Source organism: Halomonas stenophila (assembly GCF_014192275.1).
GTDB classification, from domain to species: Bacteria; Pseudomonadota; Gammaproteobacteria; order Pseudomonadales; family Halomonadaceae; genus Halomonas; species Halomonas stenophila.
On the sequence record NZ_JACHXR010000016.1, the window covers coordinates 1 to 56,081 of the forward strand.

The 56,081-nt window shown below is 64.4% G+C and carries 54 protein-coding genes and 1 pseudogene (1 of these 55 running past the window's edge); 16 read left to right on the forward strand and 39 right to left on the reverse strand.

Annotated elements, in window-relative coordinates; translation table 11 throughout:
* From FHR97_RS18315 to FHR97_RS18330, 4 genes and pseudogenes are all read right to left on the reverse strand, one after another.
* Window positions 1-194, reverse strand: a pseudogene (locus FHR97_RS18315) (C4-dicarboxylate ABC transporter permease); the annotation flags it as partial.
* Window positions 194-790: a TRAP transporter small permease subunit gene (locus FHR97_RS18320; protein WP_183385242.1), complete on the reverse strand. Its 597-nt coding sequence runs from the start codon at window positions 788-790 to the stop codon at window positions 194-196. The pseudogene FHR97_RS18315 and the gene FHR97_RS18320, both read right to left, overlap by 1 nt.
* 87 nt (window positions 791-877) lie before the next feature.
* Window positions 878-1,897 carry a TRAP transporter substrate-binding protein gene (locus tag FHR97_RS18325; protein WP_183385243.1) on the reverse strand — a complete coding sequence of 340 codons (1,020 nt, stop codon included), beginning with the start codon at window positions 1,895-1,897 and terminating at the stop codon, window positions 878-880.
* Window positions 1,894-2,679, reverse strand: a complete 786-nt coding sequence (locus FHR97_RS18330; RefSeq protein ID WP_183385244.1) for a FadR/GntR family transcriptional regulator — start codon at window positions 2,677-2,679, stop codon at window positions 1,894-1,896. Before FHR97_RS18330 ends, FHR97_RS18325 begins: the two co-directional genes overlap by 4 nt.
* A gap of 297 nt (window positions 2,680-2,976) precedes the next feature.
* Here FHR97_RS18330 and FHR97_RS18335 point away from each other — a divergent pair, with 297 nt between their 5' ends.
* Complete coding sequence (locus FHR97_RS18335; RefSeq protein WP_183385245.1) at window positions 2,977-6,210, forward strand: AAA family ATPase; 3,234 nt, start codon at window positions 2,977-2,979, stop codon at window positions 6,208-6,210.
* A gap of 10 nt (window positions 6,211-6,220) precedes the next feature.
* Here FHR97_RS18335 and FHR97_RS18340 read toward each other — a convergent pair whose 3' ends face one another.
* The gene (locus tag FHR97_RS18340) at window positions 6,221-7,876 is read right to left on the reverse strand and encodes an FAD-dependent oxidoreductase (RefSeq protein ID WP_183385246.1); all 1,656 of its coding nucleotides are present in this window, start codon (window positions 7,874-7,876) and stop codon (window positions 6,221-6,223) included.
* A gap of 332 nt (window positions 7,877-8,208) precedes the next feature.
* Here FHR97_RS18340 and FHR97_RS18345 point away from each other — a divergent pair, with 332 nt between their 5' ends.
* The 3 genes from FHR97_RS18345 to FHR97_RS18355 all read left to right on the forward strand — a co-directional run bounded on the left by FHR97_RS18345 (window position 8,209) and on the right by FHR97_RS18355 (window position 9,943).
* Window positions 8,209-8,874, forward strand: a complete 666-nt coding sequence (locus tag FHR97_RS18345) for a hypothetical protein (protein WP_183385247.1) — start codon at window positions 8,209-8,211, stop codon at window positions 8,872-8,874.
* A 55-nt stretch (window positions 8,875-8,929) separates the two neighbouring features.
* Entirely contained in the window at window positions 8,930-9,172 is a 243-nt protein-coding gene (locus FHR97_RS18350; protein ID WP_183385248.1) for a hypothetical protein, read from the forward strand.
* Window positions 9,173-9,238: 66 nt separating this feature from the next.
* Entirely contained in the window at window positions 9,239-9,943 is a 705-nt protein-coding gene (locus tag FHR97_RS18355; protein WP_183385249.1) for a hypothetical protein, read from the forward strand.
* On the opposite strand, the gene FHR97_RS18360 is transcribed toward FHR97_RS18355, so the two are convergent.
* The gene (locus tag FHR97_RS18360; RefSeq protein WP_183385250.1) at window positions 9,944-10,558 is read right to left on the reverse strand and encodes a TetR/AcrR family transcriptional regulator; all 615 of its coding nucleotides are present in this window, start codon (window positions 10,556-10,558) and stop codon (window positions 9,944-9,946) included.
* Between the two features lie 219 nt (window positions 10,559-10,777).
* Between FHR97_RS18360 and FHR97_RS18365 the strand changes: the two genes are divergently transcribed.
* Entirely contained in the window at window positions 10,778-11,686 is a 909-nt protein-coding gene (locus FHR97_RS18365) for a complex I NDUFA9 subunit family protein (RefSeq protein WP_183385251.1), read from the forward strand.
* 32 nt (window positions 11,687-11,718) lie between these two features.
* Window positions 11,719-12,696, forward strand: coding sequence for a ribose-phosphate diphosphokinase (locus FHR97_RS18370; RefSeq protein WP_183385252.1), 978 nt, complete (start codon window positions 11,719-11,721; stop codon window positions 12,694-12,696).
* A gap of 12 nt (window positions 12,697-12,708) precedes the next feature.
* On the opposite strand, the gene FHR97_RS18375 is transcribed toward FHR97_RS18370, so the two are convergent.
* Window positions 12,709-13,761, reverse strand: a complete 1,053-nt coding sequence (locus FHR97_RS18375) for a hypothetical protein (protein WP_183385253.1) — start codon at window positions 13,759-13,761, stop codon at window positions 12,709-12,711.
* A gap of 28 nt (window positions 13,762-13,789) precedes the next feature.
* Window positions 13,790-14,128 (reverse strand): zinc ribbon domain-containing protein YjdM, encoded by a 339-nt coding sequence (locus FHR97_RS18380; RefSeq protein WP_183385254.1) that lies wholly within the window; start codon window positions 14,126-14,128, stop codon window positions 13,790-13,792.
* 330 nt (window positions 14,129-14,458) lie between these two features.
* Between FHR97_RS18380 and FHR97_RS18385 the strand changes: the two genes are divergently transcribed.
* Complete coding sequence (locus tag FHR97_RS18385) at window positions 14,459-15,403, forward strand: 2-dehydropantoate 2-reductase (RefSeq protein ID WP_183385255.1); 945 nt, start codon at window positions 14,459-14,461, stop codon at window positions 15,401-15,403.
* Between the two features lie 24 nt (window positions 15,404-15,427).
* Here FHR97_RS18385 and FHR97_RS18390 read toward each other — a convergent pair whose 3' ends face one another.
* Both FHR97_RS18390 and FHR97_RS18395 read right to left on the reverse strand, forming a co-directional pair.
* The gene (locus FHR97_RS18390) at window positions 15,428-16,549 is read right to left on the reverse strand and encodes a CapA family protein (protein WP_183385256.1); all 1,122 of its coding nucleotides are present in this window, start codon (window positions 16,547-16,549) and stop codon (window positions 15,428-15,430) included.
* Between the two features lie 11 nt (window positions 16,550-16,560).
* Window positions 16,561-16,998: a nucleoside deaminase gene (locus tag FHR97_RS18395; protein ID WP_183385257.1), complete on the reverse strand. Its 438-nt coding sequence runs from the start codon at window positions 16,996-16,998 to the stop codon at window positions 16,561-16,563.
* A 252-nt stretch (window positions 16,999-17,250) separates the two neighbouring features.
* Here FHR97_RS18395 and FHR97_RS18400 point away from each other — a divergent pair, with 252 nt between their 5' ends.
* Window positions 17,251-18,372, forward strand: a complete 1,122-nt coding sequence (locus FHR97_RS18400; RefSeq protein WP_343065631.1) for a histone deacetylase family protein — start codon at window positions 17,251-17,253, stop codon at window positions 18,370-18,372.
* Between the two features lie 24 nt (window positions 18,373-18,396).
* Here the strand turns inward: FHR97_RS18400 and FHR97_RS18405 are convergent, their stop codons facing one another.
* A complete protein-coding gene (locus FHR97_RS18405; protein WP_183385258.1) occupies window positions 18,397-19,155 on the reverse strand; it encodes a VIT1/CCC1 transporter family protein in 759 nt (252 codons plus the stop codon).
* 212 nt (window positions 19,156-19,367) lie between these two features.
* On the opposite strand from FHR97_RS18405, the gene FHR97_RS18410 reads away from it, so the two are divergent.
* Window positions 19,368-19,958, forward strand: a complete 591-nt coding sequence (locus FHR97_RS18410) for an NADPH-dependent FMN reductase (protein ID WP_183385259.1) — start codon at window positions 19,368-19,370, stop codon at window positions 19,956-19,958.
* Between the two features lie 66 nt (window positions 19,959-20,024).
* Here FHR97_RS18410 and FHR97_RS18415 read toward each other — a convergent pair whose 3' ends face one another.
* The gene (locus FHR97_RS18415; RefSeq protein WP_183385260.1) at window positions 20,025-20,321 is read right to left on the reverse strand and encodes a DUF2798 domain-containing protein; all 297 of its coding nucleotides are present in this window, start codon (window positions 20,319-20,321) and stop codon (window positions 20,025-20,027) included.
* A gap of 139 nt (window positions 20,322-20,460) precedes the next feature.
* Here FHR97_RS18415 and FHR97_RS18420 point away from each other — a divergent pair, with 139 nt between their 5' ends.
* Entirely contained in the window at window positions 20,461-21,387 is a 927-nt protein-coding gene (locus tag FHR97_RS18420; protein ID WP_183385261.1) for a LysR family transcriptional regulator, read from the forward strand.
* Here the strand turns inward: FHR97_RS18420 and FHR97_RS18425 are convergent.
* The 3 genes from FHR97_RS18425 to FHR97_RS18435 form a co-directional block, all read right to left on the reverse strand.
* Window positions 21,384-21,803, reverse strand: a complete 420-nt coding sequence (locus FHR97_RS18425; RefSeq protein WP_183385262.1) for an MAPEG family protein — start codon at window positions 21,801-21,803, stop codon at window positions 21,384-21,386. The genes FHR97_RS18420 and FHR97_RS18425 overlap by 4 nt on opposite strands.
* Window positions 21,804-21,903: 100 nt before the next feature.
* The gene (locus FHR97_RS18430) at window positions 21,904-22,272 is read right to left on the reverse strand and encodes a thiol-disulfide oxidoreductase DCC family protein (RefSeq protein ID WP_183385263.1); all 369 of its coding nucleotides are present in this window, start codon (window positions 22,270-22,272) and stop codon (window positions 21,904-21,906) included.
* Between the two features lie 71 nt (window positions 22,273-22,343).
* A complete protein-coding gene (locus FHR97_RS18435; protein ID WP_183385264.1) occupies window positions 22,344-22,943 on the reverse strand; it encodes an O-methyltransferase in 600 nt (199 codons plus the stop codon).
* 234 nt (window positions 22,944-23,177) lie between these two features.
* On the opposite strand from FHR97_RS18435, the gene FHR97_RS18440 reads away from it, so the two are divergent.
* Window positions 23,178-24,905, forward strand: coding sequence for a M14 family metallopeptidase (locus FHR97_RS18440; RefSeq protein ID WP_183385265.1), 1,728 nt, complete (start codon window positions 23,178-23,180; stop codon window positions 24,903-24,905).
* Window positions 24,906-24,920: 15 nt separating this feature from the next.
* Here FHR97_RS18440 and rloA3 read toward each other — a convergent pair whose 3' ends face one another.
* Both rloA3 and FHR97_RS18450 read right to left on the reverse strand, forming a co-directional pair.
* Window positions 24,921-25,490: a retropepsin-like aspartic peptidase RloA3 gene (gene rloA3, locus FHR97_RS18445; RefSeq protein ID WP_183385266.1), complete on the reverse strand. Its 570-nt coding sequence runs from the start codon at window positions 25,488-25,490 to the stop codon at window positions 24,921-24,923.
* 106 nt (window positions 25,491-25,596) lie between these two features.
* Window positions 25,597-27,609 carry a CocE/NonD family hydrolase gene (locus FHR97_RS18450; protein ID WP_183385267.1) on the reverse strand — a complete coding sequence of 671 codons (2,013 nt, stop codon included), beginning with the start codon at window positions 27,607-27,609 and terminating at the stop codon, window positions 25,597-25,599.
* Window positions 27,610-27,720: 111 nt separating this feature from the next.
* Between FHR97_RS18450 and FHR97_RS18455 the strand changes: the two genes are divergently transcribed.
* Complete coding sequence (locus FHR97_RS18455; protein WP_183385268.1) at window positions 27,721-29,754, forward strand: CocE/NonD family hydrolase; 2,034 nt, start codon at window positions 27,721-27,723, stop codon at window positions 29,752-29,754.
* 2 nt (window positions 29,755-29,756) lie between these two features.
* On the opposite strand, the gene FHR97_RS18460 is transcribed toward FHR97_RS18455, so the two are convergent.
* The gene (locus FHR97_RS18460; RefSeq protein WP_183385269.1) at window positions 29,757-30,782 is read right to left on the reverse strand and encodes a D-alanine--D-alanine ligase family protein; all 1,026 of its coding nucleotides are present in this window, start codon (window positions 30,780-30,782) and stop codon (window positions 29,757-29,759) included.
* 177 nt (window positions 30,783-30,959) lie between these two features.
* Between FHR97_RS18460 and FHR97_RS18465 the strand changes: the two genes are divergently transcribed.
* Window positions 30,960-31,931, forward strand: coding sequence for a zinc metalloprotease HtpX (locus FHR97_RS18465; protein WP_183385270.1), 972 nt, complete (start codon window positions 30,960-30,962; stop codon window positions 31,929-31,931).
* A gap of 43 nt (window positions 31,932-31,974) precedes the next feature.
* Here FHR97_RS18465 and FHR97_RS20175 read toward each other — a convergent pair whose 3' ends face one another.
* From FHR97_RS20175 to FHR97_RS18495, 7 genes are all read right to left on the reverse strand, one after another.
* Complete coding sequence (locus FHR97_RS20175; RefSeq protein WP_221187865.1) at window positions 31,975-32,103, reverse strand: YrhK family protein; 129 nt, start codon at window positions 32,101-32,103, stop codon at window positions 31,975-31,977.
* Window positions 32,104-32,115: 12 nt separating this feature from the next.
* A complete protein-coding gene (locus FHR97_RS18470; protein WP_183385271.1) occupies window positions 32,116-32,439 on the reverse strand; it encodes a hypothetical protein in 324 nt (107 codons plus the stop codon).
* A gap of 179 nt (window positions 32,440-32,618) precedes the next feature.
* Window positions 32,619-33,005, reverse strand: a complete 387-nt coding sequence (locus tag FHR97_RS18475) for a tautomerase family protein (RefSeq protein ID WP_183385272.1) — start codon at window positions 33,003-33,005, stop codon at window positions 32,619-32,621.
* A 225-nt stretch (window positions 33,006-33,230) separates the two neighbouring features.
* Window positions 33,231-34,055, reverse strand: coding sequence for an HAD family hydrolase (locus FHR97_RS18480; RefSeq protein ID WP_183385273.1), 825 nt, complete (start codon window positions 34,053-34,055; stop codon window positions 33,231-33,233).
* A 560-nt stretch (window positions 34,056-34,615) separates the two neighbouring features.
* Complete coding sequence (locus FHR97_RS20770) at window positions 34,616-34,933, reverse strand: YdhR family protein (protein WP_183385274.1); 318 nt, start codon at window positions 34,931-34,933, stop codon at window positions 34,616-34,618.
* 841 nt (window positions 34,934-35,774) lie between these two features.
* Window positions 35,775-37,160, reverse strand: a complete 1,386-nt coding sequence (locus FHR97_RS18490) for an FAD-binding oxidoreductase (protein WP_183385275.1) — start codon at window positions 37,158-37,160, stop codon at window positions 35,775-35,777.
* Between the two features lie 355 nt (window positions 37,161-37,515).
* Entirely contained in the window at window positions 37,516-38,268 is a 753-nt protein-coding gene (locus tag FHR97_RS18495; protein WP_183385276.1) for a hypothetical protein, read from the reverse strand.
* 186 nt (window positions 38,269-38,454) lie between these two features.
* Between FHR97_RS18495 and FHR97_RS18500 the strand changes: the two genes are divergently transcribed.
* Window positions 38,455-39,308, forward strand: a protein-coding gene (locus tag FHR97_RS18500) for an IS5 family transposase (RefSeq protein WP_183385277.1) whose coding sequence is annotated in 2 segments (ribosomal slippage) — window positions 38,455-38,809 and window positions 38,809-39,308 — 855 coding nt in all. Because the reading frame shifts where the segments join, the coding sequence is not laid out codon by codon here.
* 419 nt (window positions 39,309-39,727) lie between these two features.
* On the opposite strand, the gene FHR97_RS18505 is transcribed toward FHR97_RS18500, so the two are convergent.
* The 11 genes from FHR97_RS18505 to FHR97_RS18550 all read right to left on the reverse strand — a co-directional run bounded on the left by FHR97_RS18505 (window position 39,728) and on the right by FHR97_RS18550 (window position 52,757).
* Window positions 39,728-40,039: a hypothetical protein gene (locus FHR97_RS18505; RefSeq protein WP_183385278.1), complete on the reverse strand. Its 312-nt coding sequence runs from the start codon at window positions 40,037-40,039 to the stop codon at window positions 39,728-39,730.
* A 788-nt stretch (window positions 40,040-40,827) separates the two neighbouring features.
* Window positions 40,828-42,669 (reverse strand): AAA family ATPase, encoded by a 1,842-nt coding sequence (locus FHR97_RS18510; RefSeq protein WP_425486106.1) that lies wholly within the window; start codon window positions 42,667-42,669, stop codon window positions 40,828-40,830.
* A 23-nt stretch (window positions 42,670-42,692) separates the two neighbouring features.
* Complete coding sequence (locus FHR97_RS20570) at window positions 42,693-43,229, reverse strand: AAA family ATPase (protein WP_221187867.1); 537 nt, start codon at window positions 43,227-43,229, stop codon at window positions 42,693-42,695.
* A 633-nt stretch (window positions 43,230-43,862) separates the two neighbouring features.
* Entirely contained in the window at window positions 43,863-44,741 is an 879-nt protein-coding gene (locus FHR97_RS18515) for a DUF2971 domain-containing protein (protein ID WP_183385279.1), read from the reverse strand.
* Window positions 44,742-44,963: 222 nt separating this feature from the next.
* A complete protein-coding gene (locus tag FHR97_RS18520; protein ID WP_183385280.1) occupies window positions 44,964-45,758 on the reverse strand; it encodes an SIR2 family protein in 795 nt (264 codons plus the stop codon).
* Between the two features lies 1 nt (window position 45,759).
* On the reverse strand, window positions 45,760-46,299 hold the full coding sequence (locus FHR97_RS18525) for a non-canonical purine NTP pyrophosphatase (RefSeq protein WP_246404126.1): 540 nt from the start codon (window positions 46,297-46,299) through the stop codon (window positions 45,760-45,762).
* A gap of 11 nt (window positions 46,300-46,310) precedes the next feature.
* Window positions 46,311-47,360: an adenosine deaminase family protein gene (locus tag FHR97_RS18530; protein WP_183385282.1), complete on the reverse strand. Its 1,050-nt coding sequence runs from the start codon at window positions 47,358-47,360 to the stop codon at window positions 46,311-46,313.
* Between the two features lie 407 nt (window positions 47,361-47,767).
* Complete coding sequence (locus FHR97_RS18535) at window positions 47,768-48,673, reverse strand: ribose-phosphate diphosphokinase (protein ID WP_183385283.1); 906 nt, start codon at window positions 48,671-48,673, stop codon at window positions 47,768-47,770.
* Window positions 48,673-50,256: a thymidine phosphorylase family protein gene (locus tag FHR97_RS18540; protein ID WP_183385284.1), complete on the reverse strand. Its 1,584-nt coding sequence runs from the start codon at window positions 50,254-50,256 to the stop codon at window positions 48,673-48,675. The genes FHR97_RS18535 and FHR97_RS18540 overlap by 1 nt, the downstream gene beginning before the upstream one ends.
* Window positions 50,257-50,515: 259 nt before the next feature.
* Complete coding sequence (locus FHR97_RS18545) at window positions 50,516-51,799, reverse strand: M24 family metallopeptidase (protein ID WP_183385285.1); 1,284 nt, start codon at window positions 51,797-51,799, stop codon at window positions 50,516-50,518.
* 76 nt (window positions 51,800-51,875) lie between these two features.
* A complete protein-coding gene (locus tag FHR97_RS18550) occupies window positions 51,876-52,757 on the reverse strand; it encodes a HalD/BesD family halogenase (protein WP_183385286.1) in 882 nt (293 codons plus the stop codon).
* An 82-nt stretch (window positions 52,758-52,839) separates the two neighbouring features.
* On the opposite strand from FHR97_RS18550, the gene FHR97_RS18555 reads away from it, so the two are divergent.
* Window positions 52,840-53,754: a LysR family transcriptional regulator gene (locus FHR97_RS18555; protein WP_343065632.1), complete on the forward strand. Its 915-nt coding sequence runs from the start codon at window positions 52,840-52,842 to the stop codon at window positions 53,752-53,754.
* A gap of 33 nt (window positions 53,755-53,787) precedes the next feature.
* Here FHR97_RS18555 and FHR97_RS18560 read toward each other — a convergent pair whose 3' ends face one another.
* Window positions 53,788-54,264, reverse strand: a complete 477-nt coding sequence (locus tag FHR97_RS18560; RefSeq protein ID WP_183385287.1) for a YbhB/YbcL family Raf kinase inhibitor-like protein — start codon at window positions 54,262-54,264, stop codon at window positions 53,788-53,790.
* 123 nt (window positions 54,265-54,387) lie between these two features.
* Between FHR97_RS18560 and FHR97_RS18565 the strand changes: the two genes are divergently transcribed.
* Window positions 54,388-54,849 carry a flavodoxin family protein gene (locus FHR97_RS18565; protein ID WP_183385288.1) on the forward strand — a complete coding sequence of 154 codons (462 nt, stop codon included), beginning with the start codon at window positions 54,388-54,390 and terminating at the stop codon, window positions 54,847-54,849.
* 174 nt (window positions 54,850-55,023) lie between these two features.
* On the opposite strand, the gene FHR97_RS18570 is transcribed toward FHR97_RS18565, so the two are convergent.
* Window positions 55,024-55,764 carry a DUF2182 domain-containing protein gene (locus FHR97_RS18570; RefSeq protein WP_183385289.1) on the reverse strand — a complete coding sequence of 247 codons (741 nt, stop codon included), beginning with the start codon at window positions 55,762-55,764 and terminating at the stop codon, window positions 55,024-55,026.
* An 18-nt stretch (window positions 55,765-55,782) separates the two neighbouring features.
* On the reverse strand, window positions 55,783-56,081 hold the 3' end of the coding sequence (locus FHR97_RS18575) for a DUF1326 domain-containing protein (protein WP_183385290.1). Its footprint extends 307 nt past the window's final position; 299 of the gene's 606 nt are visible here — the last part of the coding sequence; the start codon falls outside the window, past its right edge — the gene reads right to left on this strand; its stop codon occupies window positions 55,783-55,785.

Genomic DNA, 56,081 nt, shown 5'->3' on the forward strand with positions numbered 1-56,081 from the left:
GGCACCGCCACCAGCGAGTACTCGGTGACGAAGCCGTAGACCCGGCTGGTGACCAGCGGCAGGGCGTCGGGGCCGAACCAGCCGAAGGTGAAGGCAAGGGCCACCAGGCCGGTGATGAAGGCCAGCGGCAGGCCGGTGACCAGCAGCGCGAAGATCAGGCCCACCAGCAGCAGGGTTCCGTTGGCGATATCCATCAGGCGGTGCCCTCCATGTCATCGGGCTCGGGGGCCGGCTCGCCGCGCAGCGACTGCACCAGGTGCAGCAGCGCCTGCACGCACATGACCGCCAGGGCCAGCAGGATCATGCCCTTCACCAGCGCCGGGATGGGCGGGTTCCAGGAGGTGCCGGAGCGCTCCAGCTGCCACTCGCCCAGCGGATTGTGGGAGGCGTCCCAGAACATCACCGTGGCCGCGTAGGTCATGCCCAGGCAGAACAGGAAGGTCACCAGGTCATTGAAGCGGTCGAGCCACAGCTTGGCCTTGGGACCGACGCTGTCGTAGAGCACCCGCACCCGGATATGCCGGTTGCAGGCCAGGGCCGCGGGGCCGCCGAGGGCGAAGCTCACCCCCACCAGCATGACCACGCTTTCATGCACCCAGGAGGTCGGCGAGCCGAAGGCGTAGCGCATGATGACCTCGAAGACACTGATGACCATGGCGACGAACACCAGCCAGGCCGCCAGGCGGCCACAGGCCATGACGCCGCGATCGAAGGCATTGCGCACCGGATCGACGGGGGCAACCTCGTCAGAGGCCGAGCCGCCCTCCGGGCGACGAGACTCTCGAGTCATGAGACTTCCTCAACGAAAGGGGTGGGCCATCCGCGCGGATGGCCCGGGGCGTGACAGCCGGCCGGCGGCGTCCGCCGGCCGGAAGGCTTACAGCAGGTTGTGGTTTTCCAGGTAGGCCACCACCGACTCGTAGAACTCGCCGGTGATCTCGTTCTTCTCGGCCCAGGTCGCCCACTCTTCCTTGGCGATATTGCGGAACCTGGTGCGCTCCTCCGCCGGCAGGTCGATGATCTCGATGTCCGGGTCCTGGCGCGCCTCACGCACGGCCTCCAGGTCGCGGGTCTTGAGCTCGGCGACCATCTCGTAGGCCAGGTCGTCCACGGAGGTCTCGAGGATCGCCTTGAGGTCCGCCGGCAGGCCGTCCCAGATCTCCTTGTTCAGCGACACCGAGACCATCGGCAGGGAGTGGAAGCCGGGATACAGCGGATAGGGCGCGAACTCGTGCAGGCCCTGGGACTGGTTGGTGGCGAACACCGTATAGTCGGCGGCGTCGATCACGCCCTTCTCCAGGCCGGTGTAGACCTCGGAGCCCGGCAGGTTGACCGGGGTAGCGCCGGCGGCCTCGAAGATGTTGTAGACCATGCCTTCCGGGGCGCGCAGCTTGAGGCCCTGCATGTCCTCGACCGAGCGGATCGGCTTGGTGGACGGCAGCGACTCCAGGCCGGTGGCGGCGGCGCCGATCAGGTGCAGGCCATAGGGCTCGACCAGCTTGTTGTAGAGCGCCTCGCCCCCGGCATGGTTCATGTAGTCGAGGAAGTCGTAGGGGTCGCTCCAGGCGCCGACCAGGTTGCCGATCATGCCGAAGGCCGGATCGCGTCCGGTGAAGTAGCTGGGATCGGTCATGTGGCCCTGCAGGATGCCGGACTCGACGGCCTGCAGCGTCTGGTTGGCCTGGACCACGGCGCCCACCGGCAGGATCTCGATGGCGATGCGGCCGTCGGACATCTGCTCGACGTTGTCCGCCCAGGCCTTCTTCATCTCGAACTGCGGCTCCCCCGCGGTCTCGGAGGTCTGGAAGGTCCACTCGTACTCGGCGGCCTGGGCATCGAGGGCCATGGCCCCGAGGACGGCGACGGTCAGGGTCTTGAGAGGCGTGTTGAACATCATGAGGCTTCCTTTTCGCTTCTTGTTGGGACTTCGAGGGTGGCAAGAGAGGGCATCAGGCCTTCCAGGCCCAGATCCCGGCCGGTACGTTCCAGCACCGTGAGTGCCGCCGCGGCGGCCTGCTCCGGCTGACGCAGGCGAATCGCCTCCATCACCCGGCGATGGCGTTCCATGCTGTCGTGCAGTTCGTCGGCGCTGTGGTTGGAGCGCTCCACCAGCAGCGCGATGGCGGGCTTGAGCACATGGCTGATCTGCGCCCAGACCAGATTGTGCGACGCCGCGAAGATGGCCTCGTGGAAGGCCACGTCATGCTCGTCGTGGGACAGGCCCTGCCAGCGCAGGTCATCCTGCTCCAGGGCCCGGATCATGCCGTCGTAGGCGGACTCGATGGCCAGCAGGTCCGCCGCAGTGGCGTGCTCTGCGGCCAGGCGGGCGACGAAGGGCTCCACGGCGACCCGGAAGGCGAAGATCTCCCGCTGGATACGCGGATTGGGCTGGGCGAAGCGTGCCATCCAGCCACTGACCCGAGGATCGAGCAGGTGCCACTCCTGCAGGGGGCGCACCCGGGTGCCCTGCCCCGAGATCCGGGTCAGCAACCCCGCCGCCACCAGGGTCTGCAGGGCGCTGCGCACCGTGCTGCGGCTGACGCCGAAGCGCTCGCAGAGATCCAGCTCCTTGGGCACGAAATCACCCGGCACGTATTCCCCGCTGAAGATGGCCTCGGCGAGGAAGTCGGCAATATCGGGTCGCGTCGAGCGACGGGAACTATCGGGAGCTTGGGACATGGGGTGCCTTTCGCAGATCGCGGCCCTTGTCGGACCCTATGTTCTCTATGTCGGACATAGGGTCGAACAAATTCGGACTTAATGCCTTTAGACTTTGGTCACCCTCTCGCGCCTTTCACTCGTCGGCCATGCACTGGTCCGCCCCCGGCCCCGACAGGCGCTGTAGCGCCCTGCCCCGCTGCCCGAGGAAGGACAGGGCGACCGTCATGGCCCACCGGCTGGGCTATGATCTTCCTGGCAGTATGAGAAATCTCATGACACCCGGTGCTGGTTCCAGCATGGAAAAGGAGTCGGCTCGTGACAGCGACAACGCGACAGGACGGCCGCCTGGTGCTGGATGCACAGCACCTCAAGCAGCTGCGCAAGCGCCTGGGCTTGAGCCAGGAGGCCCTGGCCCAGCGCTGTTTCGAGCAGCGACTGTGCGTGTCCATCGCCTCGATCAAGCGTGCCGAGGGCGGCAAGCCGGTGCTGTACCGCACCGCCCGGCACCTCGCCACCGTCCACGGTACCGAGGTCGAACGACTCGCCGCCCGCGCGGTCGCCTCTCCAACGACGCCCTCCAGCGACGTGGCGAGTCTGCCGGACGACGTCGAGAGCCGTACGGTCATCCGCCTGAGCGTCTGGGCGGAGGCGTTTCCCGACAGGGTCGCGACGACGATTGCCACCCTCATCGACCAGTTCGGGGGCACCTCCCAGCCCGGGGATGGCAGGTGCCTGGAGGCCAGCTTCGGGTTGCCGCGCGCCTACCGCAGTGACGCCCTGCGCTGCCTGCAATGCGCCATCGCCGTGGCCCGGTTGATCGCCGCCGCCGGGATCGGGAGGGGACGCCTGTGCTGCGACACCCGACAATGGCCGGCGTCCCGGGCGTCCTCGATCGACGGCGATCCCCTGCCCCCCGTGGCCGACGCCGAGATGCCGCCGATCTGGGTCGCGCGAGGGCTGGCGGTGCAGCTCGGCGAGCGCTTCGCCTTCAGCGAGGCGGCCTCGCGAGACTGGTGGCGCTTCCTCCATGCCAGGGACGGTCAGCAGGTCAGCCACTTCGACCTGATCGGCCGCCACCTCGAGGTCAGCCAGCTCAAGGCGGTGCTCGAGACCACGCGGGACTACCAGGTGGGGCACGTGCTCTATGTCCGCGGCGTGGCGGGGATCGGCAAGACCCGGCTGGTGGACGAACTCACCGACATGGCCCAGCAACTGGACGCCGACCTGCACGGAGCCGCCGTCCTCGACTTCGGCAGCCGCAGCGACGAGGGCCCCCTCGCCCAACTGCTGCGCTCGCTGCTCGCACTGCCCGATGCCCCCGATGCCGCGGAACGCCAGCTCCAGGAACAGCTGCGCCGGCTACGGCTGGCCAGTGACCACGCCATGCTCTTTCGCCCCCTGCTGGGACTACCGCAGCCCACGGCGGACGAGCGGCTCTTCGCGGCCATGACCCACGAGACGCGTCTGTCGCGGCAGGGCGAGGCATTACGTGAACTGATCCGTCGCCGGTCCATCGAGCGGCTCCAGGTCCTGGTGATCGAGGATCTGCACTGGGCCGACGATGTGCTCTTCACCCTCCTCGCCACGCTGCTGCAGGAGGTCCGCGACGCCCCGGTGATCTGGATGCTGACCTCACGCCTCGAGCAGGATCCCCTGGACACCCGGCTCCGGCCACGCCTGGCCGACCTGCCCCTGACCCTGATCGACCTCGCCCCCTTGCGCCAGCCCGAGACCGAGGCGCTGGCCGCGCGGTTCGGCAACGCCGATCCCGCCTTCGTCGCACAGTGCGTGACGCGAGCTCAGGGCAACCCGCTGTTTCTGACCCAGCTGCTGCTGTTCCGTCAGGGGGGCGACCTGCCCGCCAGCCTCAAGCACCTGGTGCAGACCAAACTCGACCAGCTGGCCACGGTGGACCGCCAGGCGCTGCGGGCGGCGGCCACCATCGGCCAGCGGTTCGGCCTCGAGGAGCTGCAGGCGCTGCTGCCGTCGCGGGACTATCGTCCCGGCCTGCCGCAGCGCCACTACCTGGTCCGCGAACTGCCCGACGGCAGCTACCTGTTCATGCACGACCTGATCATGCAGGGCATCTACGAGGCCACCCCCCGGGAGCAGCGCGATCGGATGCATCTGCGCCTGGCCCAGCACTACGCCGGCCGCGACCCCACCCTGCGCGCCCGTCACCTGCACAAGGCCCGGGCCCTGGCGGCCCCCGGGGCCTTCCTCGAGGCCATCGAGTCACAGCTTCGCCAGCACCTTCACGCCCCGGCGCTCGAACTGGTGCAACAATGCCAGGCCATCGACTACGCGCCGCGCGACGACTATCGCCTGGCGATGCTGCAGGCCCGGATCAGCAGCGCCATGGGGCTCACCCAGGAAGCCCACACCCATTTCGTGCGCGCCCAGGAACTGGCCACCGACGACGACGCCTGGGTCGATGCCAGCATCGGGCTGGCGCGGACCCTCAACCTGCTGGACGAACTGGATGCCGAGGAGCGCCTCCTCGAGCGGGCACTGGCGGTGGCCGCCCCCCGCGAGGCCCATGCCGCCCTCGCCGACATCCATTACCTCAGGGGCAACATCCACTTTCCGCGTGGCGACTTCGCCGGCGGCCGGGCCTGTCACGAGCGCGCACTGGACGAGGCACGGACCTGCGGCCGGGTCACGGCCGAGATCCAGGCCCTCAGCGGCCTGGGAGACGCCCATTACGCCCAGGGACACATGCTCAGCGCACACCGGGTGTTCGAGCGTTGCGTGCGTCTCTGCCGCGAACATGGTCACGCCGACCTGGAGGCCTCGAACCTGTTCATGCTGGGCACGGCACGCATCTACACCAACGCGACCCAGGCCGCCCTGGAGGACACCCTGGCGGCCACCGAACTGGGCGAGCGGGTCGGCAATCGCCGCGCCGAGATCGTCGCCCGCCTGACGGCGAGCTGGATCCTGCTGTCACAGGGCCACCCCCATCCGGCATTGGCGCATGTCGAGACCGGCCTGGCCCTGGCCAGGGGAATGGGCGCCGGGCGCTTCGAGGCCTTCCTGCTCGAGAGCGAGGCGCGACTCAGGCTCGTCGGCGGGGAGCCGGAGCTGGCGCGCAACCTGATTCGCACCGCCTGGCGGATGGTCGAACGCCATCGCCTGGAACACTTCATCGGCCCCTGGGTGCTGGGCACCCTGGCACTGCTCGAGGATGACGGCGAGGCCCGACGCGGCGCCCTCGACAAGGGGATGGCGCTGCTCGAGCGGGGCTGCGTCGGGCACAACGCCTATCGCTTCCTGATCGCCGCGGCCGAGACCTGCCTGCTGCATGGCGAAGCCGCGGCCGCTCGACGCTATGCCAGACGACTGCGCGCCTTCGTCGCCGACGAGCCCTGTGTCTGGGCAGGGCATCATGTCGAGCTGATCGAGCGCCATGCCGCCTGGCTGGACGACGGCTCGGAGGCCGCCCATCGCTGCCTGCTCGAGCACTGGCGGCGGGGCGTCGACCAGGGGCTCGCCCTGGTGATGCCGCGCCTGGCGCTGCGCGACTACCCGGGCGCGAGCCCCCTCTGACCGCGACCTCTCATTCGCTCCCCAGCAGCCAGCCGACCAGCCGCTCGGACTGTTCCAGGCACTGCTCCTGCAGGCCGGCGCCACGCGTCCAGCCCCCCGCAAACAATAGCGGACAGGACGCCTGCCCCCTCCACCAGGCCTTCGCCGTCTCGGCATTGTAGGCGTCGATGTCACGCTGCGCCTGGAGACAGGCGGCATCGAGCACATTGTGCTTGAAATAGGTCCAGGCCTTGCGCTGCAGCGCCTCGTCGGGTGTCGGCAACTCGTGCTTGTAGCCCGAGTCGTGGGGGCCCTCCGCCATCTGCGTGCGGGTCGCGTCGGGCAGCCGCACCTGCATGGCCTCGGGAATGCCCTCGGGATCCATCACCTTGTCGAGCATCTCCTGGCGCGGGATACGGTTGAGGTCGTCGACCAGCGACACGAAGTACTGGGGCAGCCCCGCCTCGTCATAGTCCGGATTGGCGGGATCGTTCTGGTGGAGGTTGGTCAGGTAGTCGATGCGGTAGGGAAAGCGCGTGTCGCCGGGATCGCGGATCTCGATGTTGTAGGTGCGCCAGACGTTCTTGTTGGGCGGCAGGCGATCGGAGGCGGTGTGGCAGACGGCATAGCTGCGCGTGTAGCGCACCGCCCCGAGGATGGCATCCAGCCGCTCGCGGGCCGGCGCCAGCCGATCGCTGAGCGACACCAGGCGACGCGCATCGTCGGCATGGGTGGCGACGATGGCCAGGTCGAAGGCCTCCGACCAGCCATGATCGTCATGCACCACCGCCCGCTCGGGCTCGAGGCGTACGCCGACCTCGGCATGGCGGCGGATGGTGACTCGCGGTCCCGACCTCTCCGGCGCCACCAGGTACGCCGCCAGGGCATCGAGCCAGCGTTGGGCCCCATAGTCGAAATAGCGCCGCCGGGGCTTCCCGCCCCCCTCCTGCACCCGGTAGTACTCGAAGGGCGCGGCCAGCGGCATCTCGCCCGGGCCCCGATCGTCGGTGAAATACATCGCCGCGATCCGCGGGTAGTAGATCAGCGTGCGGACCGAGGCGACCCGGCGCGGCAGATCGGGATCCTGCCAGTCGATGTCGATGTCCAGCTCATGGGCCGCCGTCTGGAGCATCTCGCGTGGCCGGGCTTCGCAGTCGTCGAAATAGGCGGCGACGGTATAGGCGGGCGTGATGCTGTCGAGCAGATCCAGGGCCGCACGATGCACGACGCGGATCAGGGGCGCCAGGCGGCCGTGGTCGGCGGCCTCCAGCGCGAAGGCCGGATCGGAGACCCCGCGGTTGAGGTAGGTGTCGTCGGTCAGCGAGAGGCGTCCATCGCGGGTGAAATAGCTCTCGGTATCCTGCAGCGGCTTCAGGTGGTCGAGGTAGTCGATCTCGCCCATGATCGCCTCGAGTCGCTTGTAGGTCGCCAGATTGACGTCGTTGACCCCCAGGTCCGCCCAGCGCAGGTAGCGCTGGTCTTCCCCCGACGCGCGGCGCCGGGTTCCCAGGTCGACGACCACGGTCTCGGCGTTGCCACCCAGTGACGCCTTGCGCTCGAACAGCGTGATATCGAGTGCCGTTCCCGGCTCCGAGGCCTGCGCGACCCGGCGCTGCAGGTAATAGGCCAGCGACAGCCCAGAGACGCCGCCACCGATGATGGCGAGCCTCACGATCGCATTGCTCATGGTCATTCTCCCTGTGAGTGAGACGTCATACACAAGGATGAGCGTTTGCCAACCCTACCCGCCCCGCAAGGAATGGCCGGCAACTGATCCCGAACTGATCCTGTTCTCACCGACAGTGCCTGCATCCCATCGCCGAATCGCGCCCCGCGGCGTCGGAGGGGGGCTGGACGGCGTGGTGCATCCCGATCTGATACCGCAAGGAGGTGGCTCAACTGATCCCCGCATGATGCGGAAGTACTGGGTGGCTGATGCTGAAGTATGAAAGCCGGACGGAAATCCGACGGCGAATCTCAACCGCTCCCGAGGGGGCGACCGATCAGGAGACGTTCATCATGGCCACGCAATACCAAGTCAGCATTTCCATGGACAGCGACACCATCGAGAAGCTCAAGAACGGCGGCTTCGCCCTCTACGCCTTCAAGGCGGTCAAGACCGCGAACCAGGGTGGGGCCCCGCTGGTGTGGTTCCAGTCCACGTCCTTCCTCGACAACACCGTGATCACCTGGGACGAGCAGTACCAGGCCTACATCTCGACCGACGAGATCATCGCCAACGGCAAGATCCATGCAAGCTCCAGTGCCGACATCGACCTGGAACAGACCATGATGGTCAGCCAGCAAGGCACCGTCGAGGTGATGCAGGAGGGGACGCCGAGCGCCATCTCGATCAGCAACCTGGGCACCAGCCAGTGGACCTGCGGGATCTCCCAGCAGACCGGTGGCAGCACCAAGCCGATGTGTGCCTTCCCGCTGTACGGCAAGAACCTGGACGTGATCGCGCCGATCGAGAAGGTGCTGCTGATGTTCGCCAGCAATACCGTCAACACCGGCACGGTGATCTACAAGGCCTACAGCTCCGGGGTACTGCTCGACCTGACTTCGGACCAGTCGCGCTCGGTGTCCTACGACATCAACGAAGGCTGGGACTGGGGCGGCAAGTCCTGGGGCCAGTCCGTGAAGGCTCAGGAATCCCTGGTCCCGCTGCTGATCACCTCATAGGCCATCCACGCCGGGTCGGCACCGCCGACCGGCCCATCGCACAGGAGGACGCACGATGTCGGAAGTCCGCATCGCCCCGGGAGCCCAGCACGTCTTCCCCGAGGGCCAACTGGCCGAGAGCCTGGAACTCGAGAATCGCCACAACGTCGGCGGGCCGGTTCGCTACCAGATCGCCGCCCGCCCTCAGGTGAGCATCGACATGACGCCCGACCAGGAGTATCGAGTCCAGGGCATCAACGGCCAGCAACTGACCGTCACCAACGGCCTGCCCAACAGCCTCTACTGCCGCTGGGGCTGAACCTGGCAGACGCCTCGCCACCACGGGCGCCCTCCGGGGCGTCCGTCTCATCGTCGGGAGCCGCCCATGTCGGAGACCTGCCTGGAAATCGAGCTGTCGAACGCGACCCTCGAATCGCTCAGGACCGGGGGCTATGCGCTGTTCGTGCTATTGCCGGTCGTGAGTTCCAACCGTAGCGGCGTGCCCCTGGTCTGGCAGTGCCGCGAGAACTACCTGGCCACCATCCGGGTGGTGATTCCCGAGTCCGATTTCGGCTATATCGCCACCACGACCATTGCCCCCGACCGGACCATCGCCATCGGCAGCCAGACCCCGGTCGCCTGCCACCAGCGGGTCGACGTCAGCGCCTCGGGGGCGCTCTCGACCACCTCCAGCGAGTTGCCGGGCATCTATTTCACCAGCCCCTCGGGGGCCCCGCGCTATACCTGCGGGCTGGCCAGGCGGGGCGACGGGGAGCCGGCCGCCTACTGCGCCTTCGACCTCTCCCCCACCCTCACGGTCTCGCTCGCCCCCTCCCCGGCCGTCCTCGTCTTCTTCGCCACCTCCCGTTACCGCCCGGGCACCTATCTCGAGGCGTCACTCGGCGCGGGTATCTACCTGCCCGTTCCACCGGGGACCACCAGGCGAGTCGACTACGACATCGGCGACGGCTGGCAGGCCGATGCCGTGGCACAGGCGAGCCCGGTGCCGAGCGGCACGCCCCTGGCGGAGCGGCTGCTCGAGCGCCCTTCCCCCGACGTCCCGCTGACCCGAGCCCTTCCGGCTCACTAGCTAGTCGAGCCAGGGCATCAGCGCCTTGCCACACGCCAGCCGGCGATGCAGGTACCGCCGGGTATCGTGCTGGCCGGGCGTGTCATCCCGGGCCCAGCAACGCAGGGTGGCGAGGAACAGCGCGGTCAGGGCGAGCTCCTCGAACCGCGCGCGGTGGCTGCCGTAGGGCGCCGCCAGATGGGCGGCCTGGCGCCACCACTGGATGGTTCGCGACAGGTCGAAGACCATCGGCACCCAGGTGTGGGGATGCGGCAGATGCGCCTTGGTACGCAGCATCTGGATCGTGACGTCACGGTGCTCGGCCAGGGCATCGAGCCAGGCCAGCAGGCAGTGCTCGAGACGCTGGCGTGGCGGCCAGTCGGCGAAGCCGCCGGGCGTGTCGGCGAGCATGGCCCGCCAGCCCCGCAGGAACCAGGCATTGGCCACGTCATCCAGGTCGCGGTAGTGATCGAGGACGCGGGCGGCGGGAATCCCCAGCCGGGCGGCCACCTCGGTCAGGGTGACGGCCGGCCAGCCCACCTCCTCGGCGATCTGCAACGCCGTGGTCAGCAGGCTGTCGGCCAGCTGGCGATCCGGGTCATCGTCCCGCCGGGCATGCACGGGTGTCATGGTCATGGCCATCCCTCCGCTGGCGCATTCGGACGTGCCTGGTTACTACCATAGGCGCTAATCGCCAGGGGCGGCGATGCGGCAGGCTCGACGCAGGCTGCCGGTGGGCAGGGCCACCGGCACGGGGTATCCTCGGGGACGTTTCGCCAGGTGGCGGCGACCGCATGGCGACGCCCGGCGTCGCGACGCCCGACCCAACCACGTCCAGTCCGGCGGGAGATCTGCATGCCCGACAAGCCGATCACGGTGTTCGGTGGCACCGGCTTCCTCGGCGCCACCCTGGTGCGCGAGCTGGTGGAGCTCGGCCGGCCGGTGCGCCTGGTCGCCCGACGACCGGTGAGGCCGGCCTGGGTCGAGCCCGGCGACCCCCTGGAGACCGTCGCCGCCGATATCCGTGACGACGACGCGGTGGCCGCGGCGGTGGCAGGCGCCGGCGCGGTGGTCAATGCGGTCAGCCTCTACGTCGAGACCCGCCGGCTGCGCTTCGAGACCATCCATGTGGAGGGGGCCGGGCGCCTGGCGCGGCTGGCCAGGGAGGCCGGCGTGATCCGACTGGTGCAGCTCTCGGGCATCGGCGCCGACAGCCGCTCGCCCTCGGCCTATGTACGGGCCCGGGCAAGGGGCGAGGCCGCGGTGCTCGACGCCATGCCCAAGGCCATCATCCTGCGCCCCAGCGTGCTTTACGGCCCCGAGGACGCCTTCCTCGCCACCCTGGCCCGGCTCACGCGGCTGCCGGCGATTCCGCTGTTCGGCCGTGGCGAGACGCGCCTGCAACCGGTGCACGTGGTGGACGCGGCACGGGCCATCGCCCACCTGACCGGCGCCGACGCGCCGCGGCGGCGGCTGTTCGAGCTGGGCGGGGCCGATGTAATGAGCTACCGGGAGATCCTGGCGCTGGTGATGAGCCACCTGCATCGTGAGCGGCCCCTGGTCCCGGTGCCCTTCCTCGCCTGGCGGGCGCTGGCGATGCTGGCCTCGCCGCTGCCGAGCCCGCCGCTGACCCGCGACCAGGTCCTGCTCATGCAGCGCGACAACGTGGTCGGCGACGGCGTGGGCACCTTCGCCGACCTGGGCCTCGATGCCCGGTCCCTGCGCGAGGCCCTGCCGGCCTGCCTGCCCGTCGCCAACGCCTGAAAGCGCCGGCGGGAAGGACTAAGCTTCGGGACATGAAACTGTTCACGCTAGAGGCCAGCCGTGCCTTCGGCGAGAAGGTCGCGAGCGCGCTGGGCACCTCGCTGGCTGCCCACGAGGAGCGCGACTTCGAGGATGGCGAGCACAAGGCGCGTCCGCTGGAGAGCGTTCGCGGCGAAGATGTCTACGTGCTGCAGAGCCTCAACGGTGAGCCCCACCAGAGCCCCAACGACCGTCTCTGCCGCCTGCTGTTCTTCCTCGGCGCCGTGCGCGAAGCCGGTGCACGACGGGTCACCGCGGTGATGCCCTATCTCGCCTATGCCCGCAAGGATCGCCGCACCAAGACCCGTGACCCGGTGACCTCCCGCTATCTCGCCATGCTGCTGGAGTCCATGGGCGTCGACGCGGTCATGACCCTCGAGGTCCACAACCCCGCCGCCTTCCAGAACGCCTTCCGTTGCCGGGCCTACCACCTGGACACCTATCGCCTGTTCGCCGAGCGCATCCTCCCCCACTGCGGAGACGACCCGCTGGTGGTGGCCTCCCCCGACCCCGGCGGCGTGAAGCGTGCCCAGGGCTTCCGGGAGATGCTGGAGGCCCAGTCGGGCCGGGGCATCGGCGCCGCCTATATGGAGAAGCGGCGCAGCGAGGGCCATGTCAGCGGCACCCTGCTGGCCGGTGAGGTCGACGGCGCCACCGTGCTGGTCATGGACGACCTGATCAGCTCGGGAGGCACCCTGCTACGTGCCGCCCAGGCGTGCCTGGACCGCGGGGCAAAGCGCGTCATCGGCCTGGCTGCCCACGGCCTGTTCGTGGGAGACGCCGAGCGGGTGATCGCCGACCCGCGGCTATCGAGGGTTCTCGTCACCGACAGCCTGCCGCCGACCCGGCTGCCTCCCCGGGTGGCCGAACGTCACCTGAAGGTGGTCAGCGCCGCGCCGCTCTTCGCCGAGGCCATCCGCCGCCTCCAGTGTGACGGGTCGCTCACCGACCTGCTCGGTGGCCCGGCCTGAGCCCGGCGCGGTTCAGTCCGGCATCGCCCATCGGACGGCCGACTCGGCCAGGGCCAGGTAGTCCCGGGCCTGGGGCTCCCAGGCCTCGGGATCGCGGGGGTGGGGCTCCAGCAGGTGGGAAAGCGCCAGCCGCGCCCGAAGGCAGGCGCGATAGGCGCGGTAGAAGGCCAGCACCCGGGGATCGGGGGTGTCTTCCAGTGCCTGGCCGACTCGCCGGAACAGCCGCTCGCCGATCCAGGCGCCCCCCAGCCGCTCGCACTCCAGCGCCAGCAGGCTCAGCTCGTCGAAGGGATCCACCAGACGCAGATTGCGGTTGAACTCCAGGCAATCGATGACCACCGGCGGCTCGACCAGGCAGACATGCTCGGGGCGCAGATCCCCGTGCCCTTCCTTGATGCGGCCCTCCCGGGCGCGCCGTCCCACCAGGTCCGGGGCCTCGTCCAGCAGACGATCCATACGATCCAGCACCGACGCCACCCGGTCTCCGGGCATCGCGAAGCGGCGATCGGCCATGATCTCTCGGTTCCTTGCCTGTTCCCGGGCGAAACGGGCGACGTAGTCCTCGGCGGGCAGATCCTCGGGAGCGAGCCCGGAGTAGAAGTTCCCGAGCAGGTCGGCGAGCGCATCGATCCGCTCCGGGGCGACGTCGCCCCTGGCCAGGGCCTCGTTCAGCAGGCGATGTTCGGGCAAGCGACGCATCACCACCAGCCAGTCGACGATCCCCTCGCGACTCGACAGCGCCAGCGCCCCGCCGGCACCGCGGCCGAGGGGCTCGACCCCCAGGTAGACATCCGGCGCCAGGCGGCGGTTGAGGCGGATTTCCTCGCGGCACAGAAACTCCCGGGAGGCCAGTCGGTGGCAATCACGGTGCCGGTACTCGACGGGCTTCTTGAGCTTGTAGACGCGCTCTCCCGCCAGGAAGACGAAGGCCATGTGGGTTTCCTTGACCTCCACTTCCCCCTCGCAGTCGGGGTAGGCCTGGGGCCGGGAGAGGTGCGCGACCTTGTCGCGCAGCGGCACCGCCGCCCTGCCGTTATCGGAACCCTCGTGTCTCGGCTTGGCCATCACGTACCTCCGGCGTGCCGATGGCGCCTCACACCTTCTTGACGAACGCCGACTTCAGTTTCATCGCCCCGATGCCGTCGATCCTGCAGTCGATATCATGATCCCCGTCGACCAGGCGGATGTTCTTGACCTTGGTGCCGACCTTCACCACCGAGGAGGAGCCCTTGATCTTGAGATCCTTGATGACGGTAACGGTGTCACCATCGGCGAGCACATTACCGTTGGCGTCGCGAACCACTGGCGAATCGTCCTCGCCTGAGGTGGCCTCTTTGGACCATTCATGGCCGCATTCCGGGCAGACGTACTGCAGGCCATCATCGTAGGTGAACTCGGAAGCACATTCGGGACACGCCAGCATACCATTCATGGTAGGGGACCTCGGATGGGTTGGGGAGCCGGCAAGCCTACAGGGTCGGCCTCGCGGGCACCATATCGGGCTTTCCGTCATGCAGCAGGCCCAGATGCCGATCTTCAGGGCCGCGCTGGATACCCAGCACGAGACCGTGATCCCCAGCCCCTCGCGGGCGACCGCCCGCCCGAAGGCCTGGGGGCTCGGCGAGCACGGGGAGCCCCCGGCATCGACCCTGCCCCGATGGAGCACCAGCGACCACGGCGCGGGCGAGTCAACGGTCGCCCGAGCGGCGATGCCGGGCTATCCTCCAAGGCCGGACGCCCATCAGAAGCAGAGAGGATGCCGATGAGATTCGCGATCATGGGAAGCGGCGGCGTGGGGGGCTACTTCGGTGCCCGCCTGGCCGAGGCCGGCGAGGACGTCACCTTCATCGCCCGCGGCGAGCACCTGGCGGCGATCCGCCGCGACGGCCTGCGGGTCGTCAGCATCAAGGGGGATGTCGCCATCGCCCCGGCCAGCGCCACCGACGATCCGGCCGAGGTCGGCGTGGTCGACGCGGTGCTGCTGGCGGTGAAGGCCTGGCAGGTGCCGACCGCCGCCGAGGCCATCCGCCCCCTGGTCGGCCCGGACACCCTGGTGCTGCCCCTCGAGAACGGGGTGGAGGCCGCCGATACCCTGAGCGAGGTGCTCGGCGAGCCGGCGGTCCTGGACGGCCTGTGCGGCATCCTCGCCTGGCGCGAGGCACCGGGGCTGATCCGCCATGCCGGGGTCGACCCCTTCGTGCGCTTCGGGACGCGCCTGCCCGCGCAACGGGCCGGCGCCGAGCGTCTCAAGGCCGCCTTCGACCGCACCCTCGGCGTCAGCGCCGAGATGCCCGAGGACATCGAGGTGGCGGTATGGAGCAAGTTCCTGTTCATCTGTGCCATGAGCGGCATCGGCGCCATCACCCGCGCCCCGCTGGGAGTGACCCGCCAGTTGCCGGAGACCCGCGGGCTGATCGAGCAGATCCTCGCCGAGATCGAGGCGGTGGCCCGGGCCCGGGGCGTGGCCCTGCCGGCGGATGCCGTCGAGCGCGCCCTGGCCTTCATCGACGGGCTGCCGGCCCAGAGTACCGCCTCCATGCAGCGCGACATCATGGAGGGGCGCCCCTCGGAACTGGAGGCCCAGAACGGTGCCGTGGTGCGCCTGGGCCAGGCCGCCGACGTGGCGACCCCGGTCAATGCCATGATCCATGCCGCCCTGCTGCCCCAGGAGAACTCCGCCCGCGGTGCCAAGGCCGAGACCTGGTAGGCGTCGTCGACGGCGGGCCGCCCCTCACTCGCCGTTTCCCGACCAGTCCAGCACCAGTCGCTCCCGCTGGTCGAGCCGAACCCGGGCGCCCAGGGGACGGCTTTCCCGGTCGAGTACTCGGCACAGCCAGCGCGTCGCCTCCTCGTCGGCCCGCTCGAGGCGGAAGCGACGCAGCCGCATGGGCACCATGGTCAGCGACTGCAGCCGGCCATCGGCATGGCACAGCACGGGGAAATACAGCAGCACCAGGTCGCCCCGGTAGCTCTCGTGGCCACCGATGCCCTCATAGTCGTTGATCAGGTCACCGCAGCCGTAGAGGATGAGCTTGCCATGGTGGACCTCGATGCCCAGTGGATGGTGGGAAGAGTGCCCCCACACCAGGTCCACGCCGGCGTCGTCGATCAGCCGCTGGGCGAAGGCGCGGTGCTGGGCCGGGAGGGCATAGCCCCAGTTGCCGCCCCAGTGCAGGGAAACGACCGCCAGCTCCCCCGGCGGACGCCGCCGGATCCGGCGGGCGACCTCGCGAACACCGGCATCGCCGGGACGCCGCAGCAGGTCGACCCCGGGACGTGAGGAGGTGGCCTCCCAGCGCTCCGGCACGCCACTGTTCGGCAGGCCCAGGGACAGCAGGCGCACCCGTCCACCCGGCGTCGACAGGCAGAGTGGCGCCGTGGCCTCGTCGCGCTCCCGCCCGGCACCGACATGCCGCAGGCCCGCCGCGTCCAGGGCCTCGAGGGTCTCCAGCAGGCCGGCCTCGCCCCAGTCCAGCACGTGGTTGTTGGCCAGGGTACAGGCATCCACGCCCGCCGCCGCCAGGACGGGCAGGTTATCGGGGTGCATGCGGTAGTTGATGCCCTTGGGCTCGGCGGCCTCGCTGGTGGTGACTGCGGTCTCCAGGTTGATCAACCGCAGGTCCGGGGCATGTTCGGCCAGTTCCGCCAGGGCGTCGCCCCACACATAGGCGAAGTCGACCGGATAGGGAATGGGGCCATGGACCGTCTCGGCCAGGCGCACATAGCCCTCGGCCGAGTCCATGTAGCCTTCGTACAAGCGGGGATCACCGGGATGGGGCAGGATCTGGTCGATGCCGCGCCCGGTCATCACATCACCGGTCAGCCACAGGCTGAGGTCGGAAGAGGTCGTCATTCCTTCACCTCCTACTCGCCGATATCCTCGTGCCACAGCTCGGGGGAAGCGGCGATGAAGCGCTCCATCAGCGCGATGCACTCCGGATCCTGCAGCACCTCGACCTCGACGCCGCGCTCCCGCAGCAGGGCCTCCTCGCCCAGGAAGGTACGGTTCTCGCCGATCACCACCCGGGGAATGCCGTAGAGCAGGATGGCGCCCGTGCACATCGCGCAGGGCGAGAGCGTGGTGTAGAGGGTCGAGTCGCGATAGATCGCCGCCGGCTGCCGCCCGGCGTTGTCCAGGGCATCCATCTCGCCGTGCAGCACCGCACTGCCCAGTTGCACGCGGCGGTTGTGACCGCTGCCGAGGATCACTCCCCGGTGCACCAGGACCGACCCGATCGGAATGCCGCCCTCCGCGAGGCTGTCGCGCGCCTCGTTCAGGGCGGCCTTCATGAAGTGCTCCATGTCACGCTCTCCGTTGCGTTGGCTTGCGCATCAGCCTACGCCGGCCACCCCGGGGCGACCAGCCCCACCCGACCTCACCCCGCGACGACGGGCGCCAGCCCAAGGCCGGTCAGGAGCCGAGCCTCGCCCCCATCGGCAACGCCACGGCCCCATGCGTGGCGTTGCCGTTTGGGAAGCTCCCGATCGATAGCGGCTATGCTGATAACTGAATGACACCCAGCTCTCTACCGCCATGCTCCCGGGAGCCTGACCGTGGCCGACCAGAACAAAGTAATCGCCTTCTACGATGAACGCACGCTGCTGCATCAGCCGAGTATCGACGTTCCCTTTCTGCCCAACCGCATGGATCGCCGTATCCGCCAGCTGCTCGCCGGGCTCTCCATCCCCTGGAAGTACCCGGAGCACCCCGCCCGCCTCACGGCGATCCGCCAGCTGCTCGAGAGGGAGCCCATCCCCGACCTGGTCTTCGAGGCGGGCCGGGAGGCCTCCCATGAGCAACTCGCCAGGGTGCACACGACCTCCTTCCTGCGCGACATCTTCAGCCTGGAGGGGGCCAATACCTGGCTCGACGTGGACACCACCGCCGTCTCGCCGGGCAGCATCGAGGCGGCCCGAGTGGCGGCGGGCACGGCCATCGCCGCCGTCGAAGCGGTGGTCGACGGACGCGCCGAGAGCGCCTTCGCCCTGGTGAGACCGCCCGGCCACCATGCCGAGCCGGTGCGCGCCCGGGGCTTCTGCCTGTTCAACAACGTGGCGGTAGCGGCCGCCCACGCCCAGTCAGCGCTGGGGTGCGAGCGGGTGTTGATCGTCGACTGGGATGCCCATCACGGCAACGGCACCCAGGAGATCTTCTGGGCCTCCCCGGACGTGATGCTGTTCGATATCCACCGGGCCGCTCCCTTCTATCCGGGATCGGGCCGGCTCGAGGAGATCGGTGCCGGCCTCGGCGAGAGCACCACCGTGAACGTGCCGGTACCCGGCGGCACCGGTGACGAAGCCTACCTGACGGCCTTCCGGGAGATCCTGGCACCGGCGGCGGACTGGTTCCAACCCGATCTGATCCTGGTCTCGGCAGGGTTCGACGCCCATTGGCAGGATCTGGCCCTGAATGTTTCCTACGACGGATTCGGGGCCATGACCGGCTTCCTCCAGGCTCTGGCGCGCCGCCACTGCAAGGGGCGCCTGGCCTTCGTGCTGGAAGGCGGCTACAACCTTGAATCGGTGTCGCGGGGCGTTCACAGCGTACTCTCCGTGCTCGCCGGAACTCCCCCTGCCGAACCCGGCAGCCGAGGCCTCTCCGAGGTGCAGGCCGCAGCGGCATTTCATCGCGATGCCTTCATCGACAGCGATGCCAGTGGCGGGGCTCCCCGATGAGGAAGGGCGGCATCGGGCGCCGGCTCAGAGCGCCACGCCGAACCAGGCCTGCGCCAGGTAGCCGGTGAGAAAGGCCAGGCCGGCCGCCGCGCCCCCCATCAGCAGCGTGCGCAGCCCCGACTGCCACACCGGCCGCTGGTAGACCAGGCTCTTGAGCATGCCGATCAGCAGGAACATGAAGGCGGCGATCGCCAGGCTGGCGAGGAAGCGGTGCCAGGGCAGGATGCCGGGCAGCGCATAGGGCACCAGCGGCATCGCCCCCACCACCAGGAAGGCCAGGAAGGTCACCAGCGCCGAGCGCCACGGGCTCAGCGCCACACGCTGCAGGCCATGTTCCTCGGTGAGCATGGTCTCCACCCAGACCTCCCGGTCGCGGCTGATGGTCTCCACCACCTGCTGCAGGACCTCCCCCTCGAAGCCCTTGCGGGCATAGATCTGGCGGATCTCCTCCCGCTCGCCCTCGGGCACCAGGTCGATATGTTCGCGCTCGCGCTCCCGGGCACGCTCCACGCCCTCGCGCTGCGCCTGGACCGCCTCGTAGTTGCTGATCGCCATGCTGAAGCCGTCGGCCAGCAGATTGGCGAAGCCCAGTACCAGCGCCACGTGGGCCGAGAAGCCCGCGCCGAAGGCCCCCGAAACCACCGCGAAGGTGGTCACGCAACCGTCGATGGCCCCCAGGATGGCATCCGGCGTGCTCTGGGCACGGGCCGGTGCCTCGAGTCGACGGCGGATCGCCTCGGGGTCGTGGTACTCCTTCAGCGCCTGCTGCTTGCTGCGCTTCATGGTGTCTTCCTCCGCCACGCGGGCCCTGCCCGCCTTTTGCAGCGTCGTCAGCGGCGTTTCGCCTGTCCAGTCGGTCGACAGGGGCAGTTCCGGCGAAAGCCTGGCGCGCTCCCCTGAGCATACGCCCCGCACCGTCATCCCTCGACGGTTGAGCCGGGGCGCCGAAACCCGGATGATCGAGACCACCCAAGGGCAAGCGAGGAGTGCCACCCATGACCGAGCGACCATCGCCCCGCATCCTGGTCTTCGCCGGCAGCAGCCGGGAGGCCTCGTTCAACAAGCGCCTGGCCCGGCTCGCCGCCGAGCGCATCGAGGCTCACGGCGGCGCGCCGACCTTCGTCGACCTGCGCGACTACCCCATGCCGCTGTACAACGGCGACCTGGAGACCGCCGAGGGCCTGCCCGAGATGGCCGTGGCCCTGCGCGGGGTGCTCGCCGAGCACCAGGGGCTGATGATCGCCTCACCGGAATACAACGGCTTCATCACCCCGCTGCTCAAGAACACCATCGACTGGCTCACCCGCCCCCATGAGGGCGAGAGCGGCCTGGCACTGTTCCAGGGACGCCTCGCGGCGGTGGTCTCCGCCTCGCCGGGCGGACTCGGCGGCATCCGCAGCCTGGCGCTGATTCGCCAGCTGCTCGGCAATATCGGCGTCACGGTGCTGCCGGACCAGCTGGCCGTGGCCCGGGCGGGGGATGCCTTCGGCGAGGATGGCCAGCTGGCGAGCGATGGCCATCGCGACAAGCTGGACGCCATCTGCCGGCGTCTGGCGGAGGACCTGCAGCGCCTGCGGGGACGCTGAGCCCCGCGCCCCCCGCGGCGTCAGCGTCGCGGGGCCGCCACGGGACAAGGCCCGTGTCGGGCCCGACTAACGCTCCCTCGCCTCGGCGATCGTCCAGGCCACCAGCCGGACCACCAGCGGCCTGACGATCAGCACCCCGGCGAAGGCCACCGGCATGGCCCGCACATAGGCCCGGGCCACGGTCGCCAGGTAGTCGGGGCCCATCCCCCCGGTCACCGCCGTGATCACCAGGCTCATCAACAGCGTCATCAGCGCCGACATGTAGATGGCAAAGACCACCGGGGCGAACCGCCGCGGCAGGCCAGCGCGGCGTTTGCCCGCGTCGCGTGACGCCGTCCCCTGGCGCCGGGTCGTGGTTGTCATGGCATGACTCCTCGTTGTGTGTCCGATTTCGAGACAGCCACAGCCTAGCGCCCGCCCGGGATCTCCTGTAGACAGCGGCGGCTTGCTTCACTATCAATGTTTATTTACGAATCCGCCGCAAGATTGCTCGAGATCACCAATGGATACCCTGCGCGCCATCGAAAGCTTCGTGAAGGCCGTGGAGGCCGGCAGCATCGCCGCCGGCGCCAAGCGGCTGGGCATCAGCGCCGCCGCGGCCAGCCAGGGCATCGCCCGCCTGGAGGCCTCGCTGGGGGTGCGGCTGCTGACGCGCACCACGCGGAGCATGTCGCTGACCGACAGCGGCGCGCTCTACTACCAGCGCGTCAGGCATATCGTCCGGGACATCGAACGCGCCCATGACGCCATCTCCTCGCTGCAGGCGGAACCGCGCGGCCGCCTGCGGGTCGCCTCCACCGCCGCCTTCGGCCGCCATGTCCTGGCGCCGCTGATGCCGGAGTTCAACGCTCGCTTCCCGCACCTCTCCCTGGAGATCGTCACCACCGACCGCAGCGTCGACCATATCCGCGAGCACCTCGACGTCAGCATCCGCTTCACGCCCCAGCTGGAGGAAGGCCTGGTGGCCCGGCGCATCGCCTCCCTGCCCTTCCTGTTCTGCGCCTCGCCGGCCTACCTGGCGAAGGCGGGGCATCCCCGGGCACCGGAGGAACTCCGCCACCACGACTGCCTGGCCTTCCGCTTCCCGCGGGATGGCCGCTTCATGAGCTGGGGCTTCATTCGCGACGGGGTGCGCTTCGAGCCGGACGTCAAGGCCGCCATGATCAGCGACGACATCGACGTGCTGACCCAGATGGCCCTCGCCGGGGGCGGCATCACCCGCCTGGCCGACTTCATCGCCCGGCCCCATATCGACCAGGGACGCCTGGTGCCGCTGTTCGAGGACCCCGGCAGCGACGGGGTCCAGGCCGTGTCGGAACCCATGGATATCTACCTGTGCGTCAGGGATCGCCACGAGTTCACCCCCAAGGTGAAGGCCTTCATGGACTACCTGGTCGAGCAGATGCCGCCTCGCTGGCGACCGCGCTAGGGGGGGACGACCGTGCTGCCCATGCCCTGGCTCGCCGCTCGCCAGACGATGTAGAGGCAGGCGGCCATGCCGGCCGCATAGACGCCGGAGCGCCACCAGGCGAGGTTGGCCGCATAGAGCAGCGGATGCAGCAAGCGGCAGGCCAGGAACAGCCACGCCGCCCCGTCGAGGCCGTCGAGGTCCAGCCCGCTGCCGATGGCGATGACGCAGACGGCGGCAAACACCGCCAGCGACTCCCAGGCGTTGGCCTGGGCGGCGTGCACCCGGGCGCCCACCCCCGTGAGGCGCGCCTGCTGGGCTCGCGGATGGTGGTTGTCGAGCCGCCCGAGCTGGCGCACGCGATACAGGGCACCGATCCAGGCCAGCAGGATCGGCAGCAACGAGACGACGAACAGGACATGCAGGATAAGGGGCATGGTTCCTTCCCGGGTATCAGCTCACGGAACCCGCGCACAGGGTGCGTGCCAGCGGCCGTCCGGCGGCAGGGCCCTGGCCTCGGCCACGGCCGGGCGAGCCTCAGTCCAGCCGGCCCTCCCGGGCCAGGCGACGCCGGACCCAGTGGCGATAGCCCCGGGCCAGCAGGGGCTTGAGGCCCGGCAGGCCGATCAGCCAGGCCAGGGGCCTGAGCACGGGCACCCGGCGCATCAGCAGGATATAGGCATCCAGGCCGTCACACAGCCGTCCCTGCTCATCCTCGACATACAGCGAATGCAGGGCGTCGTGCGGGTCGATGCCCCGCTCGCGCAGCCGGTCCTCATGGCGCGTGACGTCGACCCACTCCACATCGGGTGCCCCGCCGGCCAACCGCTCGTAGCGGCGCCGCTCGCGCCGGCAGATGGGGCAGACGGCGTCGTAGTAGACCTTCACGGTGGGCTGGTCGGTCATGGTGTCCTCACGGGATGGCGCGCGCTTTTCCGTCGCCCAGGAAGCCGCGACAGTCCGGCCCTCCTGGGCACTCAGGCCTGAACGACGCGGGTGGCCAGCAGCTCGCCCTTGCCCACCGGGACCAGGCTGGAGACGAAAGCCGGGTCGTGCTCCACCAGCGCGACGAAGGGCGCGACCTCCTCGGCATGGGAGGTGGCGTTATCCATCACCAGCAGGCCGCCCGGGCTCAGCACGCGCCGCAGCATCGGCCACCAGTCCGGGTAGCGGGCCCGGTCGGCGTCGAGGAAGATCAGGTCCAGCGAGGCCTCGCCCTGGCGCTCGAGCACCTTCTCGGCATCGGCATGCAACGACTCGATCACCCCCTCCACGCCGGCGGCCGCGAAGTTCTCCCCGGCCTTCACCCACTTGTCGGTGGCCCACTCCACGGTGGTGACCCGGCCGCCGGTGGCCAGGGCCGCCTCGGCGAGCCACAGGGTGGAGTACCCATTGGAGGTGCCGACCTCCAGGATCTGCCGGGCGCCGGTGGCCCGGACCAGCACGCCGAGGAATTCCCCGGTGTCCGGCGTGATATTGAGCATTCGCTCTTGGCTCTCGCCGACGACCTGGTCGTTGGCCGCGCCGAAGGCCTCCAGCTCGGCCTTCACGGCCGACAGGGTTCCGGGTTCGTGCATCGCCTGCTCCCTTGGCAAACGGGGGGGTGGTCGTAGATGGCTCTGTCATGACAAGACAACCGGATCCGGCGCCATGTTCCCATGGATGTCACCCGGCCCCGGCGGAGCGCAACGCTCGGGGCGGCACTTCGCTCGGCACGCGCCAGGGCGGCGATGCGCTGCCGACACGCGATTTCTCCCCCGTCGCCGGCCTGGCGCATACTCAGGTAAGCAGTCACTCACCGAGGTGCCGGCATGCCCCAGCCCCACCAGGATGGCCGTTATCGCCATGAGTACCTGAGCCACAAGGCGCTCGGCCGCCAGCTCGAGGCCTGGGCCGAGGCCCACCCCGAGCTCGCCCACCTGCGCAGCATCGGCACGACGCCGCAGGGCCGCGAGATCTGGGTGCTGACCATCGGCCCGGAACCCGACCGCCGGCGCCCCGGCGTCTGGGTGGATGGCAACATGCACGGCACCGAGCTGGCCGGCTCCAGCGTCGCCCTGGCCATCGCCGAGGCTGCCCTCGCCCTGCACCTCGACCCCGAGGCGCTGGCCGACGACTGGCCCGAGCCGCAGCGCGAGGCCCTGCGCGAGGTGCTGTTCTACATCTGCCCCCGGGTCTCGCCCGACGGGGCCGAGCAAGTGCTGAGCCAGGGCGGCTTCGTGCGCTCGGTGCCGCGACGCCACCCGGACAGCCCCGAGCGACCTCGCTGGTATGCCCAGGACCTGGACGGCGACGGCCGCTGCCGCTACCTGCGCCAGGCCGACCCGGCCGGCGACTTCGTGGCCTCGACCCGCTACCCCGGGCTGATGCTGCCGCGGCGAGTGGACGATCCGCCGCCCTACTGGCGGCTCTACCCGGAGGGCGCCATCGAGCACTGGGACGGCCAGACGATCCCCGAGCCGGACTGGCTGGCCGACACCCCCGACTTCAACCGCCAGTTTCCCTGGGGCTGGCAACCCGAGCCCGAACAGCTCGGCGCCGGCCAGCGGCCCGGCGCCGAGCCGGAGACCCGCGCCGTCATCGACTTCGCCCTGCGCCACCCCAACCTCTATGCCTGGCTGAACCTGCACACCTTCGGCGGGGTCTTCATCCGCCCCCTCTCCGATGCTCCGGACAGCCGCATGGCCCCGGCCGACCTGGCGCTCTATCGCCAGCTCGCCGACTGGGGCGAGGCACGAGTCGGCTATCCCACGGTAAGCAGCTTCGAGGAGTTCTGCTACGAGCCCGAGACCCCGCTGCACGGCGACCTGATCGATTTCACCTACCACCAGCGGGGCTGCGTGGCGATCGTCTGCGAGCTCTGGGACCTGTTCCGCCGACTCGGACGGCCCACCCCCGAGCGCTTCATCGACCACTACACGAGCCTCGACCGCGAGGCGCTGGAGGGGCTGGCCCGCTGGGACCTCAGCGAGAACCGGCGGCGGCTGTTCGGCGACTGGCGGTCCCTGGTGCATCCCCAGCTGGGGCAGGTGGAGGTCGGCGGCCTGGACCCGGTCTGCGGGCTCTGGAACCCGCCTCCCGAGGCACTGCCCGAGCTCTGCGATGCCCTGGCCGATTACTGGCTGCGGGTCGCCGCCATGCTGCCGCGGCTGGTGATCGAGCAGCTGACCCTGACCCGGCTGGGGCCGCGTCAGCACCTGCTGGAGCTGACCGCCGCCAACCATGGCTACCTGCCGACGCAGGGCGTGCAGGCGGCGCGCGACCGGCCCTGGAACGGCGGCGTGGTGGCCTGGGCAAGCCCGCTGGGCTGCCGCCTGCACGGCTCCTGCCAAGCCCGCCAGGAACTGGGCCACCTCGACGGCTGGGGGCGCGGCCGGGGCGATGCCGCCCATATGCCCTGGTTCCAGCGCTCCCGGGGCAACAGCCACCAGGCCCGGGCGCGCTGGCTGATCGAGGGAGAGGGCGAGGTGACGGTGCGGGTCGAGAGCCCGCGGCTGGGCGGCATCACGCGCCGGCTGGCAGTCGAGGACGCCCGCTAGCCGGGGCCTCCCGCACTAGATGCCGATGTCCTCGTCGTACTCCTTGTCGGCGTGTTCCTGGAGCGGCGAGTCCTCGTCGCACTCGGGCGAGTGCGTGAAGGTCCGGGTGACGTCGAGCTCCCCCAGGTCCTGGATGGCACGCCGCCCCAGCAGCACCGGGTAGTTCATGTCGTCGCGATCCTCCAGGCTGAACTGCTCCTGGTAGCGGGTATCCCCCATGCAGATCGTCAGCAGCACCGCCGGGCGACGGTCCTGGCCGCCGGCGCCGGTGAGGAGCAGCCGGCGATAGACCTCGCGCTCGAACTGCTGGGACACCACCTCGCCGGTGGCCTCGTCCTCGACCTCGATCTCGAAGCGCACCCAGTCCTCGCCGTCGCGCTCGAACTCCTCGATGTCCTCGGCCTGCATGGAGGACGTCAGTGCGCCGCTGTCGAGCTTGGCCTTCAGCTCCACGCCCCAGGGCTCGATGGTGGTCTTCTCGACCCAGCCATACACTTCGGGTTCGTCGTCGTCGGCGGCGGCGGTGCCACTCAGCAGGCAGGCCCCCAGCAGGGGGATCAGGGCGTGTCGCAGGGCGGTTCTCATTCCGGCTCCTCGGGTAACGCTGATGGATGGACGCGTGGTGAACGGGGCCCCGCATGGGCGCACCGCCTGCATGGACAGCCGGCGGGCAGGCGGGTTCCCCGTGGCGTCAGATGGTGTCACGCGGGATGGATTCGTTCCACGTGCGCGAGAATACCCGCTCGCCCCCCTCGTAGGCATCCAGGGTGGCGTTGAGGTGGAAATGGGTGGGCGTGGTAGTCAACAGCGTGCGGGTGGTGGTGTCCACGCGCCAGTCGCCCCGCTCGAAATGGCGGCTGTTGACCACCTCGCCGCTGACCGTGGCGTAGTCGTCGTTGGCGTAGGCATAGCGCTCGGTGACGTCATAGCCGAGCGTCAGGCCCAGGTCGTCGAGGCGCCAGCAGCCGTCGTTGTCGATGACCCTCAGGACGGCCTCGTTGGTGGCCAGGTTGAACAGCACCGTCCACTCGCGATGGGCCGGCACCAGCAGGGTGGTGGCCGGCCCCGGCGCCATGCGCGGCGTGCCGAGATCGGGCAAGGCGGCATCCTGCGCCCGCGCCGGACGCGACGGCAGCAGCAGCCGGCAGCCCCGGGGATGGAGCGTCAGCGTCGCCGGCAGCGGCGAGGGCCAGGCCAGCGGCCAGTACGAGGACGACACCGCCACGCGGATGCGATTGCCCACCGGGAAGGCCTGGGCGACATGGTTGAGGCGCACGCGGACGCGGCAGGTCTCGCCGGGGGGCAACGGCTCGGGGCGGTCGTGCCCCTGGCGATGGCTGAGGTTGAGCAACCCGTAGGTCACCAGGGTGACGGTGCCGTCGGGGCCGATATCGGACAGCCGCACGGCGACCATCGCCTGGGGGCGGTCCGCGGAGAGCTCGAGCTCGACGACGGGCTGGCCGAGGATCTCCACGGCCTGCGTCAGCGGGGCGGTGTCGAAGCACAGCGAGCCGCCATCCTCCAGGCGCTGGTCGGTGGGCAGGTCGGTGCTCTCCGAATAGCTGCACCACTTGCCGGCGAAGAGCCCCACGCTCAGCGGGCTGCGGATCGACAGCGGCGCCGCGTCGGGCCGTGCCACGCCCTCGTCCACCAGGCCCGCGGCCGACAGGCCGTACGCCAGGGTGTGCAGGCGACCGCTCGGCCAGCGGGTCTCGGCCACCCAGCGACCGGGACGGTCGTCGCTGATCGGCGAGACGCTGTCCTGCATCCAGGCCCGCAGCAGCGGCTCCCGGTCCACGCCGTTGTCGACCCCCTTCAGCCAGCGATCCCACCAGCGCAGGCATTCGCCGAGGAAGTCGATGGACGGGCCCGGCCCGCCCAGATGGGGATACTTGTGCCCCCAGGGGCCCACCAGGCCCTTGCGCGGGACCGCCAGGTGCTGCAACAGCCGGAACACGGTGTTGCAGTAGCCGTCGGCCCAACCGCTGACCGCGAAGACCGGGCAACGGATCGCCGAGAAGTCCTCGCAGACCGAGGCGTGGCGCCAGAAGGCATCGCGACGCTGGTGCGCCAGCCAGGTCTTCAGCCAGAGGCCGCTGCCCTCGAGGCGCTGGAACCACAGCTCGCGCCAGCGCTCGCCGACGATGGTCGGGTCCGGCGGACAGGCATTGTAGGAGAACATCACCGAGGCCCAGGACAGGTTGTCGGTCAGCAGGCAGCCGCCCATGTAATGGACATCGTCGGTGTAGCGATCATCGGAGGAGCATACCGAGATCACGGCCTTCAGCTCGGGGGGCTGCAGGGCGGCGATCTGCAGGCCGTTGAAGCCGCCCCAGGAGATGCCCATCATGCCCACCTCGCCGCTGCACCACGGCTGAGCGGCGATCCAGCGGATCACCTCGACCCCATCGCCGAGCTCCTGGGGCAGGTACTCGTCGTGGAGCACGCCATCGGAGTCGCCGCTGCCGCGCAGGTCGACGCGCACGCCGGCGTAGCCGTGCCGGGCGAAGTAGCCGTGGACCTGGCTGTCGCGACTGGCCCGGAAGTCCCGCTTGCGGTAGGGAATGTATTCGAGGATCGCCGGGACCGGCGCCTGCTCGGCCCCCTCGGGCAACCACAGCTTGGCGGCCAGACGGCAGCCGTCCGACATGGGAATCCAGGTATTCTCGATGACCGTTACCCCGGCCTCATGACCGCCCGCCATCTCGCGCCCTCCCGACCCGATGCCGCCGGGTCCCGCCGCGAAGGCGGCCCGGCATCGTATATGCTTCAGGATACACCGCCGCCAGCGGTGCTTGCCGGAGAGGTGAGTGCCATGAAGATCGTCGAGGATTTTCCCCGGGAGGTCCGGGTCATCGAGAACGTCTGGATCCCCATGAGCGACGGGGCCCGCCTGGCGGCCCGGATCTGGCGGCCCACCGACGCGGAGCAGGACCCCGTGCCGGCCATCCTGGAGTACATGCCCTACCGCAAGCGCGACTTCACCCGCCTGCGCGACGAGCCGTTGCACCGCTACTTCGCGGGCCATGGCTACGCCTGTATCCGCCTCGACCTGCGCGGCAGCGGCGACTCCGATGGCGTGCTCCTCGACGAGTACCTGCCCCAGGAACTCGACGACGCCGTCGAGGCCATCGACTGGCTGGTCGCCCAGCCCTGGTGCAACGGCCGCGTCGGCATGATGGGCATCTCCTGGGGCGGCTTCAACGCCCTCCAGGTGGCGGCCCTGCGCCCCGCGCCGCTCAAGGCGATCATCACCATGTGCTCCACCGACGACCGCTACCGGGACGACGTGCACTACCAGGGCGGCTGCCTGCTCAACGAGAACCTCGGCTGGGGATCGGTGCTGCTGTCCTGCGCCACCACGCCCCCGGACCCGGACATCGCCGGGGCCGACTGGCGGGCGAAGTGGCGGCAGCGCATCGAGCAGGCGCCCTTCTATCCCCTGGTGTGGATGCGCCATCCCCATCGCGACGCCTACTGGCAGCACGGCTCGGTGTGCGAGGACTTCGCGGCCGTGGCCTGCCCGGTGTTCGCCGTGGGCGGCTGGGCCGACGGCTACGTGAACGCCATCCCGCGGCTGCTGGCCGGGCTGACGGTGCCGCGCAAGGGCCTGATCGGCCCTTGGTCCCACGCCTTCCCCCACGCCGCCCTGCCCGGGCCGGCCATCGGCTTCTTCCAGGAGGCCATGCGCTGGTGGGATCACTGGCTGAAGGGGCTGGAGACCGGCGTCATGGACGAGCCCATGCTGCGGGTGTGGATGGAGGAATACGTGCCCCCCGCGCCGATGCATGCCGAGCGTCCCGGGCGCTGGGTGGCGGAGGAGAGCTGGCCCTCGCCGCGGCTCGGGGAGAAGACGCTCTACCTGAACGTGCTGTCGCTGGGCGAACGCCCCGACGGCGAGGACCGCATGCGCCTGGCCTCGCCGCAGACCACCGGGCTGACCGCCGGCGACTGGTACGGCTTCGGCTCGGAGGGCGAGGCGCCGATCGACCAGCGGGAGGACGACGGCAAGTCCCTGGTGTTCGACGCCGACCCCCTCGAGGAGCGCCTGGAGGTCCTCGGCGCCCCCAGCGTCTCGCTGGCCCTGGCGGTCGACCGCCCCGTCGCCTTCATCATCGTGCGCCTCAACGATGTGGCGCCCGATGGGGCCTCCGCCCGGGTCAGCTACGGCATCCTCAACCTGGCCCAGCGCGACAGCCCCGCGAGCCCGGCCCCCATGACGCCGGGCCGACGCTACCAGGTCGCGCTCCAGCTCAACGACATCGCCTATGCCTTCGCCCCCGGCCACACCCTCCGGCTGGCGATCTCGACCAGCTACTGGCCGGTGATCTGGCCGGCCCCGGAGCCCGTCAACCTGACCCTCTACACCGGCGCCAGCCGGCTCACGCTGCCGGTGCGGCCGCCGCGTGACGAGGACCACCAGTTGCGGCCCTTCGAGCCGCCGGAACGCGCCCCCATGCCCGAGATGACCACCCTGACGGTGGCCCCCTTCCGCCGGCAGGTGGAGCGTGACCTGACGACCGGCATGTCGACCTACCGGATCTCGACCACCGGCGGGGACTTCGGCGACGCCGCCGTGGCCCGGATCGAGGACATCGACCTGACGGTCGGCTACACCATCACCAAGACCTACCGGATCCATGACTACGATCCGGGATCGGCCGAGGCGACGGTCGAGCAGATCACCACCCATCGCCGCGGTCCCTGGTCCACCCGCCTGGAGTGCCGCACCCAGTTGACCGCGACGCCCCACAGCTTCCGCATTCGCGGCCTGCTGAGAGCCTACGAGGGGGGCGACCTCTTCGCCCGCCGGGACTGGGACGAGGAGGTCAGCCGTGACCTGCTGTGACGTCAGGCGCCGACATCGAGGCCCTGGCGCGAGACCGCGGCCTCGAGGATCAGCCGCAGCAGCTCGTGGTAGGGATAGCCCGCCCACTCGGCCATCAGGGCCAGCTTGCCGTCCCAGTACCAGGTGGGGTTGGTGTTGGCGTCGAGCAGCCGCGGCTGGCCGTCCTCGCCCTCGCGGAAGTCGAAGCGCGCGTAGTCGCGCAGGCCCAGGCGCCGGAACAGGGTCACCGAATGGTCCACCAGCTGGCTCCACTTGACGTCATCGATCCGGGCCCGGCGGAAGCGGAGCTTGGCCCAGTAGGGCGAGTCCGGGTCCGCCTTGGAGCCGTAGGTGAGGATCGGCGGCAGCCGCGGGTCCAGTGCCGTGTAGTCGATCTCCAGGGGCGGCAGGACCGTGAAGCCGGTCGCGGGGTTGCCGACCAGCCCGACCGTGTACTCCGGGCCGGTGAGGAAGTCCTGGATGAGGGCATCGACGACGCCGGGCTGCGCGGCCAGCCAGCGCAGGTAGGCCTCCGCCTCCCCTGGCTCCTGCACCACGCAATCCCGGGTGATGCCGAAGCTGCCGCCGCTGCTGTTGGGCTTGATCAGGCAGGGATAGATGCTCGGCAGCACCAGCGGGGCGGCGGCCAGGTCCACGTAGGTCTCGTTGGGCACGGGGATGCCCTGCCCCGCCGCCAGGGCCCGGACCAGGGCCTTGTCGGTGGTCAGGCTGATGCTCATGGGATCGGCCCCGGTATAGGGAATGCCCAGGATCTCCAGCAGGGCCGGGATATCTCGCTCCAGCTCCCAGTGGTTGCGAAAGCCGGTATCACAGAGGTTCAGGGCCAGGTCGAAGGGGGTGCCACGCAGGTCGTCGATCAGCGCGGCATGGTGGTCGAGGTAGCGGAACTGGTAGCCCTCGAGCTGCGAGAGCGCCGTGTGCAGGTGCTCGACCGCCCCCCGTTCCTCGTCGCCGAAGCGCCCGCCGACGGCATAGGCATACGGCAGCCGGGGGTCGCCCAGCACCACGGCCACTATCAGGTCTCCCATGGATCCTCCGTCGCGGCGCGCCGGCCAGGCACCGCCCGGCATGGCAAGCGATAACCGAAGTATAGCTCGTCGGAGCGCCCCTCGCGGTCCGCTCGAGGGACGGGGAGCGATTGCGCGACTATCCGGTCAACGTCGCAGGGCGCTAGGGTAAGGAAGCAGCCTCCAGAGGGGCACACCATGACACTGAGACGCAACCGACTGTGGCGCAACCGGCTGACCAACGCCGTGCAGACCCTGCTGATCATGGGCGGCCTGGCGCTCTCGCTCTCCGTGCCCGGCTACCTGCTCGCCGGCCCCGGGGGCGTGCTGATCTCGTTGACCGCGGTCGTCTTCACCACCCTGATGAGCAGCTGGATGCCCGTGCGGGTGATCCTGACCAATGCAGGGGCCGGGGTGCTGCGCCACCACCAGGCCCCCGAGCTCTACGAGATGCTCGCCCACCTCTACGCGCGCGCCGACCTGCCCATCGCCCCCCAGCTCTTCTACGTGCCCTCCCCCGATCTCAACGCCTTCGCCGTCGGTACCTGGCGGGATGGCGGCATCGCCGTCACCGAGGGGCTGCTGAATTCGCTATCGATGCGCGAGCTGGCCGGGGTGCTGGCCCACGAGACGAGCCACCTGCGCCACGGCGATACCCGGGTGATGTCCATGGCGGCGGCCATGACCCGCCTCACCCTGTGGCTGACCCTGGTGGTGCAGGTGGCCCTGCTCGCGAGCCTGCCGCTGGTGGCCGCCGGGGAGCTGGCCTTTCCCTGGGGGCCGCTGCTGCTGGTGGCCGTGGCGCCCACCCTGAGCACCCTGCTGTCGCTGGCGCTCTCCCGCAACCGCGAGTACAAGGCCGACCTGGAGGCGGTGGCCCTCACCGGCGACCCCGAGGGCCTGGCCTCGGCGCTGACCGCGCTGGAGCGCTACCACAGCCGCTGGCTGTCGACGATCTTCGGCCGTCAGCAGCAGCCCACCGGGCTCGACTGGCTGCGCACCCATCCGCCCACCGAGGAACGTATCCAGCGGCTGTTCGACATCGACAGTGATCTCCATGCACTCGCCCAGCATCCCGGGCTGCAACGCCACCACGGACAGCGACCGAGGATCCACCAGCGGCCCGGCCCGCAGGGGGGCCATCACTGGTTCCTGCGCCGGCGCCGCTGAGGCGCCCCGGCCTGGTCAGGCTATCGGGGCTGCGGGGAGGCGCTCAGCTCCGCCGCTCCTCCTCCTCGAGCTCTTGCACATTACCCATCGAGGCCAGCCGGATGTCGCGCCAGGTACGGATGGTGGGCTTGAAGGCGAACAGGGCCGAGCCGACGATAAAGCACCAGGCCACGCTCCGTGAGGGTCAGAGCCGCTGGATGTCGATCACGAAGCCGATGATGGGATACCCGGCCTGGCGGGCGGCCTTCTCGGCCTCCATCTGGGCCTCGAGACGGGAGATGCTGGAGGAGTGATGCTCGAAGACGGTGTCCATCTCCAGCTGCTTGGTGCGCACGGCGAGCTTGACGACATGGCCCGTCTTCATCGCCTTGGCCGGCTGGCCGGGGTCCTGCGGCCGGGATGGGGCTCTCCTGGCCTGGGCGGGCTTGGTGCCGGGCGGGTCGGCATCCAGGAAGGCACTGATCTCCCGGGACATCTGCTCTTCAAAATCAGCGAGTTCTTCGCTCATATCGCTCCTATTGATGGACTCGGTGGATAGAGGTGAGTGTGCCATAAGCCCTATCCAGTAGCCATCGGCCACGAACGGACTTACAGCGTAAGCTGATATAGCACCTGCGGTAACCGGCGCCGGAGCGCAGCGGAGGGAACTCAACACAGCACCCGTTTGGCGACCGGTTGACCGCCCTGTCACACCTTGACCGAATACTTGAGATCGCGCACCTCGTCTCCGGTCATGCCGCGAAAGCCCCAACAGTGGGCTGGCTGTTCCTTGATAGTCACTTCCACATCTACCGGTGCAATACCAACGTCCGATTCAATCTTTGTGAATAACTCTTTGATCAGCGCCTTTTGGGTATCCGCTGAGCGCCCCTGCATCATATTGATCTCGATGACCGTGTAGGCGGGCGTTCTGCCACCAGGATAGTAGAAATCCTCGGCCTCCAGGGGAACAAAGCGATGAGCCCTCTTGTCTTCCGGCATCCCCAGCACCGATTGCATGCAACCGTGGATGACGTCGGAGAGCTGTGCCTTGAGCGGATTCAGGTATTCCTTGATGCCATAAATGACAATCACGATGCCTCCTGCAATGTGTGTATTACAGCGATTATACCGCTTGCTCCACATTCGGCAATGGGGCTGCCCCTGAGGGAACCCTTGGATGACTGGGTTCGTGTCGTTACCATGCACAATGTAGGGCTAATGTTATCTGCGTCAATCAGAACGGCTAGCTTCTTTCGTTGTTCCATGGGGCTATGACCTATTGCTTGAATTAGACCCAACAGTGTAACCTTTTTTTGTTCATCTGCACCTCCGCGCATACAGCCGAAGAATGCCCCTGACTGTCACGTCCAGTTGACTGCCCACAGAATAATCCCCCGATACCACATAGCTGGCCCTATCTTCTGAAATCAACTTCTCAATCTTCTCTTGGGTTTTACCCTCGTTCCACTTTTCACCATCAAAAACGGCAATGCTGCACCCTCCCTGCGCTTTAACCATTTTCATGGCTGGAATATCAGTATCCCCATCACCAAAATAAATCATGCGATCGAAGGGGAACGGGCGGTCCTGGGGTTCTATGTATTCGTTTACTTTCTTATTATCCCAACTATTTTCTATCCCCTTGTTTATTCGGAACAGGTACTGGGTCTTCGTGGTGTAGTCGATCGCAACGGCTGGCCATTTGGCGAATCCGGCTTCCTCATCATAATGGTAGCGGCATCCGAATATTTTTTTGAAATACTTGGCCACAGGCGTACCGCGAATCATCTCTTCAAGCCCACTCGATACTATGTAATGGCTGAGAGCAATACCCTGGTCGCTTGCAAAGCGATTGACCGCATCAAACCAACCCTCAACACCCGGGAATAGGGGAATGGATTCACCATGCAACTGGAGCCTCTCGGGGCTCAATTCTGTTTGCTTGCCGACCTCGCGGGCTCGTAGCGCCAACTCGCCTAGGTAGGTGAGTATCTCATCACCATCCCGCTCATGGTTCTTTCGGTGAACTTCAGGCCAGAACTCCGCTTTATCGGACAAATCCAAGGCTGGCATCAGTCCATGTTCAGCACAATTTCCCTTTGCGAGGGTACCGTCGAAATCATAAACCAATGCGCACTGCATAGTTCGCTTTCCTTCTTTTCATGGATCTTGACGAAGCGGACCTCAGCCGCGGCGGAACTGCACGGCAGTTTTGGCGTCAGCTGGAGCGCCTTGTTGGGCAACCGGGGGCTGCCACCGATTACCCTTTACCCTTGTGGCCCCCTTACTCCCGAAAAGAGCACTGCTGAGGGCAGGCCGTTGGTCAGGACCGAGGCCGATGGCGACGTCGGCGGTATCGCCCCCTCGACAGTCGCAGGGTGCCCTTGCGAAGTCTACGCCACGCACCACCAAACAGCCTGGCAAACAGATCGGCCCGCAATCGGGCGTTGCGCTGCTCCAGGGCCCGAATTTTCGGATTCGGATTGTGGAATGCCATCGTCTCCTCCGCTGTCGCGAGCACACTACTAGATGTGTAGCATAGTGGCGCCGCGCATGCTTTTCATGGTGCATGAAAGTCAGGAATCGGCCTAGAACGGACGTTGAGAACACCCTGATATATATTGGACCGGGCCGTCAGCCGCCGCCGAAGGCGGCCGGTTGCACGACCCGGTTATACGGTATCCGTGATCTGGACCTCTGAATTACAGTGTCTCGTCATCCAAGGGCCCGCGCTCAGGCCTCAACGAATACAGAACGTCGTAGACCTCCCTGCGGACATCGACTGCCTCGTAGGCCTGAGGAATGCTTTTGGCAAGATCGGAGTCCTTGAATTGTGAGAGTGACTCGGCGCTATCGAAGAAATAGATTCCGCATACATCTCCTGTCTCTGGATCCCGTCCATACACTTTCTGAAGAAGTCCTGGCACCTCCTGAAAACGAGGGCGTCTCTCAAGGAGTCGTCGTTCAAACTCACTGCGCTCCAGGTCGGACTTGATGCGCACATATAGGATATTGGCCATTAGCGATCACCTCCAAAAGTTGAGTCTAGCCAGCCGTCTTGACCTGGCGGCGTCAGCATAATAGTGATTAGATCGCACGCTCTACTATGGAGTTGTCCTTCTGGCACGCTCAAGTCAATAAACGCGCACCCTTTCATCCATACCCCTTTGAGAATAACAGATACTAAGTCTAGCTTGGTTAGTATAACACTAATAAATTTGCCGGCACCAGTCTCCGGGAAATCTGCTAAGGGTCGTCAACCGACGACCCTTGTCATGAGCGTAGCCTAAACTTCCCCATCCGGCCACAAGCGAACCTCCAGCTCGAGCTGATTAACGTTGTCGCTCAGCCGCGCTTGGTTAGGCGCCCGCTTAATTAAGCCGAATCTCGCTCCCACACTATATTGTTCTTAGGCCTGTCAAAATAAGGGGCCAGCACGGAAAGTGCTGCAAAACTTTGCCCGTCTTCGAGTATAGGACCGTAAAGTGTATCAAGTGGAATGAATACTAGAACACCCTTACTCACTTCCCTCACTTCGCCACCAACTCTAAAGTCAACATTGCCCTCAATGATCATGAGTATCTCATCGTGGTGTTTCTGAGTGTGAAGTACATTTCCACTTTCACGAACCATGCCGACATTCGCAGTCAAATGCTTTCCATCAAAAACGAAAGCTCTTTTAATCTGATCATTTTTTGTCGATTCATCTGTTTCGAGCGACTCAACTATCTGACGGAGGTTTTTGAAAGTAAATCACTTTAGCTTCCTCCATTGACTGTTACTTGGGCGCCTAACGCCCGGCATCAGCGGCGGCGCGCAGTGCCGTCCGCCGCATGCCGTTGTTAGGTGCATATCCTCCTCTCAGACCGGCTTGATGTTCTGGTTCATCCGGAAGAAGTTCGTCGGGTCGTACTTCTTCTTGAGTTTCACGAGCTGCTTGTACGTCGCGCCGTAGGCGAAGGCGATGCGGTCGCTCTCGTCTTGCGTGAGGAAGTTGATGTACGCGCCGCCACTGGCGAACGGCTGAGACTTGGCGAAGAATTCGCGCGCCCAGGCGATACAGCGCTCGTCCTCGGCGGCCGACTCCCAGCGGCTGTGCACGTTCATCACGTAGTTGGCATCTCGGCTCGAGTAGGCCATCGCGTCAGGCGCTACGCGAGTCGTCTGGCCGCCGATCGTTCCTATGAAGATCTCGCCGTGCGGCGACGGCAACTTGCCGGCGTATTCGATGATGACGTCGATCGCGCTGTCGGTCAGCCGCGAGAAGTTATGCGACTTCCAATAGTTGCGCGCACCCGGCGTCAGGAGCGGATCGAAGGCCTGCTGCCAGGCGCTGTACGGCTGTACGGCGACGTGCTCGCCGTGCGCATTGCCAAACCCGCGCAGCGGCTCGATGAGCTTCTCGCCCTCCGTGGGGTCGCCCGCATAGCATAGGGCGAGGGCGACGATCTCTTTCCCGTGGACGTCCTCGGGCAGGAAGGGGAGCGGAGGCGCCTTGCGGGTGACCATCCAGACGTTGAGGTCGTCGGGCATCGTCTCGGTGAAGCGGGCGAACTGCGTGAGAACGGACTTCGCCTCGTCGAACGGGAAGACGATGAGCCCGCTCAGCACGTCCGGCCCGACGCGATGGAGCTGGAACTCGAAGCTGGTGACAATACCGAAGTTCCCACCGCCACCACGAAGCCCCCAGAAAAGGTCAGCGTTTTCCGTTGCGCTGGCGTGCACCTGACTGCCATCCGCCGTGACGACATCCGCGGAGAGCAGGTTGTCGACGGTCATGCCGTACTTTCGACTCAGCCAGCCGAAGCCGCCGCCGAGCGTCAGGCCGGCCACGCCCGTGGTAGAGTTGATGCCTAGAGGCGTGGCGAGGCCATGAGCCTGCGCGGCCGCGTCGACGTCGGCGAGGGTGCAGCCGGGCGCGACGGTCGCCCGACGGGTGTTAGGGTCCACCTGGACGCTTTTCATCAGCGAGAGGTCGATCATGAGGCCGTCGTCGCAGACGGCATTGCCCGCGATGTTGTGCCCGGCCCCTCGGATCGAGATGAGCAGGTTGTGCTTGCGTGCGAAATTGACGGCCTGGACGACATCTTCAGGCGACGCACAGCGGGCGATCAGCGCAGGTGTGCGGTCGATCATAGCGTTCCAGATCTGACGCGTCTCGTCGTAGCCCACGTCGCCAGCAAGAAGAACATCTCCCCCGATGTGCGCTTTGAACTCGTCGATCTTTGCTCTTCCTAACTCCTCCATGCCTGCCTCCTCAGTCATTAGACTGCAAGCTCGTTTATTGACTTGAACGCGCCGGCACGTTTAAATTAATGAGTACGCATTAACTCTTTATCTCAATCCTTTGATTTTATTATTAATTAAGTATAACCGGGCTGTATACACGGATGAACGTTCCGACAGCATTTTCCGGAGCATCGCTTTGGGTCGTCAACTACCGCACCAGCTCCATCAGCGTAGCTTGAAGTTCAGCATCCGGCCAGAAGCGGTCATTGAGATTCTCCTTATGTTTAACGCTTGCAGCACGCGCGAGCTTGGAATGGAGCCGAAGGCGCAATGGAAAGGGCGTTGCCGTGCCTGCACTGGTTAGCTAGCTACCTCATGCTTTCGGTCCTGCTTTGAGTTGATTGGACTCCCAAAGCCTGAAACTTGCACTACCGACAACAGACTCTCTCGCCTTTTTGAACGCCACAACAACGGTTTTCCCTTCCAACAAATGGTGAGCCAAAAATGTTTGGCAGAATTGTGATGCAATCGCACCATGTACGCTGTGGTAAGGACCAATAAAGTAGGAACATTGGGGAAAGGAAGAGACTTCCCCCCCGAACGACTTGTAGCCTGTTTTACAGCAAAGTGAGATGATAACTTTTCTGCTCCCTCCCCAAATTCGGATTACCTCCTCATTCAGTTTCTTTGCGGATATCCACTTATCCACACCAAACATAATGCCGTCCTGGCTACCGTGACCAATAAATACGACATGTGTGTAAGCACCATGATTTTGACGCCAAATGGTCTGTAGTTCAGCTAGTGAACGAACCCTCACGTGGCGTAGTACATCATCTGGTAGCAAGAGTCTTGCATATTGAAGAACAGATTTTGAAAGCGGGCCGATAAGCGCTTCTTCCGTTGCAAAGTCGCCGATACTGATAATGAGTAAACCAAGATTCTGATGAGCCAGCGAAATCCCAAAAAAATCTGAGACCACTTGACCTGGCAGGTTTACTTTTATGGATCTTTTATCGACATCTACAACTCGGGTCTCGTAAAACGCCGTTGGATGATCCTCTAGCTCTGGGAACTTGGAGCAAGGAACAAAAACTATATCCCCAATCGCTAAATTTCTTGCCACAGAATCACATCCTTTTTGTAGTTACTGGTATTAGGCGTGCGCTTGAAATTCCACTTGAACGCGCACGCGCGTTCAACAATGTTATGCTGCGCCCACGAACACATCTCATCCTATTGAAATTTCTAGGCTTTGTCCGAAAACTCGAATTTGCTAATGTCACCTATGCCTCAGCAGCATAGGTGACCCATGGCAGGACGCTACGAGATCTCCGACACCGGCTGGGCCCTCATCGAAGACATCGTCTCGCCGCCGCAGAGGACGGGCCGTCCCCGTCGCGACGACCGCCAGGTGTTGAACGGCATCTTCTGGATCCTCTGCTCGGGCGCCAAGTGGCGCGACCTGCCAGAGCGCTACGGCCCCTGGAAGACCGTTTATGACCGTTTCCGTCAGTGGCGCGATGACGGCACCTTCGAGGCAATTCTGGCGCGCCTCCAGCTTCGCCTGCGAGAGGATGGCCTGATGGATTTGGACACCTGGATGATCGATTCGACATCGATTCGCGCTACCCGGGCCGCCTCTGGAGGCGGCAAAAAGGGGGGCAGCAAGAACCCGTAGACCATGCCCTGGGGCGGAGTCGAGGCGGCCTGACAACCAAGATCCACATGGTCTGTGACCGGCATGGTTGGCCGCTGACCTTTACCCTGTCGCCGGGGCAGGACTCGGATACGCGGCACTTCATTCCTACCATGGAGGACGTTCATCTGCCTGGCCCCTCAGGCAGGCCACGCAAGCGTTGCCGCTTCATCGTGGCGGACAAGGGCTATGATAGCGACCCGCTTCGCCGCTACTGCGACCGATACCGGATGAAGCCCATCATTGCCAGGCGCAAGATGAAACGAAAACCGCGCCCCGGTGCTCCGAGGGGCTTTGACAAACCCAGGTATCGGGAGCGAAACATCATTGAGCGCTGCTTCGGTTGGATCAAAGAACTACGCCGGGTCTGCACCCGTTACGACAAGTTGGCCAGCAGCTTCCGGGCCATGGTATGCCTGGCGTGCATAGACCGTTGCCTACGTGCCGACTTTCCAGACAGAACCTAGACATTATGTATAGCTCGGCAGTATAACACAAATCCCCGAGCATGCTGCATATCCCCAATGAACGTGCTCGCTGCCTTTTCCGGCATAGCCGCTTAGGGTCCAGGCTGTGTGAAAACCCTTAGGCTCTCCTAGAGATGGCGTTTCTATGCGAAATCTGAAGTGGTTTTGCCATGCAGCCTCCTCAAAATTTGCGAGAGAGTACCAAGGTTGATCAATTTATGACCTCTGCGAAACGCTTCAAACGTTTCACAGAGCCTCGGTCGACAGCTGGCTAACGTCCTAAATCAGCATAGGCTAACATTCTTCATTCGGCCAGAAGCAGCCTTTCAGTGAGTGCTGATATAGTGCCCGGAACACACGCCGGTTTGGAGTCGCGAGTCGGCGGAAAAACAGTCGTCATGGTGCCGCTTGTTAAACACTTATTGCTTCTGCAACTTGCTTTCTTGAATTAAGTCCCTGAGCACAGATAGTTGACCGCGAGCCCAGCTAACATGTTGATCAGCGCTATGGTCATTCGTGATGTCATATCCGACTGCCGCACGAATGCTCCAACATGCAGAAGAAAGCTTTTCTAAGGTGTAAACATTCAGGTCGTGCTCAATAGCATCGAATTGAGTTTTTATCGCTTGAGTTGCAGCATAAATTGCTGCCCGTTCGAAACCATTGTCGGCCTCAGAAGCGAGATCAGTTAGCTCTTCAAGCCGATCTACCATCAAAAGTTGATCATTCATCGAACGCTCCTTGTGTGCGTAACGTGAAGCACAGCGGCGGCCATCGGCCGCGAACTGCTGCGTCTTGTTAAAAATCCTGACCAAGCTTCGCCCAATTTTGAGTGAAATAGGTTTGAATCCCCTCGCCTGGCTGGTACCGAGGATAGAGTTTTTGAAACTCGCCACGCGCAGAGCTATAGGAACTGTCGTCGATAACTGTGAGCGCCCGGGCCAAGAACAGCAAGGCTAGAGATGGAGCTCGAGATTCACCTTGGTTGCAGTGGATAATCAGCTTTTTCCCATCACCCCAATGCTTCTTTGCAAAACACAGAAAGTTGGAAAAGAGTGCTGACATAAAGAGCGGCACTGGTGGATCAATAATGTTTAGATACAGATCTGAACCTCGCTCCAAGACCAAATAGTTTGGATGAGAATTCGGAAGCTTTCCCGTGTACCCTACTGCTCGCTGATGACACGGACTTTTGCAAGCATGGACAACCGCTACTTCATTCGAGCCCGTCAAGCAGGACGTCGCATCGGCTACGAATACCCTCTCATATACTTCCTGCATGCTGACACCGTGTGTATTTTAATAGTGGTTAGATAGCCGGCACAAATATACAGATGAGCGCGCCGGCAGCATTTTACGAGAGGTCCGCAATGTGCCTTTAGCTGCTGCACCAGCTCTATCAGCATAGCCTGAAGTGGAGCTTACGGCCAGAAGCGGACAATCAAATCCCTAGAGCACTCCCAACAAGCATTGAAAACTTGTTGAGAGATATTTGATAGATACTGTGATGGAGTATATATCATACCCCTTCCGCTTCAGGGGGCTCACCAACGCTTCTTAGTAATGCAGAGTATTGTTCGCTATCTTCTTTTAGCTTTTCTATGATTTTTCGGGCCGCCAATTGCATCTCTGGAACTTCAACTGGCGTTGCTCCTCTTTCAAAGACCCCGCATAAATGTGAATATTCATTATTTATTCGATCGGCCAAAACAGCTGGAACACTATCATAACCAAAGAACAGATTGAGTGTTCTTTCACTCATTCCTTGATCTGGGTATTTGTAGTAAAGGTAAATTCCGAAAAACTTTCTCGCATTGTTGGCAAAATTGTAGAAGGTAATATAATTTGTGTCATCAACAGCCCCCATAGTTGCGCATTTATGAATCTGGTGGAAGAGGAAATTAAACTCTGTAACATATTCCTTGAGATAAGACGGCATAACTTGGACGGTGGATGTCCTATCCTGCCGAACAACCATGAAATAAGCTTTCTGAAAGCCGACATTTTTACCCGCCGAATCAATATACCCACCTTTCAATCGCTTCAAATACTTGAGAAAATCAAGATTGTGCGTTGATATAAACAGCTGTTCAAACCCTCCTTTAGCAACAACCTCCGCACTTATCAAGCTATATATAAAGAAAATATGATTGCCGTCCAATGATGAAATAGGGTCGTCAATCCAAATAATCGGATTTGAATCTCGCGTCTCAATATCATCTAGCTTTGCCAAGAAATAACAAAACGCCAAAAGGCTGCATTCTCCCTCGCTTAGGTGATAAGCTTTCTTTCCATCTCGTATAACTTCGAACCGAATGCGCTTTGAGCTTTCCGCATCCTTTTTGGATTCAAGTGTCAAAAACTTATGACCAAAGAAGTCATTAAGATATTCATTAACCTTTTTGGCGCCTTTTTCTTCATCATTTAACTCACGTTTTTTGGCACTAATTAATGCTTTCTTTTGAGTAATTTCCACGGAAATACGCGTCTTTTCGCTAGACGCTTTTTCCAGTTTATCTTTTAAGGCAGCTATAGAATCAAGCTTCGACTGGTAATCAATGATAATTAGATAATCTGCAACCTCTTTTAACCTTAGCGCTTTTCTGGCACTGGCTTGCTCGCTATTCAAAGAGCTACTGAACAAATCCGATTCATTGCAAAGAGTTTTGTAACCATCCCAAACAGCTTTCAATTCAGGTGAGAAATCAACAGGCTGAACGAATTCTTTAGCATTCAAAATATCGTTTTTCCTACTCGCTAGCTGCGCAATCAGTGCTTCTAAAGAACTTTGATACTCATTAACAGCCGACTCTAGCGCTGAGTTCAAATCGGAAAGTTGAGTATGAAATTTAGAATAGAAGCGTGACGGATTAATGGTCAAAGCTGTACTGACAGCTTTTTTCTCAGCCTCAATACGTTTAACCAAGGCATCAATGTCTTTTTCTAGTTGCTCAGACTCTTCATCAAAGTGTTTATCCAGTTTTGTCCAGCGTTCCTGCGAAATTGTATTGTCGCAAAAGGCGCATTTTTCATGCTTACCTCTGTGATGCGTGCGACCTTCATTTACCCAACGATTTAAAACGGCATCCTTTACTAACTCTTCAATCTTGTCAGATTCACTAATTTCCTTTTTGACTAACAACTCTGCTTCTTTAACAAAAATGGTAAAACTAAGGTTGGGCGATGTGAACTTGGGTGTGTCGGGGAGAGCTTTTTCTTCAATGAGTTTTTCGTGCTGTGCGATTTCCTCAGCAGTCAATGGTTGAAAGTCAGGCTTTTTAACCTCTGCCAAGTCATCTTCCAGCTTTGTGATTGTATAGTTTTGATCGCCAAAGCGCTCTGGCTTGTATTTTATGCCAATCTTTTTATTAGTTGCTTTATCACCTAATTGCCTTTTGAGGCTGTCGTTAGCTCTTTTGTGCGCTTGAAAAACCGCGGCATAGTCATCAAAAGCGGCTTTTTTTCCGAAAACAAACCACTTTCTTGGCCTTCATCACTTGAGCCTAACTCCGCTTCTATCTCTTCAATTTCTTTCTGAACCTTATTATTATAATCGCCAAGAATGGCAAATGGTTCTATGCTGTCATCTGGATTAGTGATAAAACGCAAGTTCTCTCTTATAAAATCCTCATTAAATACTCGTGAAATTTTTCCATGTGCTGCCAGATTCGATTGAGTTACCTCGGAGTTATCGGAGAACTTTAAGTTCAATGAAGGGGAGCCAAATTTGTCAGAAATATCACCCGTTTCTAAAGCACGAGCAATACGTGAAAGCGTTGTTTTTCCAGAATAGTTCCGCCCGTAGATAATATTTATATCAACAAAATTTTGAACGGAACCACCATTGTTCTTTACTTCATAATCCCAAGAAAAATCCTCAAAAACGCCGAGCTTCTTTATCCGTTGTATCTTTTTCAGCATACAGAGCCTCTCTGTAAACGGTATTTCCCATTTTCCGAACGTTGGGATCGGAGTAAAAATAAGACGTTAGCTTTGGGTCGTCAGCAGCCAAAAAAGCTCCATCAGCGTAGCCTAAGTTCAGCATCCGGCCAAGTGCAGACGCACATCGTGGGTTTAAATAACGACACTAGGAAAAATTGGTAAAGCCAGAGAGAGTCGGTGGTATTAGAATCTCTCTGGCTAGCCTTGCTAGGTAAAATCACCCCCTCTTCTAATCACCTTTCTTATGCTTATGAGGCTTAAGTGATGGCGTATTCCCGGGGGTGTTTTTGTTATCCCGTTGACGCCTGTCTGGCTTACCAGTTGATTCAGCGGTTCTTTTTGGACCTGGCTTTATTCCCATGACTTACTCCTTTATAGGCACTATTTTCCGATCCAAGAAGGGGCTACCAAACTTTCACGCGGGCGAAAAATCCTGCTGCTTGCCAGCAGTTCAGCTTTGGATCGGAAGCCATTCATCAGAATAGACCAAAATTCCGCATCAGGCCAAAAGCAGTCCTTTAGGCTGTCCTGATATAAAGACGGAATGAGCGGCGGTGCAGAGGGACCCGTTTTTGGTCACTTCCACCGCACTTGATAGGATTGTGAACGGCATTACCAACTATTAAATGGCAGAGGAGACACTTTCACCTCCACATTTCCGAGCCCAAACGAGTCCAGTAGCATCTTAATCGACGACTCACAACGATGCTGATTTGGATTTGGTCCTACTATGACTTCACGCAGAGCAGACACGGCTACGCCGGAAAGCATTTCGAGTTCTATGTAAGGAGCCAAATAGGAAGAACTCGCCCGAAACTGTACGAGTTCCCTTGGCTCCTTTGCTACGATGCGCCATTCTGATTCCTCATGGAACCCTTCATTCTTGAAGAGTGGCGCAAGCTTGGAAATCTCAGCACAAAGCCAATCAACTGCAGCATCAGCCTGCGGCTTGTCCGGTCCTTCCGACGTACTGAGTCTATAGTCGATATTTGCATTCACTCGACCTTTGGAGTTGAGCTTTTCATAGTCACTCCGTGCGAATGCAGGCTTTGGAAACCGCTCAAAGCATTGGGTCACGAGAGATTCAACTTGCTGAATCTGCTGGTCGTGCTCATAGATGCACTGCTCCAACCGATATCCTCTGGACTGGCAAAATTCTTCAAGACAGTCAAACTCGAAGCCCAAACACAGGCCAGCACCCGGTGGGCAATAGCCGCGCCACTGACTTCGGAGATCCGCCTTTTCGCTAAAGGACGCAACGTAAAGATCATCAGCGGAGACAGACTCAAGACCGTGCCGTATTGCCCATCCAAACGCCTCCAAGTAGTCGTCCTCCATAAGAATGCCTCCGGCCACCTGTTTCGCAAAATCAAGCCCGTGGAAGAACTCGCTCGCGTCGTTTAGATAATAGGCATGCGTCGCCCAGAGACTTCGGCTTCTAAGTACCCCAAGGATGCCGCCTAGGCTTGTGTAGTGAAAAAGTCTATTCATCTATTCTCGCTAACTCATGCATTTAACGGCCCGAGGAACGAGCGTCTTCCAGCCGTCGTGGGATAATTTAGTTTCATTTCCTTGTACTAGCATCCAGACAGAACTGCCGCATCTATAACCACTTTGGGGCGGCAGCTTGCCACTTCGACCAAAAGCTACCTTTCGTGAGTTCAGTATCGTCATGTCGTATGGGCATTAACCATATAAATCACGATCGGTATTCTAACTCACTAACTCCTGTAGAAAAGCCGTGAGCGCTTTCTTGGGATCATCCTCCTCTGAAACGATCATCTCGATTCCCCACTGTCCCAATACTTCCTGTGTCACGGGATTCGGTCTATTTGTGAAGACGTAAGACTTTGGCCTTGCAGAGGGCAGAACTGAGCGCCCCCACATTTCCGTCAATCGATAAAAAAGGAGTCGAATATTAATATCCGAGACACTGTATCCGATGAAGAGAACAGAATTTCCTAGGACGTCGTTGCTGAGCTTGATATCCAGCGGAGAGTCATAATTCAGTCGGTGAAAGTAACTGGTTTCGTCGAGTACGATTGAGTTTCCGTCATCGAAATCCCCGTGTAGTTTCACAATCTGACGCTGGCCCTCCGTTGCAGATACGAGGTCGGCAACGTTGGCGATTTTGTCAAATGGCACCTCGAACTTGTCGTGAGCCATTTCAAGCCATCGATCATAGTTGGTGGTGTAGATCCTTGAGAATCGTCCAAGAGTAATCAGTCGATGAATTTCGGACGTGGAGATGTCTGTAGTAGGCTTGTGCCATTCGCGATCCATCCAGCTTAGAAGCGGGCCCAAAGTACCTTTCTTTCTCTTGTAGTATTCGGCAAGCGCAAGCGGGGTACCATATGTGGAAAAGATCTTTGGGTCATAGCCCAACTCCAGTGCAATATGGGCGGTTAGCTCGCTCCAAGTAGGCAGACTAAGGTTGGCGGAAACCCCTGCGCCTACAAAAAGCATCAGTTTGCCGGCGCGATATGAATGTAGCAACTCGGCATCCATCTTATGTTCCCAAAGTTTTGAGGTATTCGGCGAATTGGTCGAGAGCTTTGCGACGCATAGAGATAGCGTCTTTGGCCGCCCCCATTTCAGCAAAGGTTTTGGTGTGACCGTTCGGGACGAAAACGCAGTCCCACTGGAAGTCCGTTGGACCAGCCGGTGCGAGAGGCACAGTTCCTTCAATGGAGCCGTAGAAAAAGCGGATCTCGCGCCCATCACAGTATCCGAGCACTGTTTTTGCGGTTACTGCGTCATCTCCGAGACCAGCTACAAGATCAACGAATCGATCTGCCTCCAGCTTGTCCCAAAAAATCTGGGTCAGCCCAGCTGGAAGCCCATTGAGACCGCTTAGGTAGAGCCCTGTATGTTCGACAAAAAGAGGGCGACCTATAACCTCAAATGCCTTGATTAATTTGTCCCGAACCAAGCGCTCGACGTCCTCGGTCTGTAACTCTTCAATTTTCCGCGACACAGGCACTACTTCCACCCCAACAGGGGTAAGAATTCGTTGCACCTCGTTGACCTTGTGCTGATTCCCGGACATGAATCGGATTTTCAATTTAGACCCTCTATGAAGGAGAACCGCTTGGCAACTTCGAATTGTTGGTAAATATCGCTGGCGGATAGTCCCTCGGTCATAGCCATAGCATCATCCTCTGCAAGGCCTCGCTGATGAATTGCTGGGTTGTCCGAGCAAATGACAAAGGGGACCTGGTGACGCCGAAACTCGGACAGAGGATGGGCCTCGTCGGCAGGAACCGCTCCGGTGAGCCTGTTGCTGATTGGGCATACTTCGATGCAGATTTCCTGACTCGCCAAGTAATCTAACAAGTGAGGATCTTTGCTAGCCGCTGTACCATGGCCAATTCGGTCTGCGCCAAACAATTCCACGGCTGCCCGAACGTTTTCCACGCGTCCGGTCTCACCGGCATGTATGGTGACTCCAAGCCCAAACCGGTCTTTTGCCTTTCGATACAGTGACGGCAATTCGCCTGGATACGCAATTTCTTCGTCACCAGCTAAATCCAGTCCCACCACATCGTGCGGCTCACCCAAGTTTTGATATGCCTGCAAAAGTGTAGACAGGGCAACCGAGCTGTAGTCGCCACGGCTCACAGTGAGAATCAATCCTAAACGTATACCAAATTGGTCAGACGCAACTCTGGACGACTCGATAAGGCGTTCCAGGGCCTGAGTAGGAGAGCAATTTTGCAAAGTCGCAAGGTACAAAACACTACTTCGGAGTTCCACAAAGCGCACATTGCTTTCCGAAAGACTAGCAAAGACCGCTAAGGTAAGGCGGTTCAAATTCTCGCGTTTTTTAGGAAAGAGACGCAAAACCTGCCAAGGGGTCAGGTATGACGCTAGTGACTGACATGGGGTGTGCCGCACTAGGTCACGCTCAATTACAAAACCGTACGGCAATTCAACCAATTCGTCGGCAAGGATGTCTCGAATTGTCGATACCGGGATCGCTCCGTTCATATGCACATGAAGTTCTCCGCGTTCCCGTTCACAAAGTTCTGCAGTCAAGCTCTGTCTTACCGCCTTATCCTCGATTGCGCCAATCTGCTTTGTTGCTGGTTCAATCTGCCACTGATTCAATTAATATCCTTAAACAGGCAGCCATGAATGTCGTGCCTAAAAGCCACTCTATGTACCAGTTGGACACGTAGTTCGTCCCCACTAGCTGTATCAGTATTATCTCAAGTCAAAGCTCGAAGGGAGGCGATTGACCAGCTCGTCCCAAATACAGGTGAGTAGTTATTTCGAAGAGCGTCCGACTTGTATCGCAGCAATTGAGCTGGGTGTTGCGGCAGATACTCCAAGCGATTCAGGTCGTGGATGTCAGCTTTGGGTCGTAAGAAGACAGGCCCCATCGGGAACGTTTCTGGACAAGACGGAATCTCGAGCGGGTGACAAACTGAGGATGCGGCGATGGTCGTTGTCATTATTTGTATTCCCTTCCCTGGTCACGGCTGTTCCTGCGTTTATTCACCCTAGCACAAGCTTCAGGTTAGTTCGGTCAATACCTGGTCGAGGGCCCTGGCCAGTACCGGGGCCAGGGGGATGGCGTTGCTGGCGTGGGCGATGCTGTCAGTGCTCCACACCTCCCCTACCCCGGCGGCCTCGATCACGTCCATGGCATTGCCGGCGAAGAGCGCATGGGTCAGCGCCACGTCCACCGAGGCCGCGCCGGCGGTGAGCAGGGCCTCGGCGGCGCGGGCGACGGTATGACCGGAACTCGCCACGTCGTCCATCAGCACCACCTGGCGGCCGGCCACCTCCAGCTCGGGCAGGGTGATTTCCACGTCGCGGTCGCCGTTGCGGGTCTTGTGGCACACGCCGAAGGCGAAGCCGGTCACCGCGGCGGCGCTCTGCACCCACTGCCGCGACTCGGCGTCGGGGCCGACCAGCAGCGGGTCGTCGCGTTTCTCGGCGATCAGCTCGGCGAGCCGCGGGGCCCCGGAGAGCGCGATGGCGTGCTTGAGGGGAATCGCCTGGTCGAGGCGCTCGATGCGGTGCAGGTGCGGGTCGACGGTGATCACGGCGTCGAACAGCTCGGCGAGGAAGTGGCCGATCAGCGGCTGGCTGACCACCTCGCCGGGATGGAAGGCGATGTCCTGGCGCATGTAGGCGAGATAGGGCGCCACCAGCACCAGGTGGCGCACGCCCTGCTCCCGGGCGTGGCGGGCGATCAGCAGCAGCTCGACGAGCTTGTCGTTGGGCCGGTCGAGGCTGCGGTAGACCACCAAAGTCTCGGGGAAGGCGTGGGCGTCGTGGAAGGGCAGCGTCAGGCGCAGCTCGTCGTCGGGGAAGTGGTGGCGCGCCACCGTCATGGCCTGGAGACCGGCGGCCTCGGCCAGGCCGGTGGCGGCGGTCGTCTCGTCGTCGCAATGCAGCAGCACGGGAGTCATCAGCATTCCACGTTGAGTCGGGTGATCTGGTCGGGCTGGCCGATGGCGAAGCCGGTATCGCGCTCGGTGGCCTGTCGGGAGAAGGTCAGCTCGTTGGGGTAGGCGGCGTAGACCCGGTACAGCAGTTGGCCGGTCTCCACCACATCGCCGATCCGCGCCAGCACGTCGATGCCGGCGCCGATGGCCCGGGGCGCCCCGGCGAGTCGGGCGATGCGCGCCAGTTGCAGGTTGTCGATGGCGGTCACCACCCCGCCGGAGCGAGCGGTCACTTCCACGCAGTGCGGCGCCAGCGGCGGATGTTCGGGGTCAAAGGGCTTGGCGCCTTGGGCCACGATGATGGCCTGCATCTTCTCCAGGGCGCGACCGGCATCGAGGATATCCCGGGCCAGCCCGAAGCCGTCGCCGCCGCGCACGTCCGGGTCGAACTCCAGCATCCGCCCGGCCAGGCGCAGGGCCTTCTGGCGCAGGTCCATGGGGGCGTTCGGGTGGTTGGTGAGCACTCGCATCACGTCCCGGGCCTCGAGCACGGGGCCGATGCCCCGCCCCACCGGCTGGCTGCCGTCGGTGATCACCACGTCCAGGGTCAGGCCCATGCGGCTGGCCACGAACTCGAACAGCTTGCGCAGCCGGCGGGCCTCGGGCATGGAGCGCACCTTGGCGTGGGGGCCGATGGGGATGTCGAGCAGCAGGTGGGTGGAGCCGGCGGCGACCTTCTTGGAGAGGATCGAGGCCACCATCTGCCCCGGCGAGTCCACCGAGAGCGGGCGCTCCACCGAGATCAGCACGTCATCGGCGGGCGAGAGCTGGCTGGTGCCGCCCCAGGCCAGGCAGCCCCGGTGAGTGCGCACCAACTGACCCAGTTCCTCGAAGGGCAGGTCGACGTTGGCCAGCACCTCCATGGTGTCGGCGGTCCCCGAGGGCGAGGTGATGGCCCGGGAGGAGGTCTTGGGGCACAGCAGGCCGTGGGCGGCGACGATCGGCACCACCAGCATCGAGGTGCGGTTGCCGGGGATGCCGCCGATGCAGTGCTTGTCGACCACCGGGTGCTCGTGCCAGTCGAGCCGGCGCCCCACCCGGCTCATGGCGTCGCTGAGGAAGAACACCTCCTCGCGGTCGAGCTCGTTGCGGTCGCAGGCCACCACGAAGGCGGTCAGCTCGATCTTCGAATAGCGCCGCTCGGCGATGTCCTGAATGATCCGGCGGAAGTCGTCCCGGGTCAGGCGCTCGCCGGCGATCTTGCGGTGCAGGGCGGGTATCGAGGGCGGCGGCTCGGCCTGCAGGATGCTGACCGGATGGCCCTCGGCCACCCCCAGGGTGGCGAAGGCATCCTCGGAGAGCCCCAGCTCCCCGCAGGCGACGATCGCGGCGTCGTCCACCACGTTGAGGGTGGCCAGGATGCGCTGGCCGTTGGCGCGCACCTCCACCTTGGCCAGCGCCTGGAAGCCCTCGGCCCGGTAGCGGTCGCACTCCCGGTGCATGTAGGCCACGTTCTCGCGGTAGGTATCGATGCCGACGCGTTTCAGCTTGAGCGGCGACAGGCGATCCTCGGTGGACGCGGCCTCGGCGGCGGGGGATCGGGTCATGGTGTCGTGCCTGCGAGGCGCCCCGGTGACACGGGTGTGTCACCCGGATGACGGATGGCTTCATCCTAGCAGCGCCCCGGGGGAGCGTCATTTGACGGGGCAAGGGCGGGAGCGGAAGCCCGCAACGCGAGATGCCCGCCCCCACGGGACGGGACGGGCGTCGTGGCGTTCGCTCGTTCGCGTGCTCGGGTCGCCGGGAAGTCGCACTGCTTGTCGCCGAAATGCCCCTCCTCGTCGGGACCGGGGGATGGATGGCTCCTCAGGTTTCCCGGTCGAGCAGGGCCTCGTCGAATGGATAGCGCGAGAGCTTCTCGATGCCGGTCTCGGTGACCAGCACCTCTTCCTCCAGCTTGACGCCGTCGGCGGCGCCGACCTCGCCGATGTAGCTTTCCACGGAGACGACCATGCCGGGCTCCAGGACGCCGTCCCTGGAGAAGCGGTCGAAGTCCATGTGGTGGGCGACCAGCGGCGTCTCGCCGTGCATGCCCACGCCGTGGATGATCGACGGGTAGCGCCGGTCGAGGAAGCGCTCGGGGATCGTCCAGGCCTGTTCGGCGATCTCGCGGTAGCGCATGCCCGGCGCGAGGATGCCCATGTTGTGGTGCACCTGGTCGTAGGCCATGCGGTACAGGCGCTTCTGGTAGGCGCTCGGCTTGCCGGGGCCGACGTGGAAGGTGCGCGAGAAGTCGGAGTAGTAGCCGTGGCAGCCGATGGTGTCGGTGTCCAGCGCCACCAGCTCGCCGGGGCGGATCACCCGGTCGCTCGCCTCGTTGAACCAGGGGTTGGTGCGCGGCCCCGAGGACAGCAGGCGGGTCTCGATGAACTCGCCGCCCTGCTTGATGATGTTGCCGTACAGGGTGGCGAAGAGGTCATTCTCGGTGACGCCCGGCTTGATGGCGGCCTCCACCTCGGCCACGGCGGCCTCGGCGCCGGCCATGGACTGGGCCAGGCAGGCGATCTCTTCCGGGGTCTTGATGCGCCGGCAGTGCAGGGTGTCCTGCATGCAGTCGAAGACCTCCAGGCCCTGGGCCTCCAGCGAGCGCGCCAGGTTCAGGGCACAGCGGTCGAGGCCGATCCTCCGGTTGCCGCGGCCATGCTCCTCCATCAGCTCGGCGATCTCGATGCCGAAGGGGTCGGAGGACAGGTTGTCGCGCTGGTTGACCGCGGACCACACCACCTTGGAGGTGCGCGACTCGTCGATGGTCTCCAGCCAGGTGGAGACGTGGGCGCTGCCCGGATACTCGAAGAGGATCACCGGGCCGTCGAGCGGCACGTACAGGTAGCGCGTGGAGTTGCGCAGGAAGTAGCCGAACATGTTGCGCGAACCGGTGGCGTAGCGCTGGTTGTAGGGGTCGAACAGCACCACGGCGGCATAGCCCTGCTCGGCCATCATCGCCCGCAGGCGCTGCAGGCGGCCGGCGCGCAGCCGCACGGGATCGAAGGCCGTGGGGATGCTGTCGCCGCAGGCCTGCGGGGCCGACGGCACCACCGGGATCCGCTCCGGTTCGTTGTCGGTCAGCTTCTCGAAATCCACGATGCTCATGTCAGGGTCCGGTCTCTCCATTATCGGCTATGGGGTATCCCGCAAAGGCAGGAGCGAAATACGTGGCGAAGGCGGATCAATCGGCCAGGGCGTCGCGGCGCTGCATGCCTTCCTCGCGCAGCCGCTCGTGCACCGGCGCCATGCGCCCGAAGATGCGCCGGGCCCGCTCGGGACGCCCGATGAAGCCCGGCTCCTTGGCGTAGGCGAAGATCACCGTGTGGCGCTCGCGGTCGCCCTCCACCAGGGTGACCCGGTGCAGCGAGTAGCGGCCGAAGAAGATCTGCAGGTCGCCGGGCTGGAGATCCAGGGACTTGAGCCGGGTGCGGTCGCCGTCGATGACCTGCTCCACGCCCTCGACGTTCTCGCCCTCGGGGCTGCGGATGCCCGGGGCATACTCGAAGCGACCGCCGCCGCGGGACTGGCGGGTCATCATGGTGACGATGAATTCGTTGGTGTCGTAGTGCCAGGGGTGCTGACAGCCCTCGCGCAGCACGTTGATCACCAGGTCGGCCAGCGGGTCGGCATAGGGGTGGATCTCCTCCATGCCCACCACCGTGGCGATGAAGCGCTGGAAGTCGGCGTTGCGGTAGACCCGGCGGATGATGGTGTCGTCGCCGATGCGGTCGCCGGCGACGAAGCCGTTGGTGCGGACGTCGAAGCGGTTCACCGGGTGGCTGGCCGGCTTCTCGGGATCGGCGGCGCTGTTGTAGGGGTTGGTCTCGGTCCGGTTGTAGTGGGCCTCCGGCGAGAGCCGCTCGGTCTCCCGCTCCAGGCGCGCCAGGGCCGCCTCGGGAACGAAGTTCTTGAGCACCACACAACCGTCCGCGTCCAGCTGGCGACGGCAGCGGTCGATCAGCTCGCGCCCCGCTGCGCCGTCGAGATCATCGAGAGGATAGCGGGCCAGGTCGATCAGGCCCTCGAGGGAGCTCGCCTCGTTCACCTCGGCTGCCGACTGCATGCGTTGCTGCCCCTGTGATTCTCAAGGATTCACTCGACAGGATAGTGAGCCGAGAATCATAATAAAAATGAATGATTGAGATGTGACCAATTTCAAAGGCTCATCAATAATGGATACCGCGCTGCTCCGTACCTTCGTCACCGTGGCCGAGTGCCAGGGCTTCAGTGCCGCCGGCAAGGTGCTGCATCGCACCCAGTCGGCGGTGAGCCTGCAGATCAAGCGGCTCGAGGAGCAGATGGGCCAGGCGATGTTCGAGCGCACCAGCCGCAGCGTGCTGCTCACCTCCCACGGGGAGCGGCTGCTGCCCTACGCCCGGCACATGCTCAAGCTGGAGGACGAGGCCCGGGAGGCCCTCGGCGAGGGGAGCCGCGGCGAGCTGATCCGCTTCGCCACCTCCGAGGAGCAGGCCAGCGCCTACCTCCCCGAGCTGATGCCCCGCTATGCCCGGCGCTTCCCCGATACCCGCCTGGAACTGCACTGCGACATGAGCGCCGCCCTGGTGCGCCAGTTCCAGGAGGGGCTGCTGGACGTGGTGCTGTCGATCCGCCACCTGCCCACCCGGTCCGGCCAGCTGCTGGGCTGGGAGCCGATGGTCTGGGTGGTGGCCGAGGACTGCCGGCCGGGCCAGTGGGAGACCCTGCCCCTGGCCCTCAACCCGGAGGGCTGCATCTTCCGGGCTCATGCGCTCGCGGCCCTGGGCCGCGAGGAACGCCGCTGGGAGGCGCGCTACGCCAGCCAGTCGCCCACCGGCATCAACCTGCCGGTGCAGGCGGGGCTGGCCATGACGGTGAAGACGCCGCGCAGCGTCCCGGCGGGCTGCCGGATCGTCGGCGAGGAAGAAGGGCTGCCGCCCCTGGGGCAGGTGGAGATCGAGCTGCATCGCCGCCCGGGCCATACCAGCGAGGCGCTGAACGCCTTCTGCGAGGAGCTCGAGCGCATCGTCACCCACAACGCGGACGTGGCCGCCCCGGCGCCGGGCGAGATGGCCGCCCCCTGACCCCGCGCCGCCGGCGCGGGGCCGGGCATGCGCTCAGTCGCGGCGGTAGGTGCCGATCAGGCGATTCATGCCGATCAGGTGGGGCTCGACCTGCTTGAGCAGCTCGCTCATCGAGATCCCCTCGGGCAGGGCCGTGGCCTTGTCCAGGGCCAGCACCCAGAAGTAGTAGTGGTGCAGGCCGTGGCCCGCGGGCGGCATGGGGCCCCCGTAGCCGTTGCGGCTGAAGTCGTTGCGCCCGCGGGTGCCCGCCGAGGTGGCCTCCTTCAGCGAGCTGTCGGCGGTCGGCAGGTTGTAGAGCACCCAGTGCACGAAGCCATAGCTGCCGTGCTGCACGAGGGGCGCATCGGGGTCATGGCAGATCACCGCGAAGCTCCTGGTTTCCTCCGGCGGGTTCGACCAGCTCAGCGGCGGCGAGAGGTCGTCCCCTTCGCCGGTGTACTTGATGGGGATCTCGCCCCCATCCCGGAAAGCGGCGCTTTCCACCTGCATCTTCGAGAAGGCGAAGGCCATGGGTTGGGTCCTCCCTGAAGGAACGGGTTGGCGATTTCAGCGTCGGCAACCGGTCGACGCCTGTCAACGACGCCGGGCCATGGCATGATGGCGGCGAGCCGAGTCTTCAACCGGAGGGAGAGGATGAAGCGACTGCTGATCGTGGCCCATGCGCCGTCTGCCAATACGCGGCGCCTGCGCGACGCCGCCCGGCGCGGGGCCGGCCACCCGGACATCGAGGGCGTCGAGGTGGTGGTCAAGGCGCCGCTGGAGGCCGGCCCCGAGGACGTGCTGGCCTGCGATGCCATCCTGCTCGGCACCACCGAGAACCTGGGCTACATGAGCGGCGCCCTGAAGGACTTCTTCGACCGCAGCTACTACCCGCTGCTGGAGGAGACCCAGGGCCTGCCCTGCGCGCTCTACATCCGCGCCGGGCATGACGGCACCGGCACCCGGCGCGCCGTGGAGGGTATCGTCACCGGCCTGCGCTGGAAGTGGGTGCAGGAGCCGCTGATATGCCGGGGAGAGTTCAAGACCGAATTCATGACGCAATGCGAGGAACTCGGGTTATCGATGGCCGCCAGCCTGGAGGCTGGCATCATTTGACACACACGTCAGCCAAGATGCACGGCGCTTGCCAGCCGGGAAAGGCCGTCATCGCCGACTGGACGCCCAGGCCCCCACCGCCCCCCTGCCACACCGTCATCGTCCCGCGAACAGACGGCGGTGGCATGATCGAGGCCGGCCCGGATGCGGCCGGCCTGGACACCACCGCCTTCCTCATGCCCCGGCTCCCGCGAGCAGCAGCCAACCGCCGTAGGCCACCAGTGCCAGGCCGAGCGCATCGGCCAGTCGCCGCCAGGGGGAGACCACCTTTTCCAGCAGGATGATCAGGGTGAGCAGGGCCATCCAGGCCAGGCTCATCACCCCACCGACGAACATCAGCGCCATCAGGACCCAGCAGCAGCCCGCGCAGTAGAGGCCGAGCCGGATACCGGCGCTCAGGGCACGCCGTCGGTTGGCTGGGAACCCCTCGGCGACCATGCCCAGTGGGCTGCGGCAACGGCGCAGGCAGGCATGCTTCCACGGCGTCCACTGGAAGGCCCCTGCGGCCAGCAGCAGCCCGCCAGGCACGCTGCCACCCAGTGCCTGGGAAGGCGTCAGCAGTCCCAGTGCCTGAAGTCCCCCCTGGGTGGCCGTGGCCAGGGCCGCGTAACCCGCCCAGGCGAGCAGGTAGCCGAGCGCAAACAGGTAGGGCAGCGCCCTTCCCGCGCGCCCCCGTGACCGTGCCGCGGCGAACATCAGGATGCCCGGCGCGGCACCCGGCAACATCATGCCGACCATCATCACCATCCACATGCTGAAGGTGGCCCAGGGCCGGAAGGGCATGGGGGCCTCCATGGCCGGCATGCCCCCGGCCATGCGGACCAGATACCACCAGCTCAAGACGGTCGCCAGGCCCAGGCAGGCGAGAAGCAGGGCGCGGTCGTGGCGTAGCGTCTGCAGGGAAATGGCGTGCATCTCGAATCCTCCCGGCCCTCACGCCGCCTGGTACTGGAACGGAGAATAGAAGGCGGTACGCCCGCCGAAGCTCCAGTCCAGGCCGTAGCCACGGTGTGAGACGTGGGTCGATTGCGCCACCGTCCCGGTGTTGCCCGGCGCCACCGCGACCGGATGGCCGCTGATGGTGACCTCCTCGCCGTTCTGTCCCTCGATGGCATCCAGCGAGGCGGCGGCGACCTCGCCCACCTCGAGGCGGTGCTGTCGCCCCTCGATGTCATAGCGCATCGGCACCGACTCGACCCCCAGGATCTCGCCGACGAAGCCGGCCAGGGTGG

Excerpts from the sequence above, each read along its gene's own strand:
- FHR97_RS18450 (WP_183385267.1), bottom strand. The coding sequence starts at position 27,609 with ATGGCGGGCGGTCATGAGGCCGGGGTAACGGTCATCGAGAATACCTGG.
- FHR97_RS18455 (WP_183385268.1), top strand. The coding sequence starts at position 27,721 with ATGAAGATCGTCGAGGATTTTCCCCGGGAGGTCCGGGTCATCGAGAAC.
- FHR97_RS18355 (WP_183385249.1), top strand. The coding sequence starts at position 9,239 with ATGTCGGAGACCTGCCTGGAAATCGAGCTGTCGAACGCGACCCTCGAA.
- FHR97_RS18520 (WP_183385280.1), bottom strand. The coding sequence starts at position 45,758 with ATGGATGCCGAGTTGCTACATTCATATCGCGCCGGCAAACTGATGCTT.
- FHR97_RS18410 (WP_183385259.1), top strand. The coding sequence starts at position 19,368 with ATGACCGAGCGACCATCGCCCCGCATCCTGGTCTTCGCCGGCAGCAGC.
- FHR97_RS18490 (WP_183385275.1), bottom strand. The coding sequence starts at position 37,160 with ATGGAGGAGTTAGGAAGAGCAAAGATCGACGAGTTCAAAGCGCACATC.
- FHR97_RS18420 (WP_183385261.1), top strand. The coding sequence starts at position 20,461 with ATGGATACCCTGCGCGCCATCGAAAGCTTCGTGAAGGCCGTGGAGGCC.
- FHR97_RS18365 (WP_183385251.1), top strand. The coding sequence starts at position 10,778 with ATGCCCGACAAGCCGATCACGGTGTTCGGTGGCACCGGCTTCCTCGGC.
- FHR97_RS18405 (WP_183385258.1), bottom strand. The coding sequence starts at position 19,155 with ATGAAGCGCAGCAAGCAGCAGGCGCTGAAGGAGTACCACGACCCCGAG.
- FHR97_RS18330 (WP_183385244.1), bottom strand. The coding sequence starts at position 2,679 with ATGTCCCAAGCTCCCGATAGTTCCCGTCGCTCGACGCGACCCGATATT.
- rloA3 (WP_183385266.1), bottom strand. The coding sequence starts at position 25,490 with ATGAGAACCGCCCTGCGACACGCCCTGATCCCCCTGCTGGGGGCCTGC.
- FHR97_RS18375 (WP_183385253.1), bottom strand. The coding sequence starts at position 13,761 with ATGGCCAAGCCGAGACACGAGGGTTCCGATAACGGCAGGGCGGCGGTG.
- FHR97_RS18415 (WP_183385260.1), bottom strand. The coding sequence starts at position 20,321 with ATGACAACCACGACCCGGCGCCAGGGGACGGCGTCACGCGACGCGGGC.
- FHR97_RS18440 (WP_183385265.1), top strand. The coding sequence starts at position 23,178 with ATGCCCCAGCCCCACCAGGATGGCCGTTATCGCCATGAGTACCTGAGC.
- FHR97_RS18525 (WP_246404126.1), bottom strand. The coding sequence starts at position 46,299 with ATGTCCGGGAATCAGCACAAGGTCAACGAGGTGCAACGAATTCTTACC.
- FHR97_RS18425 (WP_183385262.1), bottom strand. The coding sequence starts at position 21,803 with ATGCCCCTTATCCTGCATGTCCTGTTCGTCGTCTCGTTGCTGCCGATC.
- FHR97_RS18545 (WP_183385285.1), bottom strand. The coding sequence starts at position 51,799 with ATGAGCATCGTGGATTTCGAGAAGCTGACCGACAACGAACCGGAGCGG.
- FHR97_RS18340 (WP_183385246.1), bottom strand. The coding sequence starts at position 7,876 with ATGAGCAATGCGATCGTGAGGCTCGCCATCATCGGTGGCGGCGTCTCT.
- FHR97_RS18325 (WP_183385243.1), bottom strand. The coding sequence starts at position 1,897 with ATGATGTTCAACACGCCTCTCAAGACCCTGACCGTCGCCGTCCTCGGG.
- FHR97_RS18390 (WP_183385256.1), bottom strand. The coding sequence starts at position 16,549 with ATGACGACCTCTTCCGACCTCAGCCTGTGGCTGACCGGTGATGTGATG.
- FHR97_RS18385 (WP_183385255.1), top strand. The coding sequence starts at position 14,459 with ATGAGATTCGCGATCATGGGAAGCGGCGGCGTGGGGGGCTACTTCGGT.
- FHR97_RS18465 (WP_183385270.1), top strand. The coding sequence starts at position 30,960 with ATGACACTGAGACGCAACCGACTGTGGCGCAACCGGCTGACCAACGCC.
- FHR97_RS18505 (WP_183385278.1), bottom strand. The coding sequence starts at position 40,039 with ATGAATGATCAACTTTTGATGGTAGATCGGCTTGAAGAGCTAACTGAT.
- FHR97_RS18435 (WP_183385264.1), bottom strand. The coding sequence starts at position 22,943 with ATGCACGAACCCGGAACCCTGTCGGCCGTGAAGGCCGAGCTGGAGGCC.
- FHR97_RS18540 (WP_183385284.1), bottom strand. The coding sequence starts at position 50,256 with ATGACCCGATCCCCCGCCGCCGAGGCCGCGTCCACCGAGGATCGCCTG.
- FHR97_RS18480 (WP_183385273.1), bottom strand. The coding sequence starts at position 34,055 with ATGCAGTGCGCATTGGTTTATGATTTCGACGGTACCCTCGCAAAGGGA.
- FHR97_RS18350 (WP_183385248.1), top strand. The coding sequence starts at position 8,930 with ATGTCGGAAGTCCGCATCGCCCCGGGAGCCCAGCACGTCTTCCCCGAG.
- FHR97_RS18380 (WP_183385254.1), bottom strand. The coding sequence starts at position 14,128 with ATGAATGGTATGCTGGCGTGTCCCGAATGTGCTTCCGAGTTCACCTAC.
- FHR97_RS20570 (WP_221187867.1), bottom strand. The coding sequence starts at position 43,229 with ATGCTGAAAAAGATACAACGGATAAAGAAGCTCGGCGTTTTTGAGGAT.
- FHR97_RS18460 (WP_183385269.1), bottom strand. The coding sequence starts at position 30,782 with ATGGGAGACCTGATAGTGGCCGTGGTGCTGGGCGACCCCCGGCTGCCG.
- FHR97_RS18550 (WP_183385286.1), bottom strand. The coding sequence starts at position 52,757 with ATGCAGTCGGCAGCCGAGGTGAACGAGGCGAGCTCCCTCGAGGGCCTG.
- FHR97_RS18560 (WP_183385287.1), bottom strand. The coding sequence starts at position 54,264 with ATGGCCTTCGCCTTCTCGAAGATGCAGGTGGAAAGCGCCGCTTTCCGG.
- FHR97_RS20770 (WP_183385274.1), bottom strand. The coding sequence starts at position 34,933 with ATGGCCAATATCCTATATGTGCGCATCAAGTCCGACCTGGAGCGCAGT.
- FHR97_RS18345 (WP_183385247.1), top strand. The coding sequence starts at position 8,209 with ATGGCCACGCAATACCAAGTCAGCATTTCCATGGACAGCGACACCATC.
- FHR97_RS18515 (WP_183385279.1), bottom strand. The coding sequence starts at position 44,741 with ATGAATAGACTTTTTCACTACACAAGCCTAGGCGGCATCCTTGGGGTA.
- FHR97_RS18430 (WP_183385263.1), bottom strand. The coding sequence starts at position 22,272 with ATGACCGACCAGCCCACCGTGAAGGTCTACTACGACGCCGTCTGCCCC.
- FHR97_RS18370 (WP_183385252.1), top strand. The coding sequence starts at position 11,719 with ATGAAACTGTTCACGCTAGAGGCCAGCCGTGCCTTCGGCGAGAAGGTC.
- FHR97_RS18535 (WP_183385283.1), bottom strand. The coding sequence starts at position 48,673 with ATGACTCCCGTGCTGCTGCATTGCGACGACGAGACGACCGCCGCCACC.
- FHR97_RS18320 (WP_183385242.1), bottom strand. The coding sequence starts at position 790 with ATGACTCGAGAGTCTCGTCGCCCGGAGGGCGGCTCGGCCTCTGACGAG.
- FHR97_RS18570 (WP_183385289.1), bottom strand. The coding sequence starts at position 55,764 with ATGCACGCCATTTCCCTGCAGACGCTACGCCACGACCGCGCCCTGCTT.
- FHR97_RS18565 (WP_183385288.1), top strand. The coding sequence starts at position 54,388 with ATGAAGCGACTGCTGATCGTGGCCCATGCGCCGTCTGCCAATACGCGG.
- FHR97_RS18360 (WP_183385250.1), bottom strand. The coding sequence starts at position 10,558 with ATGACCATGACACCCGTGCATGCCCGGCGGGACGATGACCCGGATCGC.
- FHR97_RS18395 (WP_183385257.1), bottom strand. The coding sequence starts at position 16,998 with ATGGAGCACTTCATGAAGGCCGCCCTGAACGAGGCGCGCGACAGCCTC.
- FHR97_RS18470 (WP_183385271.1), bottom strand. The coding sequence starts at position 32,439 with ATGAGCGAAGAACTCGCTGATTTTGAAGAGCAGATGTCCCGGGAGATC.